Annotated in this window: 59 protein-coding genes (1 of these 59 only partly in view); 30 read left to right on the top strand and 29 right to left on the bottom strand. The window is 68.8% G+C overall.

The annotated features are described in order from the left end of the window. Together ACH413_RS19930 and ACH413_RS19925 are read left to right on the top strand one after the other, a co-directional pair. Positions 1 to 295, top strand: partial view of a PDR/VanB family oxidoreductase gene (locus ACH413_RS19930; RefSeq protein WP_360033890.1) — the 3' end only. It extends 602 nt beyond the left edge of the window; 295 of the gene's 897 nt are visible here — the last part of the coding sequence; its start codon lies beyond the left edge, outside the window; the stop codon is at positions 293 to 295. 2 nt (positions 296 to 297) lie between these two features. Further along, positions 298 to 1,911, top strand: coding sequence for an SDR family oxidoreductase (locus tag ACH413_RS19925; RefSeq protein ID WP_360033892.1), 1,614 nt, complete (start codon positions 298 to 300; stop codon positions 1,909 to 1,911). Here the strand turns inward: ACH413_RS19925 and ACH413_RS19920 are convergent. From ACH413_RS19920 to ACH413_RS19875, 10 genes are all read right to left on the bottom strand, one after another. After that, positions 1,897 to 2,337 carry a tetratricopeptide repeat protein gene (locus tag ACH413_RS19920; RefSeq protein WP_360033894.1) on the bottom strand — a complete coding sequence of 147 codons (441 nt, stop codon included), beginning with the start codon at positions 2,335 to 2,337 and terminating at the stop codon, positions 1,897 to 1,899. The two genes, ACH413_RS19925 and ACH413_RS19920, sit on opposite strands and share 15 nt — an antisense overlap. Positions 2,338 to 2,385: 48 nt before the next feature. Further along, positions 2,386 to 2,817 carry a YbaB/EbfC family nucleoid-associated protein gene (locus ACH413_RS19915; protein ID WP_360033897.1) on the bottom strand — a complete coding sequence of 144 codons (432 nt, stop codon included), beginning with the start codon at positions 2,815 to 2,817 and terminating at the stop codon, positions 2,386 to 2,388. Next, positions 2,814 to 3,776, bottom strand: coding sequence for a hypothetical protein (locus tag ACH413_RS19910; protein ID WP_360033900.1), 963 nt, complete (start codon positions 3,774 to 3,776; stop codon positions 2,814 to 2,816). The genes ACH413_RS19915 and ACH413_RS19910 overlap by 4 nt, the downstream gene beginning before the upstream one ends. Further along, positions 3,773 to 4,081, bottom strand: a complete 309-nt coding sequence (locus ACH413_RS19905; protein ID WP_360033903.1) for a hypothetical protein — start codon at positions 4,079 to 4,081, stop codon at positions 3,773 to 3,775. The genes ACH413_RS19910 and ACH413_RS19905 overlap by 4 nt, the downstream gene beginning before the upstream one ends. 27 nt (positions 4,082 to 4,108) lie before the next feature. Beyond that, positions 4,109 to 5,560, bottom strand: a complete 1,452-nt coding sequence (locus tag ACH413_RS19900; RefSeq protein WP_360033905.1) for a carboxylesterase family protein — start codon at positions 5,558 to 5,560, stop codon at positions 4,109 to 4,111. A 57-nt stretch (positions 5,561 to 5,617) separates the two neighbouring features. After that, a complete protein-coding gene (locus ACH413_RS19895) occupies positions 5,618 to 6,586 on the bottom strand; it encodes an NAD(P)-dependent alcohol dehydrogenase (RefSeq protein ID WP_360033908.1) in 969 nt (322 codons plus the stop codon). A 66-nt stretch (positions 6,587 to 6,652) separates the two neighbouring features. Continuing rightward, a complete protein-coding gene (locus tag ACH413_RS19890) occupies positions 6,653 to 8,680 on the bottom strand; it encodes a hypothetical protein (protein ID WP_360033911.1) in 2,028 nt (675 codons plus the stop codon). A 10-nt stretch (positions 8,681 to 8,690) separates the two neighbouring features. Next, a complete protein-coding gene (locus ACH413_RS19885; protein ID WP_360033914.1) occupies positions 8,691 to 9,287 on the bottom strand; it encodes a VOC family protein in 597 nt (198 codons plus the stop codon). Next, on the bottom strand, positions 9,284 to 10,624 hold the full coding sequence (locus ACH413_RS19880; protein WP_360033917.1) for an NAD(P)/FAD-dependent oxidoreductase: 1,341 nt from the start codon (positions 10,622 to 10,624) through the stop codon (positions 9,284 to 9,286). Before ACH413_RS19880 ends, ACH413_RS19885 begins: the two co-directional genes overlap by 4 nt. After that, positions 10,624 to 11,070 (bottom strand): VOC family protein, encoded by a 447-nt coding sequence (locus tag ACH413_RS19875; protein ID WP_360033920.1) that lies wholly within the window; start codon positions 11,068 to 11,070, stop codon positions 10,624 to 10,626. Before ACH413_RS19875 ends, ACH413_RS19880 begins: the two co-directional genes overlap by 1 nt. Positions 11,071 to 11,177: 107 nt before the next feature. Between ACH413_RS19875 and ACH413_RS19870 the strand changes: the two genes are divergently transcribed. Then, positions 11,178 to 13,850, top strand: coding sequence for an AAA family ATPase (locus tag ACH413_RS19870; protein WP_360033923.1), 2,673 nt, complete (start codon positions 11,178 to 11,180; stop codon positions 13,848 to 13,850). 7 nt (positions 13,851 to 13,857) lie between these two features. On the opposite strand, the gene ACH413_RS19865 is transcribed toward ACH413_RS19870, so the two are convergent. The 6 genes from ACH413_RS19865 to ACH413_RS19840 form a co-directional block, all read right to left on the bottom strand. Then, positions 13,858 to 14,850, bottom strand: coding sequence for a hypothetical protein (locus ACH413_RS19865; RefSeq protein ID WP_360033926.1), 993 nt, complete (start codon positions 14,848 to 14,850; stop codon positions 13,858 to 13,860). 103 nt (positions 14,851 to 14,953) lie between these two features. Further along, positions 14,954 to 15,913 carry a hypothetical protein gene (locus tag ACH413_RS19860; RefSeq protein WP_360033929.1) on the bottom strand — a complete coding sequence of 320 codons (960 nt, stop codon included), beginning with the start codon at positions 15,911 to 15,913 and terminating at the stop codon, positions 14,954 to 14,956. 67 nt (positions 15,914 to 15,980) lie between these two features. Next, positions 15,981 to 16,976, bottom strand: a complete 996-nt coding sequence (locus ACH413_RS19855; protein ID WP_360033932.1) for a hypothetical protein — start codon at positions 16,974 to 16,976, stop codon at positions 15,981 to 15,983. A 129-nt stretch (positions 16,977 to 17,105) separates the two neighbouring features. After that, positions 17,106 to 17,852: an SDR family oxidoreductase gene (locus ACH413_RS19850; protein ID WP_360033935.1), complete on the bottom strand. Its 747-nt coding sequence runs from the start codon at positions 17,850 to 17,852 to the stop codon at positions 17,106 to 17,108. 79 nt (positions 17,853 to 17,931) lie between these two features. Continuing rightward, complete coding sequence (locus tag ACH413_RS19845; protein WP_360033938.1) at positions 17,932 to 18,798, bottom strand: RNA polymerase sigma-70 factor; 867 nt, start codon at positions 18,796 to 18,798, stop codon at positions 17,932 to 17,934. A gap of 72 nt (positions 18,799 to 18,870) precedes the next feature. Continuing rightward, positions 18,871 to 19,776, bottom strand: a complete 906-nt coding sequence (locus ACH413_RS19840) for a hypothetical protein (protein ID WP_360033941.1) — start codon at positions 19,774 to 19,776, stop codon at positions 18,871 to 18,873. Positions 19,777 to 19,962: 186 nt separating this feature from the next. Here ACH413_RS19840 and ACH413_RS19835 point away from each other — a divergent pair, with 186 nt between their 5' ends. Further along, complete coding sequence (locus ACH413_RS19835) at positions 19,963 to 20,469, top strand: DinB family protein (RefSeq protein ID WP_360033944.1); 507 nt, start codon at positions 19,963 to 19,965, stop codon at positions 20,467 to 20,469. A gap of 226 nt (positions 20,470 to 20,695) precedes the next feature. On the opposite strand, the gene ACH413_RS19830 is transcribed toward ACH413_RS19835, so the two are convergent. After that, positions 20,696 to 22,000, bottom strand: a complete 1,305-nt coding sequence (locus ACH413_RS19830; protein ID WP_360033947.1) for an NAD(P)/FAD-dependent oxidoreductase — start codon at positions 21,998 to 22,000, stop codon at positions 20,696 to 20,698. 36 nt (positions 22,001 to 22,036) lie between these two features. After that, complete coding sequence (locus ACH413_RS19825) at positions 22,037 to 22,834, bottom strand: IclR family transcriptional regulator C-terminal domain-containing protein (RefSeq protein WP_360033950.1); 798 nt, start codon at positions 22,832 to 22,834, stop codon at positions 22,037 to 22,039. Between the two features lie 110 nt (positions 22,835 to 22,944). Between ACH413_RS19825 and ACH413_RS19820 the strand changes: the two genes are divergently transcribed. The 10 genes from ACH413_RS19820 to ACH413_RS19775 all read left to right on the top strand — a co-directional run bounded on the left by ACH413_RS19820 (position 22,945) and on the right by ACH413_RS19775 (position 30,738). Further along, on the top strand, positions 22,945 to 23,508 hold the full coding sequence (locus ACH413_RS19820; RefSeq protein ID WP_360033953.1) for a flavin reductase family protein: 564 nt from the start codon (positions 22,945 to 22,947) through the stop codon (positions 23,506 to 23,508). Positions 23,509 to 23,510: 2 nt separating this feature from the next. Continuing rightward, the gene (locus ACH413_RS19815) at positions 23,511 to 25,055 is read left to right on the top strand and encodes a 4-hydroxyphenylacetate 3-hydroxylase N-terminal domain-containing protein (RefSeq protein WP_360033956.1); all 1,545 of its coding nucleotides are present in this window, start codon (positions 23,511 to 23,513) and stop codon (positions 25,053 to 25,055) included. A 7-nt stretch (positions 25,056 to 25,062) separates the two neighbouring features. Beyond that, complete coding sequence (catA, locus tag ACH413_RS19810; RefSeq protein ID WP_360033959.1) at positions 25,063 to 25,890, top strand: catechol 1,2-dioxygenase; 828 nt, start codon at positions 25,063 to 25,065, stop codon at positions 25,888 to 25,890. Continuing rightward, positions 25,887 to 27,005: a muconate/chloromuconate family cycloisomerase gene (locus ACH413_RS19805; protein WP_360033962.1), complete on the top strand. Its 1,119-nt coding sequence runs from the start codon at positions 25,887 to 25,889 to the stop codon at positions 27,003 to 27,005. The genes catA and ACH413_RS19805 overlap by 4 nt, the downstream gene beginning before the upstream one ends. A gap of 2 nt (positions 27,006 to 27,007) precedes the next feature. Continuing rightward, the gene (gene catC, locus ACH413_RS19800; RefSeq protein WP_360033965.1) at positions 27,008 to 27,295 is read left to right on the top strand and encodes a muconolactone Delta-isomerase; all 288 of its coding nucleotides are present in this window, start codon (positions 27,008 to 27,010) and stop codon (positions 27,293 to 27,295) included. After that, a complete protein-coding gene (locus ACH413_RS19795) occupies positions 27,292 to 28,026 on the top strand; it encodes an adenylyltransferase/cytidyltransferase family protein (protein ID WP_360033968.1) in 735 nt (244 codons plus the stop codon). The genes catC and ACH413_RS19795 overlap by 4 nt, the downstream gene beginning before the upstream one ends. After that, positions 28,023 to 28,496, top strand: coding sequence for a nuclear transport factor 2 family protein (locus ACH413_RS19790; RefSeq protein ID WP_360033971.1), 474 nt, complete (start codon positions 28,023 to 28,025; stop codon positions 28,494 to 28,496). The genes ACH413_RS19795 and ACH413_RS19790 overlap by 4 nt, the downstream gene beginning before the upstream one ends. Then, entirely contained in the window at positions 28,493 to 29,257 is a 765-nt protein-coding gene (pcaD, locus tag ACH413_RS19785) for a 3-oxoadipate enol-lactonase (RefSeq protein ID WP_360033974.1), read from the top strand. Before ACH413_RS19790 ends, pcaD begins: the two co-directional genes overlap by 4 nt. A 34-nt stretch (positions 29,258 to 29,291) precedes the next feature. Further along, the gene (locus ACH413_RS19780) at positions 29,292 to 29,705 is read left to right on the top strand and encodes a hypothetical protein (protein WP_360033977.1); all 414 of its coding nucleotides are present in this window, start codon (positions 29,292 to 29,294) and stop codon (positions 29,703 to 29,705) included. Positions 29,706 to 29,841: 136 nt separating this feature from the next. Continuing rightward, on the top strand, positions 29,842 to 30,738 hold the full coding sequence (locus ACH413_RS19775) for an LLM class flavin-dependent oxidoreductase (RefSeq protein WP_360033980.1): 897 nt from the start codon (positions 29,842 to 29,844) through the stop codon (positions 30,736 to 30,738). Between the two features lie 28 nt (positions 30,739 to 30,766). On the opposite strand, the gene ACH413_RS19770 is transcribed toward ACH413_RS19775, so the two are convergent. Next, entirely contained in the window at positions 30,767 to 31,684 is a 918-nt protein-coding gene (locus tag ACH413_RS19770; RefSeq protein WP_360033983.1) for a hypothetical protein, read from the bottom strand. 97 nt (positions 31,685 to 31,781) lie between these two features. On the opposite strand from ACH413_RS19770, the gene ACH413_RS19765 reads away from it, so the two are divergent. The 10 genes from ACH413_RS19765 (at position 31,782) to ACH413_RS19720 (ending at position 40,145) form a co-directional block, all read left to right on the top strand. Beyond that, positions 31,782 to 32,462 (top strand): response regulator transcription factor, encoded by a 681-nt coding sequence (locus tag ACH413_RS19765; RefSeq protein WP_360035112.1) that lies wholly within the window; start codon positions 31,782 to 31,784, stop codon positions 32,460 to 32,462. Next, entirely contained in the window at positions 32,455 to 34,137 is a 1,683-nt protein-coding gene (locus ACH413_RS19760) for a HAMP domain-containing sensor histidine kinase (protein WP_360033986.1), read from the top strand. Before ACH413_RS19765 ends, ACH413_RS19760 begins: the two co-directional genes overlap by 8 nt. Positions 34,138 to 34,177: 40 nt before the next feature. Beyond that, positions 34,178 to 34,702 (top strand): hypothetical protein, encoded by a 525-nt coding sequence (locus ACH413_RS19755; protein WP_360033989.1) that lies wholly within the window; start codon positions 34,178 to 34,180, stop codon positions 34,700 to 34,702. Next, a complete protein-coding gene (locus ACH413_RS19750; protein ID WP_360033992.1) occupies positions 34,699 to 35,724 on the top strand; it encodes a peptidoglycan-binding protein in 1,026 nt (341 codons plus the stop codon). Before ACH413_RS19755 ends, ACH413_RS19750 begins: the two co-directional genes overlap by 4 nt. After that, a complete protein-coding gene (locus ACH413_RS19745; protein WP_360033994.1) occupies positions 35,721 to 36,395 on the top strand; it encodes an ABC transporter ATP-binding protein in 675 nt (224 codons plus the stop codon). The genes ACH413_RS19750 and ACH413_RS19745 overlap by 4 nt, the downstream gene beginning before the upstream one ends. Further along, positions 36,392 to 37,624 carry an ABC transporter permease gene (locus tag ACH413_RS19740; RefSeq protein ID WP_396425025.1) on the top strand — a complete coding sequence of 411 codons (1,233 nt, stop codon included), beginning with the start codon at positions 36,392 to 36,394 and terminating at the stop codon, positions 37,622 to 37,624. The genes ACH413_RS19745 and ACH413_RS19740 overlap by 4 nt, the downstream gene beginning before the upstream one ends. 72 nt (positions 37,625 to 37,696) lie before the next feature. Then, positions 37,697 to 38,068: a YciI family protein gene (locus ACH413_RS19735; RefSeq protein ID WP_360033997.1), complete on the top strand. Its 372-nt coding sequence runs from the start codon at positions 37,697 to 37,699 to the stop codon at positions 38,066 to 38,068. Next, positions 38,065 to 39,255: a sigma-70 family RNA polymerase sigma factor gene (locus ACH413_RS19730; protein WP_360034000.1), complete on the top strand. Its 1,191-nt coding sequence runs from the start codon at positions 38,065 to 38,067 to the stop codon at positions 39,253 to 39,255. Before ACH413_RS19735 ends, ACH413_RS19730 begins: the two co-directional genes overlap by 4 nt. A 66-nt stretch (positions 39,256 to 39,321) precedes the next feature. Beyond that, a complete protein-coding gene (locus tag ACH413_RS19725) occupies positions 39,322 to 39,657 on the top strand; it encodes a VOC family protein (protein ID WP_360034003.1) in 336 nt (111 codons plus the stop codon). Positions 39,658 to 39,731: 74 nt separating this feature from the next. Next, positions 39,732 to 40,145 (top strand): MarR family transcriptional regulator, encoded by a 414-nt coding sequence (locus tag ACH413_RS19720; protein ID WP_360034006.1) that lies wholly within the window; start codon positions 39,732 to 39,734, stop codon positions 40,143 to 40,145. Here the strand turns inward: ACH413_RS19720 and ACH413_RS19715 are convergent. Continuing rightward, positions 40,142 to 41,080, bottom strand: a complete 939-nt coding sequence (locus ACH413_RS19715; RefSeq protein WP_360034009.1) for an NmrA/HSCARG family protein — start codon at positions 41,078 to 41,080, stop codon at positions 40,142 to 40,144. The two genes, ACH413_RS19720 and ACH413_RS19715, sit on opposite strands and share 4 nt — an antisense overlap. 118 nt (positions 41,081 to 41,198) lie before the next feature. Between ACH413_RS19715 and ACH413_RS19710 the strand changes: the two genes are divergently transcribed. Then, positions 41,199 to 43,652 (top strand): AAA family ATPase, encoded by a 2,454-nt coding sequence (locus tag ACH413_RS19710; RefSeq protein WP_360034011.1) that lies wholly within the window; start codon positions 41,199 to 41,201, stop codon positions 43,650 to 43,652. Positions 43,653 to 43,682: 30 nt separating this feature from the next. Continuing rightward, entirely contained in the window at positions 43,683 to 44,699 is a 1,017-nt protein-coding gene (locus ACH413_RS19705) for a hypothetical protein (RefSeq protein ID WP_360034014.1), read from the top strand. Here ACH413_RS19705 and ACH413_RS19700 read toward each other — a convergent pair. After that, entirely contained in the window at positions 44,696 to 45,058 is a 363-nt protein-coding gene (locus ACH413_RS19700) for a winged helix-turn-helix transcriptional regulator (RefSeq protein ID WP_396425024.1), read from the bottom strand. The two genes, ACH413_RS19705 and ACH413_RS19700, sit on opposite strands and share 4 nt — an antisense overlap. Before the next feature lie 100 nt (positions 45,059 to 45,158). On the opposite strand from ACH413_RS19700, the gene ACH413_RS19695 reads away from it, so the two are divergent. Together ACH413_RS19695 and ACH413_RS19690 are read left to right on the top strand one after the other, a co-directional pair. Next, positions 45,159 to 45,548, top strand: a complete 390-nt coding sequence (locus tag ACH413_RS19695) for a RidA family protein (RefSeq protein WP_360034019.1) — start codon at positions 45,159 to 45,161, stop codon at positions 45,546 to 45,548. A 59-nt stretch (positions 45,549 to 45,607) separates the two neighbouring features. Next, positions 45,608 to 46,024 carry a hypothetical protein gene (locus ACH413_RS19690; protein ID WP_360034022.1) on the top strand — a complete coding sequence of 139 codons (417 nt, stop codon included), beginning with the start codon at positions 45,608 to 45,610 and terminating at the stop codon, positions 46,022 to 46,024. Here ACH413_RS19690 and ACH413_RS19685 read toward each other — a convergent pair. Genes ACH413_RS19685 through ACH413_RS19675 form a run of 3 tightly spaced genes read right to left on the bottom strand, consistent with a single transcriptional unit; the run spans position 46,021 to position 47,633 of the window. Continuing rightward, a complete protein-coding gene (locus tag ACH413_RS19685) occupies positions 46,021 to 46,452 on the bottom strand; it encodes a hypothetical protein (RefSeq protein WP_360034025.1) in 432 nt (143 codons plus the stop codon). The two genes, ACH413_RS19690 and ACH413_RS19685, sit on opposite strands and share 4 nt — an antisense overlap. Next, positions 46,449 to 46,814 carry a hypothetical protein gene (locus ACH413_RS19680; RefSeq protein WP_360034028.1) on the bottom strand — a complete coding sequence of 122 codons (366 nt, stop codon included), beginning with the start codon at positions 46,812 to 46,814 and terminating at the stop codon, positions 46,449 to 46,451. Before ACH413_RS19680 ends, ACH413_RS19685 begins: the two co-directional genes overlap by 4 nt. Positions 46,815 to 46,856: 42 nt before the next feature. After that, entirely contained in the window at positions 46,857 to 47,633 is a 777-nt protein-coding gene (locus tag ACH413_RS19675) for a Tat pathway signal sequence domain protein (RefSeq protein WP_360034031.1), read from the bottom strand. A 169-nt stretch (positions 47,634 to 47,802) separates the two neighbouring features. Between ACH413_RS19675 and ACH413_RS19670 the strand changes: the two genes are divergently transcribed. Next, complete coding sequence (locus ACH413_RS19670; protein WP_360034034.1) at positions 47,803 to 48,834, top strand: NAD(P)/FAD-dependent oxidoreductase; 1,032 nt, start codon at positions 47,803 to 47,805, stop codon at positions 48,832 to 48,834. Here ACH413_RS19670 and ACH413_RS19665 read toward each other — a convergent pair. After that, entirely contained in the window at positions 48,827 to 49,390 is a 564-nt protein-coding gene (locus ACH413_RS19665) for a TetR/AcrR family transcriptional regulator (RefSeq protein WP_360034037.1), read from the bottom strand. The genes ACH413_RS19670 and ACH413_RS19665 overlap by 8 nt on opposite strands. Before the next feature lie 103 nt (positions 49,391 to 49,493). Here ACH413_RS19665 and ACH413_RS19660 point away from each other — a divergent pair, with 103 nt between their 5' ends. Next, positions 49,494 to 50,396: a TIGR03564 family F420-dependent LLM class oxidoreductase gene (locus ACH413_RS19660; RefSeq protein ID WP_360034040.1), complete on the top strand. Its 903-nt coding sequence runs from the start codon at positions 49,494 to 49,496 to the stop codon at positions 50,394 to 50,396. 4 nt (positions 50,397 to 50,400) lie between these two features. On the opposite strand, the gene ACH413_RS19655 is transcribed toward ACH413_RS19660, so the two are convergent. The 4 genes from ACH413_RS19655 to ACH413_RS19640 form a co-directional block, all read right to left on the bottom strand. Further along, a complete protein-coding gene (locus ACH413_RS19655; protein WP_360034043.1) occupies positions 50,401 to 50,904 on the bottom strand; it encodes an SRPBCC domain-containing protein in 504 nt (167 codons plus the stop codon). An 80-nt stretch (positions 50,905 to 50,984) separates the two neighbouring features. After that, positions 50,985 to 53,279 carry a transglycosylase domain-containing protein gene (locus ACH413_RS19650; protein WP_360034046.1) on the bottom strand — a complete coding sequence of 765 codons (2,295 nt, stop codon included), beginning with the start codon at positions 53,277 to 53,279 and terminating at the stop codon, positions 50,985 to 50,987. 164 nt (positions 53,280 to 53,443) lie between these two features. Next, positions 53,444 to 54,517 (bottom strand): S1 family peptidase, encoded by a 1,074-nt coding sequence (locus ACH413_RS19645; RefSeq protein ID WP_360034049.1) that lies wholly within the window; start codon positions 54,515 to 54,517, stop codon positions 53,444 to 53,446. Between the two features lie 8 nt (positions 54,518 to 54,525). Continuing rightward, a partial coding sequence (locus ACH413_RS19640; protein ID WP_396425023.1) for an AbfB domain-containing protein occupies positions 54,526 to 55,762 on the bottom strand: 1,237 nt, incomplete at its 5' end.

Genomic DNA, 55,762 nt, shown 5'->3' with positions numbered 1-55,762 from the left:
ACCCGCGTCGATGCTCGAGCAGGTGCGGGCGGAGTTCTCGTCGCGCTGGCTGCACTTCGAACGCTTCAGCCCGCCGCCGATCGTCGACGGGCAGCCGTTCACGGTCGAACTGCGCCGCAGCGGGGTATCCCTCGACGTGCCGGCCGACCGGTCGGCACTGGACGTGATCAGGGACTTACGGCCGTCGGTCGCCTACTCGTGCCGGCAGGGGTTCTGCGGCACGTGCGACGTCGGCGGTGTGCGGATCTGCGTGGACCGGCCCACCGGTGATCGACTAGTTCTGGAGGAACTGTGAAGGTGCGTTCCGGGGAAGTCGAACTCGCCGTGCAGGTGCGCGGCACGTCCGGGCCGACCGTGGTCCTGGTGCACGGGTATCCGGACACGCACGAGGTCTGGGACCGCGTGGCCGCGTTGCTGGAGAAGGACTTCCGCGTCGTCACCTACGACGTGCGCGGCGCCGGTGGGTCGACGCCGCCGTCCACAGAGGACGGTTACCGGCTCGAACGGCTGGCGGCCGACCTGTTCGCGGTGATCGACGCGGTCAGCCCGGACGAGCCGGTGCACCTGGTCGGCCACGACTGGGGCTCGATCCAGTCGTGGGAGGCCGTGACGACGCCCGGCGCGCGGATCGCCACGTTCACCTCGATCTCCGGGCCCTGCCTCGACCACATGGGGCACTGGTCGCGGAAGGGGTTGTCGATCGCTCACCTCCGGCAGTTCTTCCGGTCCTGGTACATCGGCGCGTTCCACCTGCCGGTGCTCGCGCCGTTGTTCTGGCGGCTGTACCTCGGCCCGCGCTGGGGAGGGGTGCTGCAACGGCTGGAGGGCGTCAAGGTCAAGCCCGCGCGCACGATCACATCGGACGCGGTGCGCGGGATCTCGTTGTACCGGGCCAACATCCGGCAGGTCATGCGCGCACCACGACAACGTCTCGCGCCCATGCCGGTGCAGGTGATCCAGCCGACCCGCGACCGCTACATCCGCACCGAACCGCTCGACCTCGAACGCTGGGTGCCGTCACTGACGCGCCGGAAGATCGCGGCAGGACACTGGGCGCCCCTGAGCCACCCGGCACCGCTCGCCCGGATGATCAGCGAGTTCGTCACCGACTCCACTCCGCAGCGCGAGCTCGTCGTGATCACGGGCGGTGGCAGCGGAATCGGCCGGGCTACCGCGGTGGCGTTCGCCAAAACCGGCGCGAAGGTCGTGGTGTCCGATGTGGACTTCACGGCGGCCAAGGAGACCGCGGACATGATCGACGGCCACGCCTACGAGGTCGACGTGCGCTCCGAGGAGGCGGTACGGGCCTGGGCGCGGCAGGTCGCGGACGAGCACGGCGTGCCCGATGTGGTCGTGAACAACGCCGGCATCGGCCACTCCGGGTCGTTCCTGTCGACCTCGACCGAGCAGTGGCAACGGGTGCTGGACGTCAACCTGTGGGGCGTCGTGCACGGCTGCCGGGCGTTCGGTGAGCTGATGGTGGAGCGCGGAGAGGGCGGCCACGTCGTGAACCTGTCCTCGGCGGCCGCCTATCTGCCGTCGAAGATCCTCTCCGCGTACGCCACCAGCAAGGCGGCGGTGTTCATGCTCTCGGACTGCCTGCGGGCCGAACTCGCGCCGCACGCCATCGGCGTCAGCGCGATCTGCCCTGGCCTGGTGAACACGAACATCACCGCGACCACGACGTTCTCCGGCGTCAGCTCCGACGAGGAGCGCCGCAAGCAGGACCGCGCGTCCCGGATCTACGCCCGGCGCGGCTTCGGTCCGGAGGGCGTGGCCACCCAGATCGTGCGGGCCGTGCGCCGCAACAAGCCCGTCGTGCCGGTGACGGCCGAGGCCAGGGCGGCCCGGCTCGCCAGCCGGGTCGCACCGGGCCTGTTGCGCACGTTCGCCAAGCTAGACGTCGGCTAGTTCGCCACCGAAGGCGGCGGCCAGCCGGAGCCAGGGCGCGGCCTCCTCAGGCCGGCCCTGCCGCTCCAGGGTGCGTCCCAGGAGCAGGTGGGCGTAGTGCTCGACCGGGTCGCGGTCCACGATCACGCGGAGCTGCGCCTCGGCCTTGTTCAGCTGCGCCGAGTGGTAGTAGGCGCGGGCCAGCAGCAGGCAGACGTCCGTCTGGAACGGCACCTCGCCGGCGACCTCGGCCAGCACCTGCGCGGCCTTGATGTAGTCGCGGGACTCGAACAGCAGTTGTGCGCGTTCCCACTTCTCGGCGGGAGTCTCGACGTAGTCGGCGTCGAACAGGTGCCTCACGGTCACCCAGCGATCTGCCGCCACCTCACCGTTGGGCTGGTAGCTGTTGAAACCAGTGCTGTCGTGCACCGCGAATTCGTTGTTCATCGAACCTCCCTTCCGGCCCGTACAACGCCGTCCGGGAGCAGGTATTCCCTACCAGCCCTGGTCGCGCAGGACCGGCCGGTCCGGCTCGTCCTCGACGGGCTCCGGGCGGCGCGGGCGCGAGACCGGTGCCACGACGGGGACCGGCAGCAACGCGGGCATCTGCTTGAGCAGGCCCTCGTCGTTCAACTGCTCGTAGGTCCGCCGGACCGTCGCACGAGGCACCGCGGCCGCCTGCTGCGTCACCGACGTGATCAACGCGGCCAGTGCGCGCGGATCCAGTTGCCGGACACCGGGTGCGAGGAACAGTCCGGTCAGCATGCCGCCCGCGTCGACCCGCGCCCGCACCAGACCGTCCGAAGAGGACGCTTCGCCGACCTCCGACGACGACTGGTGCTGCGCGGCGAGCAGCGTGTCCCTGCGGCGCTTCGCCCTCTCCAACAGGAAAGAGCCCTGTGCGGCGAGTTCACGTGGCGAGGTCATCGCTTCACCTGCTCCGGGTAGACGTCGAGGCCCGTCTCGTCGTCGATGTCGCTGTCCGGGCCCTTCTCCGCGGGCGGTGCCTCCACCAACGGGCCTCCCGCGGCGGGAACACCGTGCCCGCGCTGGTACTCCTCCTCCAGCGCGAAGTCCCGAGGGTCGAAGCTGGGCGCGGTGATGATCTCCGGACGGCCGGGCCGCACCTCGCCGAGCTTCGACCCGACGATCGACTCGGTCACGTCGCGGAAACCCTTCTCGATCTTCGCGCGGGCCCGGTTCACGCCGTGCACGATGTCCTCGCCCTGGTCGACCATGCTCGCCACGATGTGGAAGTTGTCGGAGGCGCCCATCTGCTCGATCTCGATGCCGATCCCGCCGCCCAGTGCCGTGACCACGAGCGCGGTGGCCGTACCGCCCGTCGCGACCGTGCCGATCACCGCGACGAAAGCGGACGCCAGCGCCAGGCCGATCTTGGCGTCGGTCTGCTCCTCCGCCTCCATCGCCGCGAACACCCGCTGCACCATGGCCGACACGTCCCTGCGCATCGACACGACCAGGCTGCGGTAGGCCTCGACCAGGATGTTGAGGGCGTCCAGCGCGTCCTCGTACCTGGTCACCGCGAGGCTCATGGAGTTGAGGTACGTGCGGAAGTCGTCCGCGGCGGCGCCGTGCCAGGTGCCGGTGGCGTCGTGCACGTCCTTGATGTGCTTCTCCCGCACCGCCTTCATGACGTCACGGCCGTCGCGCATCGCGTCCGCGATCTCGTTCGCGGGGTACTGGGAGCCCGACGAGAAGCAGCGGAAGATCTCCTCCATCCGCGGCAGGTAGTTGGGGAGCTGGTCCACCTCCCCCTCCATGTCCGCCCAGACCGCCAGCATCTGCATGCAGGCGGGGCCCAGGTCGTTCATGGTCGAGAGCCACGCGGCGTCGTCGTGGACGTCGACCTCGAACGTGTAGCTCATGCCTGACCGTCCGCTTCCCGGTAGCGCTGCGCGATCTCGCGCAGCGCCTCCGCGGCCAGGCGCATCGTCTCCGCGTTGTCCGCGGCGATGCGGTTCATGAAGTCGGCGGTCACCCGCCACTCGTCTCCCACCTGGTCGTACAGGTGGCGGCCGCCCTGTCCGTCACCGCTGTAGAAGGCGTCGTTCTCCTTCTCGGTGGCGTCCTTGATCCAGCGGTGCACCGACTCGAACGAGCCCGCGATCTGGGTTTCCATGATCTTCGCGGCATCCACGAGGTTCCCCACCTCGACGGCGAATGAACTCATGACGGCCAGCCAACACCGAACGCAAGATCAGCGTTGCGGAACGAGCGAAACCTGGCGGAAAGCGTGGGCTCGCCAGATCATCCGCGAGGCCTCCTCCGGATAGGCGGTCACCTCGTCCTCCACTCCGAACACTCGCGTGAGCCGGTTCGTCGAGTCGTAGGCCGGCCAGGGATCGCCGTGGATCGCGAACCCGCTCCACGCCGTCCGCATCCGCGCCGACACCTCCTCTGCTTCCGCCGTGACCTCACCCAGGATCGCCGCGGTCCCCCCGATCCCGAGGTTGCCGAACACCAGCGGGACGTCCAGCCCGTGACACGCACCGAACATGCCGGTCGGCGCCCACGTCACCTCGAAGACGCGCGCACGACCGCCACCCGCGATCTGGGCCTCCGCGAGGTGCAACGACGGCATGCGGAACAGCCAGTCCGAACACACCATCTCGAACAGCTCCTCCGGCGGCAGTACCGGATAGGTGAGGCCTGGCGCGAACACCTCCAACGCCCACGCGGCCTGCTCCGCGGTGACCTGGCCGAGCAGCCCTTCCAGCACGGTGAACAGCCGTTGCTCATCACGCGTGTGCCCGGCGATCAACTCGACCTCGCGGCCCGCACCCGATTCCAGCGCCTCCCACGGCGTCATCGGCAGGACGTCGCCGTCCACCACGGGTGCGAACGGGACGTTCTTGTGCGCGGCCTGCCCCCACTGCGGGAACTGGCCGATCTTGGCCATGACCTCGTCGCCCGCGACCGTCAGCATCTCCGGCTCCACAGTGGACAGATCGGCGACGCTCGGTCGCAGCCCGAGTTCGGCCGCGCAGGCCACCGCGATGTCCGCGGCCAGGTCCGGCGCGAAGAACATCACCGGCACGCTGCTCGCGATCGCGCGGTGGAACAGGCCCTTGGCGCGCGGCATGGCGAGCAACGCCGCCACCGAACCCCCGCCCGCCGACTCGCCGAAGATCGTCACGCAGGCCGGATCGCCGCCGAACGCCCGGATGTTCGCGCTCACCCACTCCAGCGCCGCGACCTGATCGAGCAGGCCGCGGTTCGCCGGAGCCCCCTCGATGAGCGCGAACCCCTCGATGCCGACGCGGTAGTTGAACGTCACCACGACGACGCCGTCGGCCGCCAGCCGCGCGCCGTCGTATTCGGCCAGACCGGACGTGCCGATCGTGTAGCCGCCGCCCTGGATCCACACCATCACCGGCAGGTCGCCGGCCACGTCGGGCGACCAGACGTTGACGGTCAGCCACTCGTCGCCGGTGACCCCGACGCGGTCCATGCCGAACACGCTGGCCTGCGGTGGCGGTGGCCCGAACGCCAACGCCTCCCGCACGCCGTCCCACGCCACCACTGGCTGCGGTGCGGCGAACCGCGCCGCACCGACCGGTGGCGCCGCGAACGGGATCCCCCGGAACACCGCCATTCCCGCCTCGGAAGTGCCCCGGACCGTTCCACCGCTGACTCGAACCTCGACCATGCGCCGAATCGTCGGCGCACCGCTCCCGGAATGGCCAGGGATTTACCGCTGAGCGGTTCAGGCCGTGACGACGACCTTCGCCCGCGCGTGCTCCGACTCGACGTGCCGGATGGCGTCCGGGGCGTCGGTCAGCGGATAGGTCCGCTCGATCACCGGCACCAGCTGCCCCGACTCGGCCAGTTCCCGCAACGCGGCCAGGTTCTCCTTGCTGGGCTTGGCCTCCAGCACCACCAGCCGTTGCCGGGAGAACGACGCCAGCAGCCTGCCCTGGATGATCAACCGGTACGGTCCGAACAACGCCCCTCCGCTGAAGCTGCCACCGCCGGACAGCACCAGCGTGCCGTCCGGGGTGAGCAGCGTCCGCAACTCCCCCATCGACCTGTTCCCCACCAGGTCGAAGACGACGTCGTAGTGCTGCCCGGTGCGGGTGAAGTCCGTGGTCCGGTAGTCGATGACGTGGTCGGCCCCGACCGACCGCACCTGCTCGACGTTGCGCGTGCTGCACACGGCGGTCACCGTCGCCTTGCGCGCCTTGGCGATCTGCACCGCCATCAGCCCGACCCCGCCGGACGCGCCGTTGATCAGCACCTTCTGCCCCGCCCGCAGGTCCCGCAACCCCATCCACGCGGTGTTGCCCGCCAGCGGCAGCGTCGCCGTCTGCTCGAACGTGAGGTTGGACGGCTTGTGCGCCACCAGGTTCGCGGGCACCGTCACGTATTCGGCGAAAGACCCCTCGACCTCGCCGAACACCTCGTCCCCGACCTGCACCATGCCGCCCACCCCAGGCCCGGCCTCCTCGACCACGCCCGCGAAGTCCATCCCCCTGATCCGCGCCTTCGGGCCCGTGAACCCGAGGAACAGCCGCGCGAAGTACGGGTCGCCGCGCATGATGTGCCAGTCCGCGGCGTTCACCGACGACGCCCGCACCCGCACCAGCACCTCGCCGGCCGCGGGCACGGGCCGTTCGACCTCCTGCAACTCCAACACGTCCGCGGAGCCGTATCTGTCCTGCACGATCGCCTTCATCGCGGCCTCCCTGCCTTGCGAAGGAAGGTAAGCGGCGGCGACGCACCGGCACATCAGGGACGACCCCTAGGGCGGCCACCCAATGTCGTCCGACATCATTCTGGCGGCGAACTCCTCGGCGTCGGCGAAGTCCTTCGCGTACTTGGCCATGCGTGCGGCGCGGAAGTCCTCCGTGGGCGGATCCGGATCCTGGTCCTCGTCCGGGAGGTACTCGAAGGGTTTGACGTGCGTGAGGAACGCGGCGAGTTCGGCACGGCCGGTCCTGATCAGTTCCTCGTGCCGCTCAGCGGGAAACCCGCACGAGTAGCGGGCACCGTGGTAGGCGTCGATCACCCCGAGGTACAGCGCGTCCAGGTTCGGGAAGGACTCCCGCGCCACGACCTCGTCCGGCAACGGCACGCTGTCGCGGCGGTGGTGCGCGGTCCAGACGTCCTGTTCCAGGTCGAGTTCCAGAAGCCGTTGCGCTGCACGGGAACGGGCCAGATCGATCAGGCCGTCGTCGCCGATCACGTTGTCGTGCAGGCCCAGTTCCCACAACTGGGGCAGCACTTCCCACTCGGCGAGCACGCGCGCACCGGCGGAGTCGATGTTGTTGTGCGCCAACGAGACGCTCTCCAGCAATGGAGCGTTCGGCGGCAACGGAGTCAGGTCGCTCAGAGCGCAGTCGTCCAGGTTCACCGTCCGCAAGGTGCGCCACGCGGGCGCGTCCGGCGCGGAAGGCAAGGCGCCCAACGGGTTGGCCGACACGGTCAACGACTCCAGCGGCAGCTCCAGCACCGCGGCCAGCCCGGCGGCGGTGAGCCCGGTCGCGGAGAGGTTCAGCGACTTCAGGCCCTTCGACCCCGCGACGGCTCGTGCGCCCGCGTCCCCGATCGGCTGCACGTCCGACCGGCCGTAGTGCGGCGAACCGCCCGTGCCACCGCTCAGGTCGAGGTGTTCGAGTGCGGGCATGCGTGCGGAGAACAACTTCCGCACGCCGTCCGGGCCGAGGTGGTTCTTGCGGAGGTCGAGATGCCGCAGCCGCGGGTACTCCACGGCGAACGCGTCGGCGGTCCGGTCGGTCGCGACGAGGTTGGTCAGCACGATCTTCTCGACGATCGCGGAGTCGATGACACCCAGCACGCCCGCGATCGTGTCGTCGCCGACGGGCAACGCCCCCAGACACACTTCGGTGAGCTTCCCGAGCACACCGCTGCGCACGACCGCCTCGACACCACGCGCGCCAAGGCCTTCGCGGCCCATGCCCATGGTGGAGCCCTGCACGGTGAGACTGCGCAGGTTCGTCAGTGTCGCCTGGGAGAAGAACTCCTCGCACGCGATGTCGTCCGCCTCGATGACGTTGCCGAAGTACAGCGCCCACGCCGGCTGTTTGCCGTCCTTGCCGCAGCGGAACCCGATCGCGAGCCGGTCCAGCCCGGACAGGCCCTCACAGCCGGCCAGGTCTCGTGCCTCGTCGGCGCTCTGCACGAGCACGTCGGCGGACCTCAGGTCCGGCGCGAGGCCGTTGCGCAGCAGGTGGATCAGGTCGGGCGCGAGCAGGCCCGCGTGCCGCAGCCGGGTCGGCCGGTCGACGCGCAACGGCGGGATCTTGAAGTGCCACAGGCTTTCCCACACCCGCACCGTCGTCAGCGACTCGAGCCGGGTGACCGCCTCGCTCGCCGCGAACCGCTCGATCGCCTTGCCGTCGAACTCCCAGAGGCCCGCGAACTCGACGAGACGCAGGTTCTCCCAGTGGTCAGCGGTTTCCGCCAACGCCGCCACCTGGTCGTGGGCGTACCAGGCGAGCCGCAGGTCGCTCACCGCGCGCACTTCTGGCCGGACCCGCGGATCCGGCAGGTCCAGGTCGCGCATCCCGTCCCGGTCGCTGCGGAGATCGAGCGAGCGGACGAGCGGCCACACCGGCTTCGTGAGCCCGGATTCCAGTGCGGCGACCCAGGAGTACGGCGCCTGTCGTGTCTCGTCGGGCCAGGAGGCGAGCTGTTCTTCGCACCACGCGACGAGATCCTCGTCCGATCTGGTCACCGCAGCACAAAGCGCGCGGAACGCCAACGACGTCGGCGTCCCGCGCAGCGCTCTGACAACTTCTTCGTTCACCCGCCCGAACCTACTGCGGCAACTGCTCGCCCGTCTGCGCTTTGACCATGTACTCGGCGTACCAGTCGGGCCAGTTCTCGTCGTACTCGCCGCCGTTGCGCTTCTCGTGCTCGCCGTGCGCCACCGCGGCCCTGCGCAACGCCGCGGCAAGATCGGCGATCGACGCGTAGGACGTGTCGTCGGCGTCCACGCGGCCGGGCAGGCGCGTCGTGACCTCCTGCAGGATCCACGTGTTGCCGTCCGGGTCGGCGAACTCGGCGCGCGTGAAGTAGCTGCGACGCTCGGGGTCAGCGCCCTCGACGGGACCGTCCGGTCCGCCGTGGAACAGCGGGCCGACCTTGACGCCGGCGGCGAGCAGGGCCTCGTGCGTCTCCACGATGTCCGAGACGATCAGGAAGTGCCTGCCGGAACCGGGTTCCGCGGTCGTCGCGCCCTCACCGAAGTGGATGGAGGCGTCGGATCCGCGCGGGGTGAACTGCACGACCCACGGCGGGGTGGCGTCCAGGCGCCAGCCGAGGCGGGAGTAGAACTCCTTGGCGCGCTCGACGTCGGTGACAGGAATGACGGTGACTTCGAGCTTCATGTCGATCTGGTCGAGGTTCTTCACTTCGCTACTTCCTTCGCGAGATCGCGGAGGGCGTTGAGGAACGCCTCCGAAAAGGTGGGGAACGGCTGGATGACGTCGAGCAGCACGGACAGCGGGACCTTCGCGCGGATCGCGACGGTGGCCTGCTGCAACCACTCGCCCGCCTCCGGGCCGACGGCGTAGGCGCCGGTGAGGACTTCGCCGTCGGACACGAGCGTCAGGAATCCGGGCCGTGTCGCGTACTCACGGGTGTAGGTGGCCGTGCGCGCAACTCCGGACAGGTGCGCTGTCGCGGTGTACTTTCCTTCTGCCGCACCGACTGCGGCGACCTGCGGATCGGTGAACACGACCCGTGGCACTGCGTCGTAGTTGACGGTCGCGTTCTGGCCGAGGATGTTCGCGGCGGCCACCCGGCCCTGGTACTTGCCGACGTGGGTCAGGTTCCACTGGCCCGTGACGTCGCCGACCGCCCAGACGCCGTCCGCCACGTTCATCCGCTCGTCGGTGGCGAGCCCACGCGGATCCGGCTCCACACCGACGTTCTCGAGCCCGATGCCGTCGACCCGCGGCCGCCTGCCGGTGGCGACGAGGATCTTGTCGCCGCGCAACTGCGTGCCGTCCGAGAGGTCGAGGACGTACTCGCCGTCGAACGAGGCGTTGTTCGCGTGAACACCGAGGTGGAGCTCGACGCCGGTCGTGGTGAGTGCCTCGCCGAGAGCACGGCCGACCGCCTCCGGTTCGCGGGGCAGCACCCGGTCGGCGCCGTCGACCAGCGCGACCGAGGCGCCGAGGTGCGTGAACGCCTGGGCGAGCTCGACACCGGTCGGGCCGCCACCGAGGATCAGCAGCCTGCGCGGGATCTCCCGCACCGACGTGGCCTCGCGGTTCGTCCACACGTCCAGGTCGCGCAGGCCGGGGATCGGCGGGATGAACGCCGACGAACCGGTGGCGATCACGACGTGGTCGGCCGTGTAGGTCTGGTCGCCCACGGAGACGGTGCCGGGGCCGGCGATCTTGCCGTCGCCTCGCAGCACGTCGATTCCCGCGCTCTCGGCCCACTTCTGGCCGCCCGCGTCGTCGTAGGACGAGACCATGAAGTCGCGGTACGCCAGCACGGCCTTCGCGTCGATCTCACCGGTGACCGCCTCGCGGGCACCGGGGACCTCACGTGCCGCCGCCACGGCCTCACCGGCACGCAGCAACGTCTTCGAGGGGATGCAGGCGTAGAACGAGCACTCCCCGCCGAGCAACTCGCGCTCGACCAGCGCCACCCGGAGCCCGCCCTCGGCGACGGCGGCGGCGAAGTGCTCGCCGGGTGATCCGCCGCCGATGACGATCACGTCGTAGTGCGAGGTCATCACACACGTCCCGGGAGGCGCGTCGTGACCTCCTGCAGCACCCAGCCGTTGCCGTCCGGGTCGCTGAACGAGGCGAACGAGCCGTAGCTGGTGCGGGCGGCGTCCGGACCGGCGACCCGGCCGACGGTGCCGGCGTGGTGGAAGACGCCGGTCTTGTCGTGGAAGATCTCGCTGACGTCGACACCGCGGCCGATCAGGTCCTCGCGGGCGGCCTCGATGTCGTCGACGATCAGGTGCATGCCCTCGGCGCTGCCCGGCGTGGCGTTCGAGACGCCGTTGCCGAAGATGATCGACGCGGGTGAGCCGGTCGGGGTGAACTGGACCAGGCGGTAGCCCTCGTCGTCGGCGAACTCGGCGTCGAAGCGCCAGCCCAGCGTCTTGTAGAAGTGCACGGCCCGGTCGATGTCGCTGACCGGAATGACGGTGACCTCGAACCTGTAGTCCATCGGGTCCATCTCCTTCGTTTCGCTGATGACATGAGACTGCTCCCGCCAGGGGTCCCTTCGAACCCGTGGAACCCCCTGGTCGATCCCTGGTGACTACGCTCGGACCCGTGTCGGACGAAGGTCTGCTGGGCAGACGCACTGAGGGCGAAACGTTGGACCGGCTGCTCACGCAGGCGCGCTCCGGTGCTGGTCAGGTGCTGGTCCTGCGGGGTGAGGCCGGGATCGGCAAGACCGCGCTGCTCGACCACGTGTCGACGCGCGCCGCGGGCTTTCGCGTGACGCGGGCCGCGGGCGTCGAGTCCGAGAGCGCGTTCCCGTACGCGGGGCTGCACCAGCTGTGCGTGCCGTTCCTCGACCGGCTCGACAAGCTGCCGCCACCCCAGCGCGAGGCGCTCGGCACGGCGTTCGGGATGGCCACCGGACCCCGGCCGACGCGGTTCATGGTCGGGCTGGCGGTGCTGACGCTGCTCGCCGAGGTCGCCGACGAGCAGCCGCTGGTCTGCCTGGTCGACGACGCGCAGTGGCTCGACTCGATGTCGTCCGCGGTGCTCGGGTTCGTCGCCCGCAGGCTGCTCGCCGAACGGATCGCGCTGGTCTTCGTGCTGCGCGAGGGCAACGACTACCTCGACGGGCTGCCGGAGCTGTTCGTGCGCGGCCTGGACGACGCCGACGCCCGCTCGTTGCTGGAGTCCGTGATCAAGGGCCCGGTGGACGGCCGGGTGCGCGACCGGATCGTCGCGGAGGCCCGCGGCAACCCGCTGGCGTTGCTCGAACTGCCGCGCGCCTGGACGACCGCCGAACTGGCGGACGGGCTGGACGGCGAGCAGCTGACCAGCCGCATCGAGGCCGGTTTCGTCCGGCAGATCGCACCGCTGCCCGCCGACACCCGGCTGCTGATGCTGATCGCCGCCGCCGAACCGCTCGGGGACGCGACCCTGCTGTGGCAGGCGGCCGGTCTGCTCGGGCTGGGCGCCGACCCGGCCGCCGCCGCTCTGGGCACCGGGCTGATCGAGTTCGGTGCGCGTGTCCAGTTCCGGCATCCGCTCGTGCGGTCCGCCGTGTACCGGTCGGCGTCCACCGCGGACCGCATGCGGGTGCATCGGGCGCTGGCCGACGTGACCGATCCTGCCATCGACCCGGACCGCCGGGTGTGGCACCGGGCGCAGGGCACCGCCGCGCCGGACGAGGAGGTCGCCGCCGCGTTGGAACGATCGGCGGGTCGCGCGCAGGCCCGTGGCGGGCTGCTGGCCGCGGCCGCGTTCCTCGAACAGGCCGCCGTGCTCACCCCCGAACCCGGCCGCCGGGCCTCCCGTGAACTCGCCGCCGCACGCGCCAAGCGTGACGCGGGGGCGCTGGACGCGTCGTTGCGACTGCTGTCAGCGGTCGAGGCCGGGCCACCGGACGAACGCCGCAGTGCCGAGATCGAGCACCTGCGCGGCCACATCGCGTTCGACCAGCGCCGGGTCGCCGACGCCGCGCCGCTGCTGTTCAGCGCGGCCCGCCGGCTCACGCCGTTCGACGCGGACCTGGCCCGCGAGACGCACCTGGAAGGCCTCTCGGCGGCGATCTGGGCCGGTGCTCCGCTGGCCGACGCCGCCCGCACCGCTCCCCCGGCACGCACCCCGGCCTGCGCTCTGGACCTGGTGCTCGACGCTCTGACGACCCGCATCACGTCGGGCTACGCGGCGGCCGTTCCGCAGATGGCCCAGGCGCTGGACGAGGTGCGGGCGTTGAAGGTCGGCGCCGACGACATCAGCCGCGTGCCGTGGCTGTTCGGCAACCGCGCGGGCGGGATCGTCGCGAGCGAACTGTGGGACTTCGACACGCGCCGTGCGTTCGCCCAGCAGCAGGTCCGCCTGTCCCGGGACGCCGGCGCGCTCGTGCAGCTTCAGTTCGCGCTGAACTTCCTGGCGGACAACGAACTCCTCGCAGGCGAACCCGCGGCCGCGCAGGCGTTGATCGAGGAGGACCAGCGCATCTCGGAAGTCACCGGCATCCCGCCGGTCGGCTACGCGGTGCTGCTGCAGGCCGCCTACCGCGGCGAGGACGTGGCCACCACCGCTCGGGCAGAGGCGCTGGCCGCCGGTCAGGGCAGGCTGGCCGTGATCGCCGACTGGACCGCCGCGATCCTCCACAACGGACTGGGCCGCCACGACCTCGCCCGGGACGCGGCGCTGCGGGTGTTCGCCTCCGACACCCTCGTCTACAGCTGCATGATCGCGTCCGAACTGGCAGAGGCCGCGTCCCGCACCGGCGACACGGCTCTCGTCGAGGAGGCGCTGGAACGTTCAGAGCCGTGGGTCGACACGCACTGGTCGTCGGGCATCAAGGCCCGGCTGCGCGCGTTGAACGGGGAGACTTCTGCCTTCGCCGAGTCGATCTCTTCCTTGGAACGCACGGCTTTGCGCGGCGAACTGGGCCGCGCTCACCTGTTGTTCGGCGAGTGGCTGCGCCGCGAGGGCCAGCGCGTCGAGGCGCGGGAGCATCTCCGCACCGCCCACGAGATTCTGACCGCTAGTGGCATGAAAGCGTTCGCGGACAGGGCTTTCCGCGAACTGCAGGCGACCGGCGAGACGGCCCGCAAGCGCACTGCCGAGCCCACCGACGAACTGACCGCGCAGGAGTACCAGATCGCCCGGCTGGCCCGCGAGGGCTACTCGAACCCGGAGATCGGCACGCGGCTGTTCATCAGCCCGCGCACCGTGGAATGGCATCTGCGCAAGGTGTTCGGCAAGGTGGGCGTGACCTCGCGCCGCCAGCTGCGCGACGCGAGGTTCTAGCCGATGATCAGCTGACGGTCCACTTGCAGGCGGTCGCGGCGCCAAGTCCGACGATCACGCCGGCGTTGTTGATGTCCCGCGGGTACGCGAACTGAGTGCCGCTGGGGAACCCGAGGTCGAGCTCCTCGCCCTCGTTGCTCCAGCGGTACGGGACGTTCTGGTTCGGGGTCGTGCTCCACCCGACCGCCACGCCGTGGTCGTTGATGCTCCACGGCGTGAGGTTCGGGCCGAACTTGGTCATCGACCCGTCGAGGTTCCAGCGCACGCCGAAGGACCCCTCGTTCCAGAACGAGGCGGTGCCGACCACGTCACCGTTCCGGTTCACCGCCAGCGCCGTGGACTCGGCACCCTCTTCCAGCCTCTGCAGCGGGGTCACGGTGTTGCCTGGGTTCCACCGCACCGCCAGACGGTTCATGCCCGGCCCGGAGACCACCCCGGTCGCGTACCCGTTCGACGACGCGCCCGTCACGCGGCCCCAGGTGGCGCCCTCCGGCAACTTAAAGGTGGTGAGAACGCCGTTCGGCCGCCATCGCACCGGGATCTCGCGATCGTTGTCGCGGCTCACCGCGGTGCCGTAGACCGTGCCGGAGTCGTCGATCGCGACCGCTGCCGCGGACCAGAAGCCGAACGGCACGGACAGCTCCGCGTACGAACCGTCCGCGTTGAAGCGGAGGGCCCTGCCGCCGACGTCAGGACTGGTACCGGTGGCGGTGCCCGCGGCGACACCGTTGTTGTTGATCGCTTCGAGCTGGGTGTGGCGGTCGGCCGGTCCGGCGAGCTCGGTCACCCCGGCGCCGTCGTACTTCACCGGCCGGTTGAAACCGGCCCTGTTGGACGTCCCGACCGCGACGCCCGAGTCGTTGATCGCCGCTGCCGAGCTGCCGGTGGAGCCCGGCAGGCCGCCCAGTTCGGTGATCGTCGTGGCCGCGTGAGCCTGTGGCGCGACGACGACCGACGCCAGAAGTGCTGCGGACAAAGCGAAGGAGAGTCTTCGACTCATTCCCAATCCCCCAAGTTCGTGAGCCATGCGGTGGTCACGATATAGAGGGAGTGATCGCGTTGGCCAGGTCACCGGGCAACGGCCCGGTGACCTCGCCGGTCCGTCAGCTGACGATCCACTTGTACGCCTTGCCCCAGACCGATCCCACGATCACGCCGTCGTTGTTGATGGCCAGCTTCTCGATGCTCGGAGCCGGCGCGAGGAGACCGAGATCGAGCTTCAGGTCGTCGCGGGTCCAGCGGAACGGGCGCCACTGGCCGTCGGCCCAGCCGTATCCGACCGCGATGCCGTGGTCGTTGATACTTGTCGGCTCGTCCAGTTGGCCGTACATGTTCATCGACCCGTCTGCGTTCCAGCGCAAGGCGTACGGCTCTCCGCCTCCCGCGAGATCGGCGCTTCCCACCACGTCACCGTTGCGGTTCACCGCCGTCGCTCTGCTCCAGGCACCCTCGGCCAGCCTGGGGAGCACGGTCACGCTGCGGTCGGGGTTCCAGCGCACCGCCACCTCTTTCAGGCCGGGACCGGAGACGAATCCGGCCCCGTACCCGTTCGGTGAGGCACTCACCACAGTCCCGTCGGTGGCACCCGCCGGCAACTTCATGGCGGTGAGGACGCCGTTCGGCCGCCAGCTCACCGGGATCGAGTGGCCGCTGCCATGGGCGACGCCGTAGGTGATCCCGTTGTCGTCGATCCCCACGGCCCTCGTGAAGGTGGAGCCGGACGGAATGCCGAGCACCACGTACGAACCGTCCGGGTTGAACCGGATCGCGTTGTCGCTGATGCCGCGGACGGCGCTGTTGCCCACGGCTGCCCCGTGGTTGTTGACCGCGGTGAGGCTGACGGACGCGCCGTCCGGTCCGACGAGCTCGGTCACCCGGCCGGCGTCGAACTTCACCGCGCGAGCAACGCCCCCGACGATGGAACTTCCCACCGCGAGGCCGGAGTCGTTGATCGACATCACCTTGGTGCTGGTGGCCTCCGCCAGGCCGTCGAGTCGGGTGATCGTCGTTTCCGCGTGGGCCGGCGCCGCGATGACGAACGTGGACAGAAGTGCTGCGGACAAAGCAAAAGAGAGCCTGCGAGTCAATTTCTTCCCCCAGCTTGTGAGTAGAACGGTGGTTCGCGACGGCTCAGCCGACGACCCACTTCACGGCGCGTGACCCCGCCCATCCCACGATCACGCCGTCGCTGTTGATGTCCAGCGCGGCGGCACTGGTGACACCGTCGGGGTGGCCCAGTTCGAGCTTGGTCCCGTACCGGTCCCAGCGGAACGGGTGCTGGTCTGCTCCGACGTAGTAGCTGCCGACGACCACACCGTGCTCGTTGATGCCCTTCGGCAGGCTGCCCTGGCCGAAGTTCGTCACCGATCCGTCGGTGTTCCAGCGCACGCCGAACGTCTCCTGGTCGTTCGCGGAGTTGGCGTTGCCGGCCACCTCACCGACCTGGTTCACGGCCAGGGCGGTGGTCGCCGCGCCGTCCGCCAGCCTGGCGAGCACGGTCACGGTGTTGTCGGGGTTCCAGCGCACCGCGGTGGTCGGGAGACCGGGGCCGGAGACGTACCCGGCCACATGTCCGTTCGCCGCCGCGTCCGACACGTAGGCCCAGGTGGCGCCCGTCGGCAGCTTCATCGCGTTGAGGACGCCGTTCGGCCGCCAGCGCACGGGGATCTGCTGGTTGTTCGAGTTGGTGGCGATGCCGTACGTGGTGCCGCGGTCGTCGATCGCCAGCCCGAGCGAGTTCTCGAAACCGAACGGCACGGACAGCACCGCGTACGAACCGTCCGCGTTGAAGCGGATGGCCCTCGTTCCCGTGCTGGGGCCGCTGGTGGTGCCGACGGCGACTCCGAAGCGGTTGACCGCCTTCACCGAGGTGCGCCCGTCGGCCGGCCCGGCGAACTCGGTCGCCCCGCCCTCGCCGTCGAACTTCACCGGACGATCCGTGCGGCCGTCGCCGTAGCCGCTGCCGCCCACCGCCACGCCGAGTTCGTTGACGGCCAGCGCCCAGTTCGAGGTGGCACCCGGAACGCCGCCGAGGTCGGTGATCGTCGTGTCCGCGCGCGCCGGCGTCGTGACGACAACGGTGGCCAACAAGGCAGTGGACAGCGCAAAAGAGAGTCTGCGACTCATGTCTTCCCCCAGAGTTCGTGAGCCAAGCGATGCTCACGGTACCGAGAGGTCGATCGAGTCGGCCACCAGTTCGTGCAACCGCTGCGCGTGAGAGTGCGACCGCACGGCCGCACTCTCCACGACGCGGCTTCAGTTCCCGGCGGCGAGCCACTGCTCCAGGCTGGTCGGCTGGAGCTGCGCGCCCGCGTTCGGCACGAGCTGCTTGCCGGTCAGGAACGTGCCGAAGTACTTGGCCTCCGGGTCGCTCACGACCTCGCGCTCGTCCTTGCGCTGCGTCAGCACCGTGCGAATCCAACCGTCCATTGTGAACTCTTCCGGCCCGCCGATCTCCAGCACGCCGTTCACCGGCTCGGTCGCGGCGGTCCTGGCGACCACCGCGGCGACGTCCGAGGCCGCGATCGGCTGGACGCCACCGTGCGGGAGGTGCACGGCGCCGTCCTGCTCGGCGGAGTTCGCGATGGCACCCGCGAACTCGAAGAACTGGGTGGCGCGGATGATCGAGTACGTGAGGCCCGACTCCGTGATGAGCTTCTCCTGCGCCACCTTCGCGCGCAGGTAACCGGACTCGGGCAGCTCGTCCGTGCCGACGATCGACAGCGCGACGTAGTGCCCGACGCCCGCCTCGGCGGCGGCCTTGGTCAGGTTCGTCGTGGCTGTGGTGAAGAAGTTCATCACGTCGTCGTCGGCGAACGACGGCGAGTTCGACACGTCGATCAGCACGTCGGCGCCCTTCAGCACCTCCTCGACGCCCTCTCCGGTCAGCGTGTTGACGCCGCTGTTCGGGGACGCGGGCACGGCGTCGTGGCCGTGCTCGCCGAGCCGCTTCACGACCTGGCTGCCGATCAACCCGGTACCGCCGATGACAACGATCCTCATGGGTCCGTCCCTCTCGTGAGCCCGCCGCGTGCGGGTGTTCACGAGCTAAGACAGGACAGCCCCCGAAGTTGTGACAGGCCTACCGGAACGCGGCCAGCTTGTCGGGGTTGACCAGCCACAACACCTGGTCGATGCCCTCGTCGGAGGCCGTCACGGTGATCACGGCGTAGGTGCCGGAGTCCTTGCGCAGCCGGATGGCGGTGAGCCCGTTCGCCTCCACGAACGACGCCTCGGCGCCGGCCCAGAACGACGGCGCCCACCCCGAGATGATCTTCGCCAGGGAGGCCGCGCCGGCCAGCGGACGACCGGCCGCGCGGATGGCACCGTTGCTGTCGGACCAGCTCACGACGTCCTGCGCGAACAGCTTCTCCAGCCCGGCCAGGTCACCGGCCTGCGCCGCCGCCACGAACGCCTCCAGCAGCTTGCGCTGGTCCGCTCGTTCGACGGGCACGCGACGTTCGTCCGCGAGGTGCTTGCGCGCCCGGCTGACCAGCTGCCGCGTCGCGACCTCACTGGTCTGCACGATCTCGGCGATCTCCCGGTACGGGTAGTCGAACGCCTCGCGCAGCACGTACGCGGCCCGTTCGGTCGGGGTCAGCTTCTCCAGCAGCATGAGCACCGCGAGCTCCAGCACCGCGCCCTGCTCGGCACCGACCTGCGGGTCCGCGGAGGTGTCGACGGGCTCGGGCAGCCACGGCCCGACGTAGGTCTCGCGGCGGGCCCGCGCGGTCTGCGACTCGTTGATCGCGAGGCGGGTGATCGCGGTGGCCAGGTACGCCTCGGGGTTGAGCACGGCGGCGCGGTCCGCGAGCTGCCAGCGCACCCACACCTCCTGCACGAGGTCCTCGGCGTCGGCCACGCTGCCGGTCATGCGGTAGGCGATGCCGAACAGCCTCGGCCGGGCCGCCGCGAACACCGACTCGGCCTCGTCCAGCTGCTGCGTCATCCGCCACCCCTTCTCCCACCGGCCACCGTAGCGCCGATGGGAGAAGGCCGTGATGTGGCGCCTCACACGGGGTTAGTCGCAGCTCCACTTCAGCGGGCCGGAGCCGGACTTGCTGAAGAGCGTTTCGTCGTCACCCGCCACGAACAGCTCCGACACCCCGGAGACGCCGCTCGGCAACGGCAGCTCGGTCTTGAAGTTGGTGTCCCGCCAGATCGCGGCCTTGCCCGTCAGCGACGACCGCTGTCCGGTGACCAGACCGCCACCGGTGATGGTGTACGCGGACGCGGCACCCGCGATGCGCTTCACCACGCCGTTGCCGTCCCACAGCAGGGCCTGCGCGTTGGGCCACGAGCCTTCGATCTGGTAGCCGACCACCTTGCCGCCCCGGATCGCCTGGACGTACTGGGGCTTGCCCTGGTGCTCGAGATCGGTCACGACCCCGTTGCGCCACAGGCGTCCCCCGTTGCCGCTCGGGTGGCGCAGCAGCACCGTGCCGTCGTCGTCCAGGTCCTCACCCAGGCCGGCCGACCGTTCGATGATCTGCGGCGCGGACCCCGGCGTGGACGCGGTCCACAGGACCGTCACCCCCTCGCCGTCGGAGATCCGCGTGGCGCCGCCCAGCACGTCGCCGCGTTCGTTGATCTTTTGCGGGGCGTCGATGCGGTACCCCTCCAGACCGGGGAGCTCGGTGATCGTTCCGGTGCTCTCGTGCGCGCCGGTGTACAGCACCGCGGCCGTGCGGTCAGGGAAACGGCCGAACATCAGCACGGTCCCCGAACGGTTCTCGTCGGACACGTGCAGGTTCTTGAGGTTCTCCACCTCCTGGAGCACCCGCGGCTGCCCGCCGGTCCAGAACACGGCGTCGTAGTCGCTCGAGCCCTGCCGAAGCGCGTTGCCCGAGTAGTTGCCGTTGCTGTCGGTGCCCTTCACCGTCGTGAACCGGGCGTCGTAACCGGACGGCACCGGGACGTTCGACACGGCCCACTCACAGGCTGCCTGATCGGCCACCGCCATCGGTGCCGTGAAAGCCGTGCACGCCAAGCCAATTGCAGCGACAAGCGCTGATCCACGCATCATTGATTCCCCCAGAATCACGTAGACGACGTGACTACACATACACCAAATCCGGATGCGGAAGACCCGCTTTGTGCTCAAACTGACGCCGTGATCACCGAACGCTCCAGCCCGCCGCTGCAGGCGGGCGAACGCGAGACCCTGCGCGCGTTCCTCGACTTCCACCGCACCACCCTCGCGATGAAGTGCGACGGTCTGTCCGACGAGGACCTGCGCCGCCGCTCGATGCCCCCGTCCACGCTGACGTTGCTCAGCCTCGTCCGGCACATGGCCGAAGTGGAGCGAACCTGGTTCCGCAAGGTCATCAACTGCGAGGACGTCCCGCTGGTGTGGTCGGACGCGGGTGACTACCAGGTGGCTTACGACGCCTCGAAGTCCACGCGGTCAGAAGCGTTCGAGGCGTGGCAGGCCGAGGTCGAGCACTCGCGCCGGATCGAGCGCGAGGCCGAGTCGCTCGACGTCACGGGCTACCAGCCGCGCTGGGAGGAGCACGTGTCGTTGCGGCTGGTGATGAACCACCTCTGCCACGAGTACGCCCGGCACAACGGTCACGCGGACTTCCTGCGCGAGGGCATCGACGGCGTCACAGGGGCATGAGGCTCCGCCGCGCCGCGACGGCCGGGTCGCGCAGTGCGCGGTGCAGGGCGAGCAGATCGGCCAGCTCGTCGTCCAAACTGGACGCCGCCGAACCAGCGTGGCGGACTGCCCAGCACGGCGAGCAGCATTCCCAGGTACAGCGCCATTTCCGTAACCCGATCCAGCCGTCCGGCCAGTGAGGCCGCTCCCCTGGGCCACCACCCGCTCGTGGCAGTTGACGACGGGTTCAGTGCCCGGCCGCCGCCGGGGGCAGATCGGCCTGAGCCAGCGTGATCCCCCGGTCCGGCACGACGCCGAAGTGCGTGATCTGCCGTCCGGCGCCCAGTTCGGTGATCCAGTTCGCCGCCGTCCGCAACCGCCCGTACGGCAGGTCCATCAGGTGGTAGCCGCGCGTCACGGCCTTGGCCGGAAGGCTCGTCAGCGGCAGGCCCAGCGGGTTCGCGACCGCCTGCCAGCCGCCGAGGTCGACCACGAACCCCAGGTCCTTGTGCCTGTACTCGTGGGCGGTGCCGTGCCCGAGCGACGCCGCGATGTTGATCGCCGCGGTCCGCCCCTGGCGTTCGGCGTGCTGGGCGGTCATGGCGGTGATCTCGCCGGGCCGCACCAGGTCCGGCACGGCGGCCGCGTCACCGGCGGCCCACACGTCCTCGCAGACCTTGAGGTACGTGTCCGTGTCGATGCGGCCGTTGGTCGCGGGCATGTTCAACGTGCTGACGAGCGGGTCGGGCCGCACGCCGACGCACCACACCACGGTCCGTGTCGGGATCTCGCTGCCGTCGGAGAGCCGCGCGCACGTGTCGGTCATCTCCTTGAGGCTGGTCTCCAGCTTGACCTCCGCACCTCGTTTGACCAGCACTTTCTCCGTCGGCTTCGACAGCCGCGGGTCCAGTCCCGGCAGCACGCGCGCAGCGACGTCGACGAGGATCCACCGGGGCGGCACGTCGCGAAGGCCCGGCAGGTGCCGCCACGCGTCCTGGGTCAGCAGCTGCGTCTGCGCGAGCACCTCGGTGCCCGTGTAGCCGGCACCGACCACCACGAACGTGCACCGCGCACGGCGCTCCTCCGGGTCGTCGGACTGGTCGGCCAGCTCCAGCTGCCGCAGCACGTGGTCGCGCAGGTGGATGGCCTCGGCGACGGTCCGGAAGCCCTTCGCGTGCTCGGCGACGCCCGGGATCGAGAGCAGTCGCGTGACGCTGCCGGACGTGATCAGCAGCTTGTCGTACGGCATCGTGTTCGCGCGGCCCTCGACGTCGGTCACCCGCACGCACTTCTGGGCGAGGTCGATGCCCGTTGCCGCGCCCAGCACGAGTTTCGTGCGCTTCAGGGTGTTCCGCAGCGGCACCGCGACCCGGCGCGGGTCGAGCACACCGCCCGCCACCTCGGGCAGCAGCGGGATGTAGAGCATGTAGTCGATGGGGTTGATCGCGACCAGGTCGGCCGCTTCCTCGGGGAGCTTGCGTTCCAGCTTGCGCAGACAGTGAAATCCGGCGAACCCGGTACCGATCACCAGGACCCTCGGCCGAGCGGACATGCGTCCTCCTCGTTGTGCCCGCCAAAAAGAGCGCGGTCAGTAGAAGCCTTCACGCCGCGCCGAGCCCTTGTGGCCCAGGTCGGCGCTGATCCGTTCCGCGGCGTCGAGCAGCAACGGCAGCACCTCGCCGCGGATCTCCCGCACAGATGATCGCCCCGCGGAGGTGGAGGACGCGAGCGCGGCGACCACCTCCCCGGTGCGGTCGCGCACGGGCGCGGACACCGAGAGCAGCCCGATCTCCAGTTCCTCCGCCACGATCGACCACCCGTCCGAGCGAACCTGTCGCAGACTCGCCCGGAACGCGTCGGCGTCGGTGATCGTGTGCCTGGTCAGCGCGGGCAGACCGGCCGCGACGACCTCCTCGGCCACCGCGTCCGGCGCCCAGGCGAGGAGCACCCGGCCCATCGACGTCGCGAACGCCGGGACCCTCGTGCCGACCGACACGTTGATGCTCATGATCCGCCGCACCGGCACCCGCGCGACGTAGACGACGTCCCGTCCGTCCAGTTCCGCGAGCGACGCCGACTCACCGGTCTTCGCCGACAGCTCCAGCAGGTGCGGCTGGGCGAGCTCGATCATCGCGTGCGACGCCGAGTAGTGCTGCCCGATGCTGAGCACCCTCGGCGTCAGCGTCCACCGCGTGCCGTCGTTGCGCACGTACCCAAGCCGTTGCAGCGTAAGGAGAATCCGGCGCACGGCCGGCCGCGAGAGATTCGTCGCCGCGGCCAGTTCGGCCAGGTTCGGGCTGACCCGGTCCTCGTCGAACGCGAGCAGCACCGCGAACCCGCGCTCGATGCTCTGGATGAAGTCGCGCTCGTCCGGCCCGCTGGTCATCGCCCCATCTTTCCGCACCACGACCCGTTGACATGCCCGCAACGTCGGTGCACCCTCATGTAACCGCAAAGCGTACATGTTGTACGCACAGCGTACAGGAGGAGCGGGAGATGACTCTGGATCACCGCACAATCCGCAACGGGTTCGGCAGGTTCGCCACCGGCGTCACGGTCGTGACCTGCCGCAACGACGACGGAGAGCCGCACGGCGCGACCGTCAACGCCTTCACGGCCATCTCGCTCGAACCGGCGCTGTGCCAGGTCACGCTGACCCGCAACTCCAAGGCCTGCCGGTTCCTCGACGACAAGCCGTTCGCCGTCAACGTCCTCGCCGCCGACCAGATCGACGCGGCCTGGACCTTCGCGGGCCGCCCCCAGGGCCCCGCACCGCGCTGGGCCGACGGGCCGACCGCCCCCGTTCTGCTCGGCACCGCCGCGACCATCTCGTGCCTGCCCTGGCGCACGTACGACGGCGGCGACCACCTGATCGTCATCGGGGAGGTCGCGCACCTCAGCACCAGCGACGCCGATCCGTTGCTGTTCTTCGGTGGCGCGTTCCGCGAGATCGCCGGACGCACCGCGGACCACTGGATGAGTTCCGTCGACTGCCCGGACATCGGGTGGTTCGGATCCGACTTCGCCCCACTGCGAACCACTTCGACGCTGAAGGGTTAGGCATGACCACGCAGCAGCAGCAACGCACGACCCGGCCGATGACCGGCGAGGAGTACATCGAGTCCATTCGGGACGGACGAGAGGTGTTCCTCGGCGGCGAGAAGGTCGGCGACGTCACCACGCACCCCGCGTTCCGCAACTCCGTCCGGATGACGGCCCGGTTGTACGACGCGCTGCACGACCCGGACAAGCAGGCCGTCCTGACCGCGCCGACCGACACCGGCAGCAGCGGCTTCACCCACCCGTTCTTCCGCACGCCCCGCAGCAGCGCCGATCTCTACGCCGACCGCGCCGCCATCGCGGAGTGGGCGAAGATGACCTACGGCTGGATGGGCCGCAGCCCCGACTACAAGGCCGCGTTCCTCGGCACGCTGGGCGCCAACGCCGACTTCTACAACCCGTTCGCGGACAACGCCCGGCGCTGGTACCAGGAGTCGCAGGAGAAGGTCCTGTACTGGAACCACGCGATCATCAACCCGCCGGTCGACCGCAACCGGAACCCCGACGAGGTGAGCGACGTGTTCATGCACGTCGAGGAGGAGCGCGACGACGGCCTGATCGTGTCCGGCGCGAAGGTCGTGGCGACGGGATCGGCGATCACGAACTACAACTTCATCGCGCACTACGGGCTGCCGATCAAGAAGCGCGAGTTCGCACTGGTGTGCACGGTGCCGATGGGCGCGCCGGGCATGAAGCTGATCTGCCGCAACTCCTACTCCGCCAACGTCGACAAGACCACCGGCCCGTTCGACTACCCGCTGTCGTCGCGGTTCGACGAGAACGACACGATCTTCGTGCTGGACCGCGTGAAGATCCCGTGGGAGAACGTCTTCATCTACGGCGACGCGGAGAAGGCCAGCACGTTCTTCCCCGGATCCGGGTTCCTGCACCGCTTCACGTTCCACGGTGTCACGCGGCTGTCGGTCAAGCTCGACTTCATCGCCGGACTGCTGCTCAAGGGCGTGGAAGCCACCGGCGTCAAGGACTTCCGCGGCATCCAGACCCGAGTCGGCGAGGTCATCGGGTGGCGCAACCTGTTCCACGCGCTGTCCGAGGCGATGTGCGCGAAACCCGACGAGTGGGTCGACGGCGCGGTGTTGCCACACCTCGACTTCGGACTCGCCTACCGGTGGTTCATGACGGTCGGCTACCCGCGCATCCGCGAGATCATCATGCAGGACATGGGTTCCGCGCTGATCTACCTGCCGTCGTCGGCCAAGGACTTCATGTCCGACGAGACGCGGCCGTACCTCGACAAGTACGTGCGCGGCTCGAACGGCATGGACGCCGTCGAGCGCGTGAAGCTGATGAAACTGATCTGGGACTCGATCGGCAGCGAGTTCGGCGGCCGGCACGAGCTCTACGAACGCAACTACTCCGGCAACCACGAGGGTGTGCGCGCCGAGATGCTGTTCGCCGCGCAGCAGTCCGGCATGGCTGATTCCATGAAGGGATTCGCCGAGCAGTGCATGGCCGAGTACGACCTGAACGGCTGGACCGTTCCCGACCTGTTCAACCCCGGCGCGACCTCGCTGAGCGGAAGGTGACCTCCCGATGACTGCCGTTCACTCCCCCACCGCGGCGGACTCCGGCGCTTCCGCGAGCGCCAGCTTCCGTTCCACCACGCGGTCTTCCGTCGACGTCTCCCCCGAGCGGGTGTCCACTGTGGCCACCGCCGTGCTGCGGGGCGTGCACTCCGCGATCCGTGAGCACGACGTCACCTACGCCGAGTTCCAGGCCGCCAAGCAGTGGCTGATGGACCTCGGCGAGGGCGGCGAGTGGCCGTTGTTCCTGGACGTGTTCGTGGAGCACGTCGTCGAGGAGGTCGCCGCCCGCACGCAGGACGGCACCAAGGGCAGCATCCTCGGCCCGTACTACCTGCCGGACCAGGTGGCGCTGCCTTCCGTCGCGACGCTGCCGATGCGTGCCGACGAGCAGGGCTCGCCTCTGGTGTTCTCCGGTCGGGTGACCGACCTCGCGGGGCTGCCGCTGGCCGGGGCCGAGCTGGACATCTGGCACGCCGACTCCGAGGGCTACTACTCGGGGTTCGCGCCGGACATCCCTTCCGGCAACCTGCGCGCGGTCGTGACGACGGACGCGGAGGGCCGGTTCGAGATCACCACGGTGCAGCCCGCGCCGTACCAGATCCCGACCGACGGCCCGACCGGCCGGTTGATCGACGCGGCCGGCTGGCACCCGTGGCGGCCCGCCCACCTGCACCTCATCGTGCGCGCTCCCGGGCATCGGCCGATCACCACGCAGCTCTACTTCGCCGGTGGTGAGTACGTCGACAGCGACGTCGCCGAAGCGGTGAAGCCCGAACTCGTCCTGACCCCGGCCGACCAGCGCGTGTCTTACGACTTCGTGCTCGAACCCGCATGAACGACCTCCAGATCGACGGCGTGGACACCGTTCTGCTCGACGTCCCGCTCGTCCGGCCGCACCGCTTCGCCCGCACCGGGATGGACGCGCAGCCCGTGCTGCTCGTCCACGTCCGGACCGCGGGCGGGGCGGTCGGCCTCGGCGAGGGTGTCGTGCCGGGCGGGCCGTGGTGGGGCGGTGAGTCGGTCGAGACCATGAAGGTGGTCATCGACCAGTACATCGCCCCGCTGCTGGTGGGCCGTCGAACCGACGACATCGCGGGCATCCTGCAGGCCGTGAACGACGTTGTGAACGCCAACCTCTACGCCAAAGCAGCTGTCGAGGTCGCGTTGCACGACGCGTGGGCACGTTCACTCGGCGTTCCGGTGCACACGTTGCTCGGCGGGCTGGCGCGCACGTCGATCCCGGTGACGTGGGCGCTGGGCACCGAACCCGCGGCCGTCGTCATCGAGGAGGCGATGGCCAAGCTCGACGCGGGGCATCGCAGCTTCAAGCTCAAGATGGGCGCGCAGGACCCGGTGGACGACGTGCGCCGGGTGTGCGCGATCGCGGAGAAGCTGCAGGGCGTCGCGGGCGTGCGGGTGGATCTGAACGCGCGCTGGGACCGGCTGACCTCGTTGCGGTACCTGCCCGAGCTCGTCGACGCCGGCGTCGAGCTGGTCGAGCAGCCCGTGCCGGGTGCCGAGGTGGAGTGGCTCGCGGAGATCAACCACGCGCTGCCGATCCCGGTGATGGCGGACGAGTCGCTGCGCACGCCGTCGGACGCGTTGCGGCTGGCGGGTTTGCGGGCGGCGGACGTGTTCTCGTTGAAGACCACGAAGTCCGGCGGACTGCGCGCCACCGCCGCCATCGCTTCGATCGCCGCCGCGGCGGGTATTCCGTGTCACGGCGGCACCTCGATCGAGAGCCCGGTCGGCACGGCGGCGTCGCTGCATCTCGCGTGCGCCTCACCGGCGGTCACGTGGGGCAGCGAGCTGTTCGGGCCGTTGCTCATGCGCGAGGAGCTGCTGGCCACGCCGCTGCGCTACGACGGCGGCGACCTGCACCTGCCAGGCGGACCGGGGCTCGGCGTCGAGCTGGACCCCGCGGCCGTCGCGGCCTTCACCAGGAGGTGACCGTGCTCTTCCACGTGCGGATGGACGTTTCCCTGCCCCACGACATGGACCCGCAGCGTCGTGCCGAGTTGGTGCGCGCGGAGAAGGACCGCGCGCTGGAGTTGCAGAAGATGGGCGTGTGGCCGCATTTGTGGCGCGTCGTCGGGCAGTACAGCAACATCAGCGTCTTCGAGGTGCCGTCCAACGACGAGCTGCACGCGTTCCTGTCGTCGCTGCCGCTGTGGGAGTACATGCGGGTCGAGGTGACGCCGCTGGCGACGCACCCCTCCGATCTGGCGGCCCAGCCATGACGGCCGTCCAGGAAGGTCTGGTGTGGCGCTCGCTCGCCGACGTACCCGGCGACTGGCCGGGGTGCGTGGTGACGATCGGGGTGTTCGACGGCGTTCATCGCGGGCACGCCCACCTCATCTCCGCCGCACGGGAGGTCGCCGGGTCGCGGCCGGTGGTGCTCGTGACGTTCGACCCGCATCCCGCGCGGGTGCTCGGCCTGCCCCGCGACACGTCCGCGCTGAGCACCGTCGACCGGCGTGCGGAGCTCGGGCGTTCCCTGGGGGTGGAAGCGACGCTGGTGCTGCCGTTCACCCGACGGTTCGCCGCGTTGTCCCCCGCCGGCTTCGTGGCGGAGGTGCTGGTCGGGACGTTGCGCGCCGAGGCCGTGGTGGTCGGGGCGAACTTCACGTTCGGTCATCGCGGCGCCGGGACCGTGGACACGTTGCGGGAACTGGGACTTCCCGCGTTCGGCGTCGACCTGGTGGACGGGTGTTCGTCGACGCGGGTGCGGGAGTTGGTGCGGCACGGCGATGTTCGTTCGGCGGCGCTCGTGCTCGGGCGGCCGCACCGGGTGGAGGGTGTGCTGTCCGCCGGCGTGGTGGTCGTGCCGCCGGGGACCGCGCTGCCGCCGGACGGCCGGTACACGGGCACTCTCGGCGGGCGGGCGGCCCGGTTGGTCGTGTCCTCCGGTTCGGTGCTGGTGACCGGTCCTGAGGGGCCGGCCGTCGTCGAGTTCCTGGACCGGCTGTGACGGATCGGGTGCGGCGGTTGGAGGATCTGGAGGAGATCCGGGCGCTGGACGCCGCCTACTGCCGGTTGCTCGACTCGGGTTCGTGGGACGCGCTGGTCGAGTTGTTCGTGGAGGACGGCGAGTTCGCCGGGCTGTCGACGGCGCGCGGACACGCGGAACTGACCTCGTTCTTCGGAGGGCTCGCTTCGGACGGGCTGACCGCGTTCTGGCACCACGTGACGAACCTGGAGATCGAGTTGGACGGCGACCGCGCGCACGTCTGCTCGTTCCTCTTCCAGCCCTGCGTGCTGCACGGCGAACCGCATGTGGCCGGCGGCCGCTACCACGACGATCTCGTCCGCGTTGGTTCGAAGTGGCGCTACCAGCGCAAACGTGTCGTCTTCGACTACTTCGCGCCGTTGTCGGAGGGCTGGGACCACGGCCGGTTCAGCCTCGACTCCGCCCGCGCCACTCGTTGGGAGCACGCGTGATCCACTACGCAGTCGACGGTCCGCCGGAGGCCGAGGTGCTCGTGCTCGGCCCGTCGCTGGGCACCGACCTGGGTCTCTTCGACGCCCAGGTTGCCGGGCTCTCCGACCGCTGGCGGGTGGTTCGGTTCGACCTGCGCGGCCACGGCGGTTCACCGGTGCCGCCCGGCCCGTACTCGATCGCGGACCTCGCGGCCGACGTCGTGGAACTGCTCGATCACCTGGGCGTGCGGCGGTTCCACTACCTCGGGGTGTCGATCGGCGGCGCGATCGGCCAGTGGCTCGCCCTGCACTCGGGCTCGCGCTTGTTAACGCTCACCATCTGCGCCTCCGCCGCGCGGTTCGCTGATCCGCCCCAGTGGCCGGTACGGGCGGCGACGGTCCGTGCCGAGGGCACCGGCGCGATCGTGCCGTCGCGGACCGGTACCTGGTTCACCGAGGAGTTCGCCGCTCGTGAGCCGGCAGAGGCCGAACGGCTGCTGGAGATGCTGCTCGCGACGTCCGCCGAGGGGTACGCGGGCTGCTGCGAGGCCATCGGGGCGTTCGACGTGCGCTCCGAACTGAGCGCCGTCGCCGTGCCGACGCTCGTGCTCGCGGGTGCCGATGACCCCGCGACGCCTCCAGACCTGGTGCGGGAGATCGCGGACGGGATTCCCGGCGCGCGGTTCGAGGTCGTGGCCGGCTCCGCACATCTGTTCACCGCCGAACGCCCTGAGATCGTGAACACCGCGGTCGCCGCCCACCTGCTGCGAAGGATCGATTAACCGCCGGCTAACCGGCCCCCGTCACCGTGGGGGCATGCGCAAAGTGATGTTGCTCCTGCCAGCCGTGGCGCTGACGGCACTCGCCTCCGTTGGCACGGCCGAGGCCGAGTCCGCTCCTGGATGCGCCGGCACCGTGCAGATCGGCTCCACCGGCTACGTGAAGAAGAACGGCACGATCATCGCCTCGGTGAAGCAGTTCAAGGGCTGCGGCAAGAACTGGGCCTACACCTACGTGTGGGACTCCTACGTCGCGCAGCCCGGCGGCTTCAGCTCCAGCGCCGCCATGGTCGTGAACGGGTCGCGCGACTACAACAGCAACGTCAACGGCACCAACAAGCAGGACGTCTGGTCCAAGGGCACCAACACGCTCACCAAGTGCACGCGGGCGTACGGCGAGGTGTGGGGCGACGGCAACGTCTACTGGGGACAGACCGACGAACGCTGCTAGTCCACGTGGTTGCCGACCTCGACCAGGTTCCCGTCGGGACCACGCACGTAGACGCTGCAGAACGGGCCCGTCGCGGCGTTCAGGTCGGCGCCAGCTGGTCGAGCCGAGCGATGCCCATCGCCCTAGTGTGCGGGTCATGGGGCTGCGGTTGTCGGTGCTCGACACGTCACCGATCGTGCAGGGGTCGACGCCGCGCGAAGCGTTGCGCAACACGGTCGATCTCGCGGAACTGGCTGAGGAACTGGGGTTTCACCGGTACTGGGTGCCGGAGCACCACGGCATGCGCGGGGTCGCCAGTTCCGCACCGGCCGTGCTCGTCGCACATCTGGCGGCCGTGACCTCTCGCCTGCGCGTCGGTTCCGGCGGTGTTCTGCTGCCCAACCACCCGCCGCTCGTGGTGGCCGAGCAGTTCGGCACGCTCGCGGCCCTGCATCCCGGCCGGATCGACCTCGGCGTCGGCCGTGCGCCCGGCGGTTCGCCTTCGGTGGTCTCGGCCTTGCGCCGCAGCGACCGGCCGTACCGCTCCCAACTCCTCGAGTTGCAGGCGTTGCTGAACCCGTCGGACACCGTCGCGGTGCCGGTGCAGGGCGGCAACATGCCGGAACTGTGGCTGCTGGGCTCGTCACCGAGCACGGCGACGCTGGCCGCCGAACTGGGCCTGCCCTTCGCGTTCGCGCGGCATCTCAGTCCGGAACTGGTCTGCGCGGCGGATCTGGTCAGCGTCTCGGTGATCTGCGCGGAGGACGACCAACGGGCCGAGTGGCTCGCCGGGCCGATCAGGACGAAGGTGCGCGGCAGACAGGACGGCAACCGGATCCTGTTGCCCAGCCCGCAGGACGCGGCCGTGCTTCCCGACGACGGCCGCGTGCTGGTCGGCGGGCCGGAGACTGTTGCGCGCAAGCTCCAGGCGGTGCTCGACGAGACCGGCACGTCCGAGCTGATGATCACCTCGCCGATCTACCACCACGCGGACCGCCGCCGGAGCTACGAGCTGCTCGCCGCCATCGTCGGCGATCTCGACCCCACCGGGTGAGGCCGCGACAGGATCGCGGCCACTCCGGCTAGCCCCGCTGCGCCCGCTGGTACAGCGGAGCCGTGATCCTCCAGCTGAACTGGGCGCCGCCGAGGTGTCGCACGCCCTGGCCGGGCGGGACCAGCTGGCCGTTCGCGTCCAGGTGGAAGCTCTGGATGTTCACGCCCACAACCGCGTTTTCGCTGATCCGGGGCCCGCCGCTGGATCCGCCGCCCATGTCGCACGGCACGCCCCAGAGGTTCTCGTCCGCCGGTCGCTCCGGATAGCCGGGGTGGTGGGCGGGCGTGCCCCAGCACTGCGCCAGCCGCCGGCCGGTGAACTCCGGCCTGCCCTGGTGGCCGGGCTGCCCGGCGGCGCGCGGGTAGCCGTACTCCCGCGCGAAGCGATCTGCCGGCCGGCCGAAGGCGATGTTCTCGCTCGCGCCGGACGGCTTGTCCAGCACCAGGAACGCCTGGTCGTACTCGGACTGCTGGTCGTCGGTGATCCAAGTCCGGTTCACGATCGCCTGGCGCACCACGAACTCGCCGAACGGCCGGGTGCCGTCGCGGAACCCCGGCACGAAGAGCATCTTCGAGTGCCACCGGCGGTCCTGGCCGATCAGGTTCGCGGTGTGTACGCAGTGCCCGCCGGTCACCGCGGTGCGCTTGTTGGCGCTCACCACGACGGTCGCCGTGCAACTCGAGTCCTCGCCGTCACGGTCGACGAAGAACAGGCGGCCGATGGACCTGCTGTTCGGCGCCGGTGCACCGGTCGGGTCGTCGACGGCGGGTGTTCCGGGAGGCGCGGACGGTCCGGTCGGCATCGCCGCGATCCGTTCCGGTGTCCAGTAGGCGGCCACGCCGTCCGTGTCGAGATCGTGCACGACCACGTCGGGGCCGGAGGGAGAAGCCGCCGCCAGGCCCGGTACACCGAGGAGCAGCAGCGCGACCACGCTCAGTATTCGCATGCGGTCGACCGTGGCAGTCAGTTGTGAGGATCCTGTGCGGAACGAGTCCTCATCCCGTGCGGCGGCGGCACGGGTGACTATGTTGCGACACATGGGCATGTGCGTGCTGGTGGCCGAGGACAACGTGATGCAGGCCGACATGCTCGGGAGATACCTGCGCCAGGAGGGTTACCGGGTGCGGATCGTCCACGACGGATCAGCGGCGCTCGACGAGATCCGCCGCGATCCGCCCGACCTGCTCATCCTCGACGTGATGATGCCGAAAGTGGACGGGCTCGAAGTCGTGCGGACGTTGCGCAACGAGACGGAGATCCCGGTGCTCATGCTCACCGCGAAGTCCACAGAGGACGATCTGCTGCACGGTCTCGACCTCGGCGCCGACGACTACGTCACCAAGCCCTACAGCCCGCGCGAGCTGATGGCGCGCGTGCGCACGTTGCTCAGACGCGTCCAGCGCACGGCCGCGAACGACATCGCGCTCGGTGATCTCGTCATCGATCCCGACCGCCACGAGGTGCGCGTGCGCGGTGACGCGGCCGAGTGCACCGCGTCGGAGTTCCGCATCCTGCACACGATGGCGGCGAGCCCCGGCCGCGTGTTCAGCCGCGCGCAGTTGCTCAGCGCGGTGCACGGGCTCGACGGGTACATCACCTCCCGCACCATCGACGCTCACATCATGAACCTGCGCAAGAAGATCGAGGCCCAGCCGCGCAAGCCCACGTACCTGCTGACCGTGCACGGCGTCGGCTACAAGCTGGTGGACGGGTCCGGTGCATAGCGTCCTGGCGCGGCTGCTGGCCGCGTCGGTGCTCGTCGCCCTCTGCTCGATCACCGCGACCGCGTGGCTCGCCGCCCAGAGCACGTCGACGTCGATCAGGCAGGAGCTCGGCAACGCGCTGGCGGGGGACGCCGCCACGTACCGCGAGCTGATCACGTTCGCCGTCGAGCACCGCGACTGGAACGGCGTCGCGCTGCAGCCGGGCAAGGGCCGGTTGATCCTCACCACGGCCGACCGCAAGGTCATCTCCGACACCGGCGCGAACCTCGACCCGAGCCAGCTGCCCGCGGTGCCGTCCGCGGTGATCAACCCGCTGGAGCTCGACCTCGCGCAGGCGCCGGACTCCCCCGCCGACCGGATCGACGCGAGGATCGCCGGCCCGTTCCAGCTCACCGAACGGGAGAAGGGCAGCCTGGCCCAGGACGCGGAGATCTACCGTGCCCGCTGCCGGAGTTCGGAGGCGGCGCAGGCGGAGGAGACGCCGACGACCGCGTGGGGCCGCCCGATTGTGAACGTGGACAGGACGACCGCCGCACCGGCCTCGCCGTCCTGCACCGAGATCGAGACCCGGCTGACCACGCTCACGCTGGGCGAGTCCGCCGCGTTCAACGAGCTCGACCTCCTCGTCAACGACTGCCTGAAGCAGCGCGGCCTGCCCGCCGAGCGGATCAAGATGAACGCGTCGTGGCAGCCCACCGCCACGAACACCGAGTGCCTGGCGAACGCGCGCCGGACCCAGCTGCGGCCTTACGTGGCGCCGCCCGCGCTCCTGTTCGTCACCGACCCCGCCGGCAAGACCACCCAGGCGACCGTCGTGAGGTTCGACGTCGGCCGGATCGTGCTGGTCGCCGCGATCGTGCTGGTCCTGACCGTCGGGGTCAGCGTGGTCGTCGCGCTGCGGATGACCAGGCCGTTGCGCACGCTCACAGCCGCCGCCGAGCGGTTGCGGCACGGCGACGACGCCCAGGTCGACATCCGGTCGCGCAGCGAGATCGGCCAGCTCGCGCGGGCGTTCAACGACATGGCCGCGCACCGGGCCCGCACCGACGCCCAGCGCAAGGCCATGACCAGCGACATCTCACACGAGCTGCGCAATCCGCTGGGCACGATCCGCAGCTGGCTGGAGGGTGCCCGCGACGGCATGGTCGAGCTGGACCGCACAACGCTCACGGCGTTGCTCGACGAGGCACTGGTGTTGCAACGCCTGATCGACGACCTGCAGGACCTCGCGCTGGCCGACGCCGGCGAACTGCGGCTGCATCCAGAACCCGTCGACCTGCGGGACCTGTTCGACCAGCTCGTCGCCGCGCATCCCGGGCTGATCGCGGAGGGCGGCGGGGTGGTGCACGCGGATCCGGTGCGGCTGCGGCAGGTCCTGACGAACCTCGTCACGAACGCCTTCCGCTACACGCCTTCGACCGGCACGGTCCGTCTCGTGGCACGGGACGGCCGGATCACCGTGAGCGACACGGGTTCCGGCATCTCCGCCGAGGACCTGCCGCACGTGTTCGACCGGTTCTGGCGCGCAGACCGCTCCCGCACCCGCGACACCGGCGGCAGCGGGCTCGGCCTGGCGATCGCACACGCGATTGTGAGCGCTCACAGCGGCACGATCACCGTGGACAGCACGGTCGGGCGCGGGACGACGTTCACGATCACGCTGCCGGCACGCTGAGCGCATATTTTCCTCACAACCGCCCGGCAGCATCGCCGCCATGAATCCCAGGCTGTTGATCGGCGCCGCCATGCTGCTGCTTTCCGCGTGCGGCCAGGCCGCGCCCCCTTCGTCCTCGAACGTCGCGTCCCTGCAGTCCTCCGGAGCCGGCGCGCCCTCTTCCTCCACCGCCGCCAAGCCGGACGACGGCGAGCAGCCGCGGTTGCGCATGGACATGACCGAGGAGGAGAAGCAGCGGTTGCGCGACGCTCACACCGCCTGCCTGGCCGAGAAGGACCCGAACGCGAAGGGCGACATCCCCACCCGCCGGCAGTACAGCGAGGAGGCGTGGAAGGCGTGCGCGAAGAAGTGGCCGCTGCCGCCGTGGGAGATGGACTCGAAGAACCCGACCTTCGCCGACAACTGGCACAAGAACGTCCAGTGCATCAACAGCCGCGGCATGAAGGTCATCGAGACCGAGCCCGGCAGCTGGACCTACGACGGCGAGCAGACCCTGCCGGAGGACCAGCGCCGCAAGATCGAGGAGGACTGCGAGCAGGAAGTGTTCGGCGGAGGGCGTAAGTGAAGCGGTGGATCATCGCCGGTGTAGTCGCTCTTGTGCTGGTCAGCGGCGTGTTAGCGCTCACCTGGACGCGGCGCGCCCCGGCCCAGTCCGCGCCACCCCCGCCGCCGCAGACCGTCGCGGTGGTGAAGACCGATCTGACCGACGTCCGGGAGTTCAAGGCCACCCTCGGTTTCGGTGCCTCGCAGGAGGTGACAGGACGGCGGGCGGGCACGCTCACCTGGCTCCCCGCTCCTGGCGCGGCCGTCGACCGCGGTGCCGCCGTGTACAAAGTGGACAACCGGCCGGTGTGGTTGTTCTTCGGTGACACCCCGTTGTGGCGCAAGCTCGACAAGGCCGGTCTCAAGGGCCCGGACGTGAAGATCGTGAAGGACAACCTGGGCGCTCTCGGCTACAAGTTCGGCGGGGCAGCGGACGAGCTGACGCAGGCGACGATCGACGCGGTCAAGCGCTGGCAGAAGGCCGAGAAGGTCGAGGAGAGCGGCGTGATCGACCCCGGTGACGTCGTGGTGCTGTCCGGGAAGGTGCGCGTCGAGTCGGTCACCGCGAAGCTGTCGGCGTCCGGCGAGGGCCCGCTGATGAGCGTGACCGCGACGGGCAAGGCCGTCGACGCCTCGATCGACGCACGACAGGCCGAAGTGTTCAAAAAGGACCTGAAGGTCACCGTCGTGCTGCCCAACGGCACCGAGACCGCGGGAACCGTGCGGTCGGTCAGCACCGAGGTCAAGTCCGAGAAGAACGGCAACGGCGAGGAGATCCCGGTGATCGCCGTGGACATCGGCCTCGACACCGAGGTCGGCGAGTTCGACTCCGGCCCCGTGCGGATACGGCTGACCAGCACCGCGCGGCAGGGCGTGCTGGCCGTGCCGGTGACCGCGCTGCTGGCGTTGCGCGAGGGCGGGTACGCGGTGCAGACCGAGGAAGGCGGGCTCGTCGCGGTGAAGACCGGCCTGTTCGCCGGCGGGCTCGTCGAGATCAGCGGCGGTGGCCTCAGCGAGGGCATGCGGGTGGTGACGACGTCGTGACCCCGGTTCTCCAGATCCTGGACGCCGTCAAGGAGTACGCGGGCGGTGTGCGCGCTCTCGACGGTGTTTCCCTGACGCTGCACGAAGGTGAGGCCGTCGCGATCGTCGGCCCTTCGGGTTCGGGCAAGTCGACGCTGCTCAACCTGCTCGGCACGCTGGACCGTCCGTCCAGCGGCACGGTGCTGCTGGACGGGCACGACATCTCCACGCTGTCCGACCGACAACTGTCGGCGTTGCGCGGACGGCGGATCGGGTTCGTGTTCCAGCAGTTCCACCTCGCGGACGGCCTCACGGCCATCGACAACGTCGCGACCGGCCTGCTCTACGCGGGCACTGCACGCAAGTGGCGGGCCGCGATGGCGACCGAAGCACTGACCCGCGTGGGGCTGGGCCATCGGCTTCGGCACCGGCCGCACGAACTGTCCGGTGGTGAACGCCAACGCGTCGCCATCGCCCGTGCCGTGGTGAACCGGCCCGCACTGGTGCTGGCCGACGAACCGACGGGTGCGCTGGACACGGCGACCGGCCGTGCGGTGCTGGACCTGCTGCTCGACCTGAACAGCGAGGGCACGACGCTCGCGGTGATCACCCACGACCGGGAGGTGGCGGCGAGGCTGCCGCGCCAGGTGGAGATCAGGGACGGCCGCATCCGCGCGGAGGTGACGGCGTGAGCGTTAACACCGCCCGTCGCACCGAGGTCAGCGGCGCGAACCCCCGTGACGTCAAACCCACCCGGCTCAGCCTCACCGACCTCCTGCTGCTCGGCCTGTCCCCGTTGCGGACCAGGCCGATGCGGGCCGTGCTGTCCGCGCTCGGCATCTCCATCGGCATCGCCACGCTCGTCGTGGTCACCGGCATCCCGGCGTCGAGCCGCGCCGCGCTGATGGAGGAGTTCGCCGCGCTGGGCACCAACCTGCTGCGCGCCGAGGCCGCCACCGGCACGAACAACGAGGCCGCGTCGCTGCCACCGGACTCCGTCGCGATGGTCGAACGCATCGGCCCGGCCGACCAGGTCAGCGCGGTCGCGAACACGCACGCCGTGATCCGCCGCTCCGACCGGATCCCCGACTCGGAGACGTCCGGGCTGACCGTGCTGGCCTCGAAGCTCAACCTCCTGGACACGCTCAACGGCCAGGTCCGGACCGGCACGTTCCTCAACGAGACCACCTCGAAGTTCCCGACCGTCGTGCTGGGCGACATCGCCGCGGCCAGGCTCGGCATCACCGCCCCGGACGCCCAGGTCAGGATCAACGACACGTGGTTCACGGTGATCGGGATCCTCGCTCCCCTGCCGCTCGCGCCGGAGGTCGAACGGTCGGCGCTGGTCGGCTGGGAGTCGGCCGAGGACCTCGGCTTCGACCAGCGGCCCACGGTGCTCTACCTGAGGGCGCAGGAGCCGTCGATCGACGACGTGCGGGCGGTGCTGCCGCAGACGATCTCCCCGGAGCGGCCGTCCCAGGTGCGGGTCAGCCGCCCGTCCGACGCGCTCACGGCCAAGCGCCTCACCGAGAACACCTTCTCGGCGCTGATGCTGGGCCTCGCCGGGGTGGCGTTGCTGGTCGGCGGCATCGGGGTCGCGAACACGATGGTGATCTCCGTGCTGGAACGCAAGCGCGAGATCGGCCTGCGCCGGGCCCTGGGCGCCAACCGCGGTCAGATCAGGACGCAGTTCCTCACCGAGTCGGTCGTGTTGTGCCTGCTCGGTGGCGTGGCAGGCGTGTTGTTAGGGCTAACAGGAACCGCTGGCTACGCGTTCGCGCACAACTGGCCCGCGGTGATCCCGATCGAGATGGTCCTGGCCGGGCTCGGCGCGGCGGTCGTGACGGGCGTGGTCGCCGGGGTCTATCCGGCGGTGCGGGCGTCGCGGCTGACCCCGACGGAGGCGCTCGCCGCGCCGTGAGAAACACCGCGTGCTCGAATGTCGACTTCCAGGGATCTCGTTCGTCCTCGGAACGACGACTGGAGGGCACGCATGCACTACATGTTCTTGATCTACAACTGCGAGGACCGCCCGCACCCCGGTGACCCGCGGTTCGAGGAGATCCTCACGCGGGTCAACGCGTTCGCCGACGAGTGCCGTCGCCGGAACGTGTACGTGTCCGGCGACCCGCTGAAACCCGTCGCCACCGCGACGACGGTGCGGGTGCGGGACGGCAAGGCGCTGCTCACCGACGGCCCGTTCGCGGAGACCCACGAACACCTCGGCGGGTACTACCTGCTCAACTGCCGCGACCTGGACGAGGCGCTGGAGCTGGCCGAGATGATCCCGCAGGCGCACTTCGGCGCGACGATCGAGGTGCGCCCGGTCGACCACATCCCCGGCCTGAACCACGGGGTGGCATGAGCGATCTCGCGTCGGCCGCGGTCGAACGGGTGTACCGCGAGCACCGGAGCCGGATGCTCGCGGCGCTGGTGCGGGCGCTGGGCGACTTCGAGCTGGCCGAGGACGCGCTGCAGGAGGCGTGCTCGCAGGCGTTGCGGAAATGGCCACGTTCACAAGTGCCGGACGATCCGTTCGCCTGGCTGCTCACCGTCGCCCGCAACCACGCCCTGGACCGGATCCGGCACGCTCGAATGGCCCGCACGAAGCTGCCTGCCGTGCCCGAGCCGGTCGCGATGACCGAGAAGCAGCTCGTCGACCTCGGCGACGAACGCCTGAGCCTGATCTTCACCTGCTGCCACCCCGCACTGGCCGAGGACGCGCGGTTAGCGCTAACACTCCAGGCCGTGGCGGGGTTCACGGCGGCGCAGATCGCGCGGACGTTCCTCGTCGCCGAGTCCGCGCTGGCCCAGCGGCTGGTCAGGGCGAAGCGCAAGATCCGCGACGCCGGCATCACGTTCGAGGTGCCCGCCGACCACCTGCTGCCCGAACGGCTGCAGGGCGTGCTCGGGGTGCTTTACCTGATCTTCACGCGCGGCTACACGACGGCGGACGCGTCGCTGCGGCTCGAAGCGTTGCGGCTGGGCAAGCTCGTGGCGACGCTGATGCCCGACGAACCGGAGGCGCACGGCCTGGTGGCGTTGATGCTGCTGCACAACTCGCGCAGCGCGGCCCGGCTGACCGCGGCCGGCGACGTCGTGCTGTTCGAAGACCAGGACCGTTCGCTCTGGAACACCGAGGAGATCTCGGAGGGCATGGCACTGCTCGACCGCGCGCTGCGGTTCGGCTCGCCCGGCCCGTACGTGCTGCACGCCGTGATCGCCGCCCTGCACGTGCAGGACCCGGTCGACTGGGCGCGTGTGGCCGCCCTGTACGCCGAACTCCTCGCGGTGACACCGACTCCGGTGATCGAACTCAACCACGCGGTCGCCGTCGCGATGACCGAAGGACCCGAGGCCGGGCTCTCGTTGATCGACGGGATCACCGGCCTGGACTCCTACCACCTCCTGCACTCCGCCCGCGCCGACCTGCTGCGCCGCCTGGACCGGCACTCCGAAGCCGTTGCCGCGTACCGGCTCGCCCACGACCTGGCGGTCAGCCCGGCCGATCGCAGGTTCCTCGCCGCCCGCCTGAAACTTCTCGGCGGCTGATGTCGAGTTCGGCCCCGCTCGCTCGTCCTTCGCTCGTCAGTCCCGACAACCGAAGGAGCGATCGACATGTCCGGACAGGTCAACTGGTTCGAGCTGCCCGCCGAGGACACCGCGCGGGCAAGGGCGTTCTACGCGGGCGTGTTCGGCTGGGAAACCAGCCAGATGGGCGAGGACTACCACTTCATCACGAACGGCGCGTCAGGCGCGATCGCGGTCAAGGACGCCCAGCTCACCCAGCCGCGAATCTACTTCCACACCACGGACATCGACGAGTCCGTGCGCAAGGTCGCCGAGCTCGGCGGCAAGAGCGACGACGTCCAGACCGTGCCGGACGTCGGCCGCATCGCCCACTGCTCGGACGACCAGGGCACCCCGTTCAGCCTGTACGAGCCGAAGGCCTGACCCCCGCCCGGCGAGGCGTGCCGAGTTCGTCCGTCCTCTTCGGACTCGGCCGCCACCGGGTTAACATCTCCCTCATGCCAGACGTCGGCGTCCTTTCCGCGCACCTGCTCTCGGGCTTCCAGAAGGAACTCTTCACCCGCCTGGCCGAGGCGGGCCACGAGCACCTGCGCCCCCGCCACGGCGCCGTCATGGCCTACATCGCCCAGTCCGGCACGCGCGCGAGCGAGCTGTCCGAACGCTCCGGCCAGCACAAGCAGGTCGTCGGCACCCTCATCGACGAGCTGGAACGCCTCGGCTACGTCACCCGCCAGCCAGACCCCGCGGACCGCCGCGCCAAACTGGTAGTGCCCACCGACCTGGGCCGCGACCAGATGGTCCAGGCGCAGAAGATCATCGCGGACATCGAGGCCAGGCTCGCCCAGTTGGTCGGCCCAGACCGGTTCGCCGAGTTCAAGGCCGTCTTCACCGAGATCGCGCACGCCCACTAGCCGATCACGATGTCCTCGCGGTGCAGGCTCAGGAACTCCTTGAGCGTCAACCACCCCGGCACAAGCGCACGCGTCTGCCCGGTGTCACGCCGAGGCAGGATGTGCGTGTCGAACTCCGCGTAGTACTGGAACATGTTCCCGATCTCGACCGCCTCCCGGAACCCTAGCGCCCGGAAGTCGTTGTGCGACAACGGCTCGTACGTCACCTTTTCGCCCAACACCTCGCTGAACGCCTGCGCGACCTCCTGCCCCGTGAGGTGCTCGACGCCGAGCCCGATCGTCTGCCCGATGGTCGACTCCGGGTGCTTGAGCACGCTCGCAACAGCCTTGCCGATGTCCTCGGCGGCGATCCCGGAGATCCGGCTCTCCCCCATCGGCAACGACAACTTGAGCGATCCGTCCTCCGCACGGTGCGGCGCCATGCCACCCAGCAAGTTGTTCCAGTAGAACGACATCCGCACGTAGGTGGTCGGCAACCCGGCCTTCTCGAACAACACGTCCGCCTCGCCACCCTTCACGTCGAAGTGCGGCACCTTGTACTTCTCGTCCAACGTCGGCATCCGGTCGTCGTCGAGCGAGATCACCTCACGCGTGTCCTCCAACGTCGACCACACGACATGCTTCAAACCTCCTGCGGCCGCAACGAGGTTCTGCACCTCTTCGAGTTCCTTGGCCGCCGACATGTGCGTGAAGAACGGCGTAACCAGGTACGCGCCATACGCCCCTCCAAACCCCTTGCGCAAGCTCTCCACGTCGTACAGGTCGGCCGCGACAACGTCGGCCCCCAACTCGGCCAGCTTCTTGGCCGCCGCCGACTCGGGGTTGCGGGCGAGCGCACGCACCGCGAACTTCCCGTCGGCCAGCAGCGCCCGCGCCACCGCGCCACCCTGCTCGCCGGTAGCCCCCACCACAGCAATGATCTTCTTATCGCTCATGCCTCAACCATATAGTCACTTTTCAGTGACTATCAAGACTGGTGACCACTTCGTTTGGGTGTAACCCGTGCCACACGCCGCGCGATAGGGCTTCCAGTCGCCCTGCGGAGGTATGTGGATGTCGCGCCCGGCCCTGTTCTCATACGAAGGCGCGCTCCGCGTCCTGGGCGAGTACGACCATCCCTGGCTGAACAAGACCGACACCTTCCTGGGCGTGAGCATCCTGGTCGGCGGCGCGGTCGAACCGGACGTCTTCAGCCTGGTCGACCCAAAGAACGAGGCCACAGACTGTTTACGCAAGATCCTCGATGGCGTCGCCGACAAACTCACCGGCCTGGACAGGACTCACCGGCATGAGCTGATCGAGGCCGCGCACACGATCATCGCCGTCACCTCGGTCTTCGAGGCTCTGCGTGACGAGATCGGCGCTAGCTTCGACCAGTTCAAGATCACAGACCGCGAGAAGTTTCGCGTCCTCGACTCCGAGCCACCGGACAAGAAGAAGGAAGTCTCTGCCCTACCTGCCTTGACTTCGATCGCAGTACCGGCTCCCAGCGCAGTCCGGGGCTTCCACGAGAACCTCAGGGGAGACCTGCAGGACTTCCTTGTAAGGGCTGTCAACGATGCCTGTCGGTTCATTGCGGGCTTGGCCGGTGCCCCCGCACAACTTGGCACCCCCAGCTTCATCGCGTCCGTGAACCTCAATACGCAATCCAAGTACATCCATCACTACGTCGGACTTTCGGCCTCAATACCGGAGTTCCACATCTGGGCGATGCTCGGCGAGCACGCGGCGACCCGTGCCGCGGTGGCGCAGGAGTTCGCAACGATCAAAACAGAGTCCCTGGAACTCTTCTCCACCTTGCTCGCCAGACTTCCTGTTGAGCAGAACCAGCAAACGCGCCCGCACTGCACGCAGCTTCGGACCGTAGCCGAGAAGATCCTGACCAAACCACTGCTCAGGTCCGTCGGCGATACTTCGTCGATCAACGCGTTGTTTCCAACTGTGGAGAAGGGGTTCGTCACACCGGCTTACCGACTCGCGGTCTACACCGAGTTCACCGATCCGGCTTCCGAACACTGGTGGTGGAGCTCCACCAACGTCCGCGAAGACCTCAACACGTTCCTCGCCGCGCACCTGGCCGGCCAGGAGAGTACTGAACTCCCGTTGCTGGTGCTCGGAAATCCCGGTGCAGGCAAGTCACTACTGATGGACGTGCTGGCCGCAAGACTTCCCCCGAACCAGTTCGCCGTCATCACGGTACAGCTCCGCAAGGTGAGGGCTCAGGACCGCGTTCAGACCCAGATCGAAACAGCGTTGCACGAGGTGTTAAGCAAACGCGTCGACTGGGGCGACCTGGCCGACGAGTGCGGCGCCGACATCACACCGGTGGTTCTGCTGGACGGCTTCGACGAGCTGATACAGGCCAGCGGCGTGCACCAGTCGACTTACCTCCAGCAGGTGAAGGAGTTCCAGGAGCTGCAGACGAACCGCGGTCGGCCCGTGGCGGTGGTGGTCACCTCGAGAGTTCTCGTCGCCAACCGCGCCAGCATCCCGGCCGGGGTACCGATCGTGATGCTCGAGGAGTTCGATGACGACCGCATCGATCGTTGGCTCGACGCGTGGAACACGGCGAACGAGCAAACCCCAGGCTTCCGCTCGACGAAGCGGAAAGCGTTGGGGCAACACATGGAACTGGCGCGGCAGCCGCTACTCCTGCTGATGCTCATCATCTACGAGGCCGACCCAACTACGCCGCTGCTCGATAGCCAAAACCTCTCCAACGCCGAACTGTACCGACGTCTCATCGACTCGTTCGTACTACGCCAAGTCAGCGAAAAGAACGCGGTTCCGCTGCCACGAGAGATCATCGACAAGCGCATGGAAGAGAGTTGGTGGAGGCTAGGTATCGCCGCGTTCGCGATGTTCAACCGCGGACACCAGTACGTGTCTGCCGCTGAGCTCAATCGGGACCTCTCCGTCTTCGCACCGAGCGAGCCAACCCAGAACAACACTCTGGACACTCCCGTCGACGACGCGGACCGAACGGTGGAGAACTTCTTCTTCATCCACTCGCCAACCCTCAACGAGGGAAGCCAGCCAGGCCGGCGCACCTACGAGTTCCTGCATGCAACCTTCGGCGAGTATTTGATCGCCGACGTGACAATGAAGCTGCTCGTTCAGATGGCCGCGACGCGAGCACTCCCCGCCGCGAATCCTTACCAGCGAAAGGCACCACCGGACAACTCGCTTTTGTACGGGCTGACGTCCCACCAGGCGTTCGTCAAGCGAGATCCGATCATAGCCTTTGCCCAGGGCCTGTTCAGCGCTCTCTCCACAGAGAGCAGGAAGTCTGTACTAGATGTGCTGGAGGACCTCATCCGGTCGTTCCATGATCGCGCCTTGAGTGATCCTTATCCGGCCTACCAACCGGCTTCCGCCACTGTCGTGTCCCGCCTAGCCAACTACTCCGCCAATCTCGTCTGTCTACGAGTTCTCCTAGACCAGGAAGCATCGACACCGATTGAGACCTTGTTCAAGTACCAAGAGGACTCACCGCTGTCCGCCTGAAAAGCAACCGTCCACCTCTGGCAGGCGGGTTTGGACCCCGAGGGCTGGGAAGAGATCCTCGATTCGATCACACTCGTGCAGACCGATACGTGGCACATCGCGCGTCTCAACATCGACGACATGTCGACTGTCGAACGGGCGGCGAGGCTATTAGGCGATGCGGAGCTCGAGGGCATGGTGCGTGCCGGCGAAAAGCTTGTCGACGACACCATCAGTTCAGATCACCAAGAGCAGTCGTTGGTCTCGAACCTAGCCAGCTGGGTCATCCAACAGTCCGGGGCCGGCGGCACCGGACGAGCAATTCCCTTCGACCTCTTCTTCCTGCACAAGATCATCAACCGACTGGACGCTGGCGTGCGGATGAATCATAGATCTAAGGCGGTGATGGCTGTCGCACTGTCGAGAGAGGCGCCGAGAACTCCTCGTGACCTCGTAGAACGCGCACTGCGGCATCTGATTCCGCGCACAAATGACGAGTTCAACGAAAGCCTTGTGTCCACCTTCGAACTCATATCTGCGCTCTGCGCTCACCCTGACCTGATCGGACGAGGCGCCTTCCCTGTCGACATGCTCGCCAAGATGTTCAGCGCAAGCACCTCCGAGGCTATGTCGTCGCTGGTGCTGGTGTGGGCTACCGCCAACTCCTCGGACAGTCGCGTAGACGAATCATTCAGAGAATTCGCCACGATGGTGGCAAAATCTGCCGCTCCCTACGTCAACGACATTGACGATGCGTACCTACCTGTAGAAGCCTTCGAATATCTAGCACGACCACGCTCGACCGAACCCACAATCGACAAGCACGTAATCAACACGCTCAGCACCGTCGCGACGACAGCAGCGCACCAGGTCGAACCTCAGATCATCCTCGATCTACTCAAACGAGCCCAGCCACACGTGCCACAAAGTCACGTGGTACATCTGGCATCCCAGTACTTGAGCGGTAGAGCTATCGCCAGGACAGCAGAAGAAGAGGAGAAGCTGTCAATTCTGCGGCACCTAGCGCAAACTGAAATTGACCACACAGACGAGGAAGACGAGGACTAAGCGTCGAAGCGGTAGCGGGCTGCCTCAATGTCAGTGAGATAGCGCGTCGTCCACGCACACATCGCGTCCACGGTCGCCCGCAACGCCTGACCAGGCTCGGTCAGCGTGTAGTCCACACGCGGCGGCACCGTCGGATGCACGACGCGCAACACCAGCCCGTTGCGCTCAAGCAGCCGCAGGTTCTGGGTCAGCATCTTGTGGCTGATGCCGTCCACCTCCGTCTTGAGTTCGGTGAAGCGCTTCGTCGTGTCGCCGATGGTCTCGACGATCAGCAGCGCCCACTTGTTGGCGATGTCGGAGAAGATCTCGCGGGCCAGTGAATCCGCGCGGGCCAGATCGCCGCTGAGCTGCTTGCTCACCTTTTGGTGCCCCACTCTCGAAAAAGTGCGTTCTTCCAGGTCAGTGCTCACTCTCCTACGGTTACCGAGTAACCACAAGAGAGCGAAATAGGAGCACGCAATGGCAGTCACGCTCATCAACTCCGACGAGCTGCCGCAGCTTGACGTCTACCACCACGTGGCCGTCGCCAGCGGCTCGAAGACGATTTACCTAGCCGGGCAGGTGGCCTGGGACGCCGCGCCTGACCTCGCGCTGCAGACCGAGCAGGCATATGTGAACGTTCACACCGCGCTGAAGGCTGCGGGGGCGTCGTTCAAGGACCTGGTCCGGGTTCGGGTTTACGTCGTGGGCTGGACGCAGGACAAGATGCCGGAGCTCCTCAAGGGCATCGAGAACGCCAGGGCGCGGGTCGGCGAGACCGCCACGCCGCCGGCCACGTTGATCGGGGTGGCCTCGCTGGACGTGCCGGAGCACCTCGTCGAGATCGAGGCCACGGCCGTGATCGACTGATTTACCGGCGGCTAACCGGAAACGCGCAGGCTCCCGAGCAAAACCAGGAGGAGCTACCCATGCGCAAGATTCTGGCCGTGGCGGCGATCGCGGCTGCGGGTGCCACCGTGCTGACCGGTACCGCTCAGGCCGAGACCAATCCCGCCTGTCCCGGTGCTGGGCAGATCGGGTCGACTGCCTACGTGAAGAACGGCAGCACGACGGTCGCTTCGGTCAAGCAGTACGCGGGCTGCGGGAAGAACTACTCCTACGTCTACGTGTGGGATTCGTGGATTGCCAGTCATGGCAGGGATTTCGTGCTGCGCACGTATGTTCAGACGCGGCCGAACAACTCCAACGGCTACAAGACCGGTGCTCGTGGGCAGCAGGAGTTGTGGTCTGGCGGGGCGGACACGCTGGACGTGTGCACGCGCGCTCACGGTGAGGTCGACGGGAGCAGCTACTTCCTGTTCGCCAAGACCAGCGAGCGTTGCTAGGACACCGAGCGGAACTCTGCCAGGCCGTCTGCCAGTTCCACGGCAGCGGTGGTGCGCCCGGCCGGACTGTGCCGGTCGGGCCCGTGTTCCGGCAGCCGGGTCTTGTTCACGCGCAGGCTCGTGTCGTAGGCGCGGACGTGCTCAGCACATTCGCAGTTGCCCGCCAGCGGGGTCGGGCAGGTGAAGGCCGCGCGCAGCCGATCGACGTCAGCGGCGGGAAGGATCGAGGACCAGACCATGACCTCGTCCTCCTCGCCGAACACCACGAAACCGTCGTAGCTGAACGACCGCAGTTCGCCGACCGCGCACGCACGACAGAAGAGCACGCGCGTGTAGTCGTGCATCTGCTCGTACGGGCCGCGTTCGCGGACGTTGACCACGAGTTCCTGTTGACCCGAGCAGATCAGGCAGTGGTCCGACCACCTCATCGGCGCATGCTGATCAGCAACGCGAGCCCGGCGGACAAGCCGATGAGAGCGCCGACAACCAGTTGGTTGAGCCAAACGGCCGCGGTGCCGCCGTCCGTGCGCAGCAAGGCCACGACGATCAGGCCCACCGCCAGGCCGATGGTGATCGGTTGCGCCAGCGGCACGTCCAACGGTGCCATCGCCCGCACCATGCCGAGCAGCATCACGACGACGGCCAGGCCCATCGACCACCAGTACGGCCGGAAAGCGTGCAGTGACGCGCCGAAGTGCAGGACCGGTGGTGCGGCGATGAGCCACACGCCCGCCAGAAACGCGGCGACACCGGCCCTGCTCTCGACAGTTCTTCCGTGAAGGTCCCCCACGCGAGTGATTCTCACCTCTCGAAGGCTTCCTGGGAACACCCTCTATTCGTTCCGGTACGCCTTCATGTTGCGGAGCAACAGGTAGGTGTCCTGCAGTTGCGCGGAGTCGTTGATGCTCCGGTAGATGCCCCACTTCGGATGCGCCTGGTCACCGCCCAGCCACGTGTCGAAGCCGGACCGCGACGCGTTGACGACGGTCGTGCCGCCGTCCTTCAACGAAAAACGCAGGCTGCCGGAGTCGGCGACCTTGATCTCGATCTCAACGTCGATCCACTTGTTGCGCAACGGGGCCAGCGGCGTGCTGCCGAGTTTCGCCTGGCCCGCGCCGAACAGTCGCATCTCGACGGTCTCGGTGGAACCGGAGCGAAACAGCGACATGGTGACCACCGGCGAGTCCACGCCGGTGTGCTTGACCTGGAAGATGTGCGAGAAGCTGGTGGTGCCCTTCAACGACGTCGGGATGTACATCTGGTAGTTGAAGCGCCAGGTCTCGCCCTTCTTCATGTCGTGGCGGGTGCTGCCGGTCTGGATCGCGCGCACCTCGTTGCGCTGCCGGTCGGAACCGTCCCGATCGGACTTGTGCATCACGAACCGGTACTGGTCGCTCTCGGCGAAGATGTGCGTGGCCGAGGGATGCGAGTTGGAGCGGTCGTCCTCGATGCCGACGAACGCCTTGAGGCCGGCCGAACCGGGGTTCGGCGCCCACTTCTGCACGAACGCCATCGCACCCACGTCAGCGGAGGCCACACCCGCGGCCAGTGGCGTGGCCGCGACGGCGAGAGCTCCTCGCAGCGCGGTGCGGCGGTTGAACAACTGCATGCGGTTCCTCCTCGAACCAGGGCGGCGGTTCGAGGCAGCGGTACGCACACGATCTGGGACAGACCTCCGACGTGTCAAGGGCTCACATTCGTGGAGAAACGGTGCAGATCCGGTGAAGGTGTTGCCGGGAAACGGGAACCGGTCGGGTGATCGGACCTAGCGTCGGGGCATGGACACCGTGGACGTGCTCGTCGTCGGCGCCGGGCTGGCCGGTCTCAACACCGCGCGGCTGCTCGCGCAGGCAGGCCTCGACGTGGCCGTTTGTGAACGCAGGACAAGCCTGGAGACCGGCATCCGCACGACCGGGATCTTCGTCCGGCGCACGCTCGACGACTACGAGCTTCCCCACCTGGGCCCGGCGGTCCGGCGCGTGCTGCTCTACCCGCCGTCGCACGAAAATCCGGTGGAACTGGTGAGCACGCGCGACGAGTTCCGCGTCGGCGACATGGAGGGCATCTACGCCGCCGCGGTCAAGGACGCCGAACGGGCGGGTGCGCGCGTCAGCCTGAACTCCAGCTATCCGGCGAAGTCCACGAAAGCCCGGTTCACGATCGGCGCGGACGGGGCCAGGTCGACGGTCGCGAAGAACCTCGGCCTCGACGTCAACCGGCAGCTCATCACCGGCATCGAGGAGGTCTACCCGGTCAGATCCGGCTCGACGCCGACGTTCCACTGCGTGGTCGACCCGCGGATCGCGCCCGGCTACATCGCCTGGGTCATCGACGACGGCGAGCACGCGCACGTCGGACTGGCCGGGCGCGCCGACCGGTTCAGCGCGCCCCTCCCCCAACTGCTGCAACGCTTCCGCGACAGCTTCCCGACGCCGGCACCCGCCGGGCCGGTGAAGCGCAGGGGCGGGCCGATTCCGGTCGGCGGGCTGCTGCGCCGGATCGTGTCACCGCAAGGGTTGCTGGTCGGTGACGCGGCGGGCGCGGTCTCGCCGCTGACGGCGGGCGGGCTCGATCCGTGCATGCGGATGTCCGAGCTCGCGGCGTCGGTCACGTTCGACTACCTGCGCAGCGGCAACAGGTACGTGCTGGAGCACTACGACGCCGCGGCCATGCGACGGCGCTACCGCACCAGGTCGCTGCTGCGGCGCGGCCTGTCGCTCGTCAGGAGTCCGCACCTCGCCGAGTTCGCGTTCACAACGCTGCGCACGCCGCCGGGAAAGGCCGTGGCCAAGCGGATTCTCTTCAACTAAGAAGCCCGTCGGCGACGAGGGCCACCAACACTTCCGCGCGTTCCGCCGGATCGGGCGAGGACTCGACCGCCAGGGATATCCCGTTCGCGAGTTGCAGGACGTCGTCCACGGTGACGCCCAGGCCGACCGAACCCTCTGCCTGGGCACGGTCGAGCAGCTGCTGCGCGGCTTCCCGGATCGTGGTGTGGGGCGAGAACTCCGGGTCGGACTCGTACCCCGTCAGCGCCGGCCCGAGCCCACGCGCGGTGGCCGCGTGCGCCACCACGGCACGCAACCAGGTCACCAGGGCCGTCCCTGCGGCAGGCGCTGTCAGCAGGTCCTCCGCTCGATCACGCAAGGCCTGCACGCGATCACGGAGCACCGCTTCCAGCAGTTCCCAGCGGCGGGGGAAGTGCCGGTGCAGCGTGGCCGATCCGACTCCGGCGCGGCGGGCGATCTCCTCCAGGGACGCTCCGGCTCCGGACTCGGCGATCACCGCACTCGCCGCCGCCACCAGCCGGTCGCGATTGCGCTGCGCATCGGCCCGCCGGCCTGACGAGCTGGGGGTTTCTCCCATGGGTCCGGCACCTTGTTGCTAAGTGGGGTGGGTCCCCCATATCGTACCGGACCGCAAGTGGGGTGGTCCCTCCACTTAGCGACCGGACAGGTGGAGACGAAGAATGAAGATCGGATTAGCGGTCGGCGACGTACGCGGTCCCGCGACCCTGGACGCGATCGTCGGCCAGGTGCGGACGGCGGCCGACGCCGGATTCGCCACGGCGTGGGCGAGTCAGGCACTGGGCTGGGACGCGTTGACCGCCATCGCGATCGCCGGTGCCGCCGTCCCCGGCATCGCCGTGGGCACGGCCGTGGTCCCCGTTCCCCAGCGGCACCCGATGATGCTGGCCGGACAGGCGCTGACAGCGCAGGCAGCCACAAAAAGTCACCTGACGCTGGGCATCGGCGCAGGTGTCGCCGCGATGGTGTCGGGGATGTTCGGACTGCCCACCGACCGGCCCGTGCAACGCATGCGCGACTACCTGACGGTGCTCGGACCGTTGCTGCGAGGGGAAAGCGTCGAACACCGCGGCGAAACGCTCACAGCGGTAGGAGCGGTGACTGTCTCGGGCGAGGTGAGAGCACCATCGGTGATCGTCGCGGCGATGGGGCCGCGGATGGTGCGACTGGCGGGAGAACTCGCCGACGGAGCGGTCACCTGGATGACGGGCCCGAAAGCCTTGGGAGAGCACATCGTTCCCACCATCACCAAGGCGGCCGGAAGCAGAGCACCACGAGTCATCGCCGGACTGCCCGTCTGCGTCACGAACACGGCAGACGACGTCCGCGCCCGGATCGCCGAGCAGTTCGCACTCGCCGCGCAGGTGCCCGAGTACCGCGCGACGCTCGACCGGGAAGGAGCGGCCGGACCGCAGGACGTCGCGATCGTCGGCACGGAAACCCAAGTGACACAGGCACTCTCACGACTGCGCGAGGCCGGCGTCACCGAGTTCATGGCCGCGCCGTACGGAACCGCCGACGAGCAGAACCGCACCACCGGCCTGCTCGCCGATTTCGTCCGCTGACACCTCAGAGTTCGGCGGCCCGTTTCAGAGCGGCGTTCTCGGCCTGCATGCCGTCCTTCATGGCCTTGCCGATGAACAGGTCCGCTCCCCCGGACAGCACGCCGTCGACCAGCAGTTCGTTGGTGACGAGCACGGTGCCGTCGGGCTGCGTTGTGAGCGTTCGACAACGTTGGCCGTAGACGAACCACGCGTTCCAGCCCGCGTCCTTCCAGCAGAAGCGTTGACCCGGAACGCCGTTGAGCACGGTGTGCTTCGCGGCCATCTTCACCGAACCGAGGAGCACGTCCACCCGGACCTCGTCGCCCGGCGCGGTGCCGCCCGCCGCCTTGACCACCCACGGGTTCCAGCGCGCGTAGCCGGGGAAGTCGGTGATGAGGCCGTAGATGCGTTCCTGGGGCGCGGAGATCACCGTCTCGGCGCGGTAGACCACCGAGTGCTCGCCAGGCTCTCTCGGGTCGAGTGGAGCGCCGCTAGCGAGCATCGCGAGCACCAGACCGGCTGCCAGCACGTGACCACCTCGTCAAAGAGATCGACCGGGACGCGGACGTGAAGAAAATACGCGTTCGCGTCCCGGTCGTCATCGGCCGATCAGCCGCCTCCCGGGTTGCCCCCTCCGGGTGGAGTGCCGGTCGTGGTCGTCGTCGTTGGCGCGGTGGTGGTCGTGGTCGTCGTCGGCGGCGCCGTGGTGGTCGTGGTCGTCGTCGGCGGCGCCGTGGTGGTGGTCGGGTTGGTGGTGGTCTGCGAGCTGGACGGCGGGTCGGACTTGCGCGGCTCGAAGTTGCCGAGCGGGTTCGGTTTCGGGAACTTCTCCGCCTGGACTCCCTGCAGAGCCGCGTCCATGAACTTCTTCCACATCTGGCCGGGCAGGCCGGAGCCGAAGACCGGCTTGCCGCTCTTGTCCCTGATGGCCACGTTGCCGGCGTCCTTGCCGACCCACACCGACGTGGACAGCTGCGGCGTGTAGCCGACCATCCAGGCCTTCGAGTTCTGGTCGAGGCTGCCGGGAAGCTCGTGCGTGCCGGTCTTGCCCGCGCACTCGCGGTTGCCGGCGCAAGGGATCTTCGAGTAGCCCGGGATGTCCTTCAGCGTCTCGGTGACGTTGTCCGCGATGTCACGGCTCTTCGTCTCCACCGGGTCGAACGCGGGCTCGGCCTGGTCCACGTGCTGGTAGAGCACGTCACCGGTCGGGCCGGTGATCTTCGCGACGAAGAACGGAGCCCGGTACATGCCGCGGGCGGCGAAGGTGGCGAACGCCGACGCCATGTCGAACGGCCGCACCTGCGCGTTGTCGGCGCCAATGGCGATACCCGCGTTCGGGGCTCCGCCTCCCTCACCGACCAGCGTCTGCTTGTCCTCACCGTTGATCCGGACGACCTTCGGGATGCCGGCCGAGTGCGCCGCCTCCGCCACCGCCTTCGTGCCAGTGCCCTCAGGGCCCGCCACCATGTCGTAGAACACGGTGTTGAGCGATTCCTTCATGGCCTGCTTGATCGGACATTGCTTGCCGCAGGTGGTGTTGCCGGCGTTGCGGATCTCGACGCCACCGATCTTGCGGGGTGCGGCGTCGTAGGTGTCGCCGATGCCCTTGCCCATCTTCAGCGCGGCCACCAGGTCGAACGGCTTGAACGACGACCCGGCCTCCTGGATCGTTCCCTTGGCGTAGTCGATGCCCTTCAACCCGTCCTTGCCCGGGTAGTAGGCGCGCACCGCACCGGACTGCGGCTCGATCGCGCTCAGCGACGTCCGCAGGTCGGCGTCCTGGCCCTCCATCACGGAGTTCACGGCGTCGACCGCGGCCTGCTGCATCTTCGGGTCGATCGTCGTGGTGACCGTGACACCGATCTTCTGCGCCTTCTCCATGGTCATGCCGACGAGTTCACCGTCGATCTCGTCCTGCACCTGCTGGCTCACGCGGGCGAGCGGACCGTCCAGGCCCTGGGGCTGCGTCTGCTCGAGCGGCAACGGCGTCGGGTACTGGCGGGCGTCGTAGTCCGTCTGGGAGATCCACTTCTTCTGAAGCATCTGGAGCATCACGAACTCCCAGCGCTTCTTGGAGTGGTCGGCCTTCTCCGACCACGAGGGGAGCTGGATCATGCCGGCGATCAACGCGGCCTCGGACGGCGTGAGGTCCTTCATCTGCTTGTTGTAGTAGACCTGCGCCGCGGCCTTCATGCCGTTCGCGCCACGACCGAAGTACACCGTGTTGAGGTACGCGGTGAGGATCGTGTTGTGGTCCGACTCGTTGCTCATCTTGTAGGCCTGCACGAGTTCCATGAACTTGCGGGTCAGCGTCGGATCCTCGTTGCCCGTGGCCTTCTTGATGTACTGCTGCGTCAGACCGGAACCACCCGAGCTACCACCCGTCGCCTGGATCCAGACGGCGCGGACGATCGCCTTGGCGTCGAAGCCGGGGTTGTCGTAGAAGTCCGCGTCCTCCGCGGCCATCACGGCCTGCTTGACGGTGTCCGGGAGTTCCTCGTACGTCAGCAACGTGCGGTTCTGGCCCGGCGAGGTGATCTTCCCGATCTCGTCGCCGTTGGAGTACAGCAACGTGATCGTCTTGTCCTGCGCGTCCGCGATCTCGTTCGGGCGCGGCCATTCCACGAGCGGGTACGTCACCGCGATCGCGATCACCGGAGCGAGGAGCATGAGGCCGATCGCGACGAACACGCCGATGCGGACCCGCTTCCAGATCTTCTTCTTCCGCAGACGACGCTCTTCGTCCTCGCTGAGCTCCGGCTCGTCGTCGTAGTACTCCTCGTCGTCGTCGTAGTACTCGTCGGCGGGCTCGCGATGCGTCATCAGTTCGGGCTCGCGCTGCGGTGGCCTGGTCGCCGGAGGGATCCGTGCCGTGCGCTCCTCGCCCGGTCTGCGCGGGGGCATGCGCCTCGGCGGTCCAACTTCATCGTCCCTGAATGGTTTGTTCGGCCCCATCTCCCCAGGACGCGCGAAGGATCAGGTGGTTCCGCACATGACGATCTTCGCTGCGGAACGCCTCCGGGACGTGAACGCGACTCCATGCGCATTCACGTCCCGGAGGACATCGATCAGGCCGTCAGAAGCGTCAGCCCGTACGTGCGAAGGATCTCGTTGACGGGCTGGAACCAGGTGCGGCCGCCGCCGGAGCAGTTGCCGTAACCGCCGGACGTCACGCCCTGCGCCTGGTCACCGGTGATGAACGAGCCGCCGGAGTCGCCCGGCTCGGCGCACACGCTGGTGCCGACCATCTCGTAGACCGCGCCCTGCTGGTAGTTCACGGTCTCGTTGCGGCCCTGGACGACGCCGCAGTGCCAGTGCGTGGTCGAGCCCGAACGGCACACCGAGGTGCCGGGCGGGGCCTCCCACGAACCGCGCACCAGCGCGTCGCTCACCTGTCCCCAGCCGAGCACGACCGGCACGTTCCACCAGCCGCCACCGGTGCGCACCCAGCCGTAGTCGTTGGTGGGGAACGAGGAGCCGACGAACTCGCCCTGCCACGAACGGTCCCAGCCGTACACGTTCCAGGCACCGACGTTGCAGTGCCCGGCGGTGACGTAGCCGCCGTGCACCGAGAAGCCGATCGAGCAGCGGACGTTGCCCGTGTAGAACGGGTCGCCGCCGACGGTGCCGGCCGCGAAGGTCTGCGGCCGCTGGACGCCGTCGGTGTTGACGACGACGTCCTTGGGCAGGCCCGAGACGTCGGCTCCCGGCAGGGCGTCGACCACCACGGCGCCGCGCTGGACGTCGACCCGCCACCCGGCGACGTCCTTCGAGACCGATCCGGCCTTCGACAGTCTGTCGATGCCCGTCTTCACCGCGTTCAGGGACGCGAGTGTCCTGGTGCGCAACACCGGTTGCGCACCCGCGGCCTTGACCGCCTCGACCTTCGCGGGGTCCGTCACGGCCACGTTCAGCTTGCCGTCGGCATACCAGCTGCCACCGAACGCGTCGGCGGCGGCCTGCTCGGCGGCCGGTGCGATCTTCAGCGCCACCTTCTCGGCGCGGATCCTGGTCAGGGCCTGCGCCTGGGTGATCCCGAGGTCACGGCTCATCGCGTCGACGACGTCCGCCGACGCCGTCACAGCAGGGATGGTGATCGTGCTCAGCACGATCGCGGACACAGAAGCTATGCGTAGCAGCATGTTCTCTCCTACGGTGTCCAAGGTGAGCTCACGGCCCAGCTCACGTCTTGGTTGTACGAGGCAGGGTTGTCGTACGTGTGCGCGCCGCCGTTCGAGGCGACCCAGACCTCCTCCGCGTAGTGCCGGATGTTGGTGCCGAGCTCGTTGACCGATTCGAGCCGGACGCCGCCAGTGCCCTGTTGCGCGCAGAACGTCGCGTCCCGGCGGAACAGGTCGGTGTTGTCGTTGGCGCCGAGACGGACGCGGAAGTCCGCGTGCCGCAGGAACTGGCCGGAGATGTTGCGGGACTCGAACGAGTAGCAGGTGGGGTCGGCGAGCCCGCGCCGGATGACGAACGTCGCGTCCGCCTTGGTCAGGCTGTCGCTCCCGCTGGTCACGACGTCCGTGCGCGCCAACGACTCCCGGTGCCGCAGGTAGCGGTCCGTGAAGCCGGGCGAGGTGACGCGGAACGAACGGGCCTGGTCCAGCGGCAGTTCCGCACCGCTGCGCCACAACCCGGTTCCGATCGCCCACGTGGTGTCCGCGGCGAACGAGTTCGCGCTGTCCCAAGGGTTCGTGCCACCGGAGCGTGCCAGGTACACGCCCTCGTTGTAGTGGCGCACGAACGAACCGCGCACGTTGAACGACTCCAGCGCGGTACCGCCAGAGCCTTCCCTCGGGCAGAACGTGGCATCGGCGGCGATCGTACCGTTGTTCACGTCCAGGCGGATGCGTCCGCTGCTGTGCCTGAGGAACTGGCCGGGGAAGTTCCGTGACTCGAACGAAAGACAGGCCGCGTCGGCGAGTCCGGGACGCGGGTGGAACGTGGCGTCCAGCCTGCCCAGGTCCGTGCTGACCAGATCGGTGCGGGCCAGCGAGTCCTGATGGCGCAGGTAGCGGTCGGTGTAGCCGGATGTGGTGACGCGCAACGACACCACGTCGTCCGGACTGACCGCCGTGCCACGCGCGACCGCGAGCACCCTCTGGTTGACGTCCCGCACCCGCGACTCGGTCATCTTCAACACGCGCCGGTCGTAGGTGTAGAAGCCGTTGACCTCGTTCTCCACGTCGTACGGCTCGGTGTAGACCATCGCCGACAGCCCGCGCGTGTGGATGAGCCGCTGGACCTGCTTGATGATCTCCTCGTACCGCTTGGTCAGCGACTGCTCGTCCGGGTACAGGGCTCCGTAAGCGAATCCGGCGCCCGGCTGGTACTCGTGGTCGACGACCCTGCGGCCCAGGCCACCGAACTCGCCGAGCATCACG

This window comes from Lentzea sp. NPDC020367 (genome assembly GCF_044387305.1).
Lineage (GTDB): Bacteria > Actinomycetota > Actinomycetes > Mycobacteriales > Pseudonocardiaceae > Lentzea.
Note: the sequence above shows the minus strand (reverse complement) of the source record. Positions and strands in the feature narration are given on the sequence as shown.

Bases quoted from the DNA above. Each gene is read 5' to 3' on its own strand.
- ACH413_RS19920 (WP_360033894.1), bottom strand. From the start codon at position 2,337: ATGAACAACGAATTCGCGGTGCACGACAGCACTGGTTTCAACAGCTAC.
- ACH413_RS19915 (WP_360033897.1), bottom strand. From the start codon at position 2,817: ATGACCTCGCCACGTGAACTCGCCGCACAGGGCTCTTTCCTGTTGGAG.
- ACH413_RS19910 (WP_360033900.1), bottom strand. From the start codon at position 3,776: ATGAGCTACACGTTCGAGGTCGACGTCCACGACGACGCCGCGTGGCTC.
- ACH413_RS19905 (WP_360033903.1), bottom strand. From the start codon at position 4,081: ATGAGTTCATTCGCCGTCGAGGTGGGGAACCTCGTGGATGCCGCGAAG.
- ACH413_RS19900 (WP_360033905.1), bottom strand. From the start codon at position 5,560: ATGGTCGAGGTTCGAGTCAGCGGTGGAACGGTCCGGGGCACTTCCGAG.
- ACH413_RS19895 (WP_360033908.1), bottom strand. From the start codon at position 6,586: ATGAAGGCGATCGTGCAGGACAGATACGGCTCCGCGGACGTGTTGGAG.
- ACH413_RS19880 (WP_360033917.1), bottom strand. From the start codon at position 10,624: ATGACCTCGCACTACGACGTGATCGTCATCGGCGGCGGATCACCCGGC.
- ACH413_RS19875 (WP_360033920.1), bottom strand. From the start codon at position 11,070: ATGGACTACAGGTTCGAGGTCACCGTCATTCCGGTCAGCGACATCGAC.
- ACH413_RS19865 (WP_360033926.1), bottom strand. From the start codon at position 14,850: ATGAGTCGAAGACTCTCCTTCGCTTTGTCCGCAGCACTTCTGGCGTCG.
- ACH413_RS19855 (WP_360033932.1), bottom strand. From the start codon at position 16,976: ATGAGTCGCAGACTCTCTTTTGCGCTGTCCACTGCCTTGTTGGCCACC.
- ACH413_RS19850 (WP_360033935.1), bottom strand. From the start codon at position 17,852: ATGAGGATCGTTGTCATCGGCGGTACCGGGTTGATCGGCAGCCAGGTC.
- ACH413_RS19845 (WP_360033938.1), bottom strand. From the start codon at position 18,798: ATGACGCAGCAGCTGGACGAGGCCGAGTCGGTGTTCGCGGCGGCCCGG.
- ACH413_RS19830 (WP_360033947.1), bottom strand. From the start codon at position 22,000: ATGTCCGCTCGGCCGAGGGTCCTGGTGATCGGTACCGGGTTCGCCGGA.
- ACH413_RS19825 (WP_360033950.1), bottom strand. From the start codon at position 22,834: ATGACCAGCGGGCCGGACGAGCGCGACTTCATCCAGAGCATCGAGCGC.
- ACH413_RS19820 (WP_360033953.1), top strand. From the start codon at position 22,945: ATGACTCTGGATCACCGCACAATCCGCAACGGGTTCGGCAGGTTCGCC.
- ACH413_RS19815 (WP_360033956.1), top strand. From the start codon at position 23,511: ATGACCACGCAGCAGCAGCAACGCACGACCCGGCCGATGACCGGCGAG.
- catA (WP_360033959.1), top strand. From the start codon at position 25,063: ATGACTGCCGTTCACTCCCCCACCGCGGCGGACTCCGGCGCTTCCGCG.
- ACH413_RS19805 (WP_360033962.1), top strand. From the start codon at position 25,887: ATGAACGACCTCCAGATCGACGGCGTGGACACCGTTCTGCTCGACGTC.
- ACH413_RS19795 (WP_360033968.1), top strand. From the start codon at position 27,292: ATGACGGCCGTCCAGGAAGGTCTGGTGTGGCGCTCGCTCGCCGACGTA.
- ACH413_RS19780 (WP_360033977.1), top strand. From the start codon at position 29,292: ATGCGCAAAGTGATGTTGCTCCTGCCAGCCGTGGCGCTGACGGCACTC.
- ACH413_RS19775 (WP_360033980.1), top strand. From the start codon at position 29,842: ATGGGGCTGCGGTTGTCGGTGCTCGACACGTCACCGATCGTGCAGGGG.
- ACH413_RS19770 (WP_360033983.1), bottom strand. From the start codon at position 31,684: ATGCGAATACTGAGCGTGGTCGCGCTGCTGCTCCTCGGTGTACCGGGC.
- ACH413_RS19765 (WP_360035112.1), top strand. From the start codon at position 31,782: ATGTGCGTGCTGGTGGCCGAGGACAACGTGATGCAGGCCGACATGCTC.
- ACH413_RS19755 (WP_360033989.1), top strand. From the start codon at position 34,178: ATGAATCCCAGGCTGTTGATCGGCGCCGCCATGCTGCTGCTTTCCGCG.
- ACH413_RS19735 (WP_360033997.1), top strand. From the start codon at position 37,697: ATGCACTACATGTTCTTGATCTACAACTGCGAGGACCGCCCGCACCCC.
- ACH413_RS19730 (WP_360034000.1), top strand. From the start codon at position 38,065: ATGAGCGATCTCGCGTCGGCCGCGGTCGAACGGGTGTACCGCGAGCAC.
- ACH413_RS19725 (WP_360034003.1), top strand. From the start codon at position 39,322: ATGTCCGGACAGGTCAACTGGTTCGAGCTGCCCGCCGAGGACACCGCG.
- ACH413_RS19720 (WP_360034006.1), top strand. From the start codon at position 39,732: ATGCCAGACGTCGGCGTCCTTTCCGCGCACCTGCTCTCGGGCTTCCAG.
- ACH413_RS19715 (WP_360034009.1), bottom strand. From the start codon at position 41,080: ATGAGCGATAAGAAGATCATTGCTGTGGTGGGGGCTACCGGCGAGCAG.
- ACH413_RS19710 (WP_360034011.1), top strand. From the start codon at position 41,199: ATGTCGCGCCCGGCCCTGTTCTCATACGAAGGCGCGCTCCGCGTCCTG.
- ACH413_RS19695 (WP_360034019.1), top strand. From the start codon at position 45,159: ATGGCAGTCACGCTCATCAACTCCGACGAGCTGCCGCAGCTTGACGTC.
- ACH413_RS19690 (WP_360034022.1), top strand. From the start codon at position 45,608: ATGCGCAAGATTCTGGCCGTGGCGGCGATCGCGGCTGCGGGTGCCACC.
- ACH413_RS19685 (WP_360034025.1), bottom strand. From the start codon at position 46,452: ATGAGGTGGTCGGACCACTGCCTGATCTGCTCGGGTCAACAGGAACTC.
- ACH413_RS19675 (WP_360034031.1), bottom strand. From the start codon at position 47,633: ATGCAGTTGTTCAACCGCCGCACCGCGCTGCGAGGAGCTCTCGCCGTC.
- ACH413_RS19670 (WP_360034034.1), top strand. From the start codon at position 47,803: ATGGACACCGTGGACGTGCTCGTCGTCGGCGCCGGGCTGGCCGGTCTC.
- ACH413_RS19665 (WP_360034037.1), bottom strand. From the start codon at position 49,390: ATGGGAGAAACCCCCAGCTCGTCAGGCCGGCGGGCCGATGCGCAGCGC.
- ACH413_RS19660 (WP_360034040.1), top strand. From the start codon at position 49,494: ATGAAGATCGGATTAGCGGTCGGCGACGTACGCGGTCCCGCGACCCTG.
- ACH413_RS19650 (WP_360034046.1), bottom strand. From the start codon at position 53,279: ATGCCCCCGCGCAGACCGGGCGAGGAGCGCACGGCACGGATCCCTCCG.
- ACH413_RS19645 (WP_360034049.1), bottom strand. From the start codon at position 54,517: ATGCTGCTACGCATAGCTTCTGTGTCCGCGATCGTGCTGAGCACGATC.